The organism is Nonomuraea sp. NPDC049607 (assembly GCF_040675375.1).
Lineage (GTDB): Bacteria > Actinomycetota > Actinomycetes > Streptosporangiales > Streptosporangiaceae > Nonomuraea.
Map to the genome: position 1 here is coordinate 168,183 of NZ_JBFAOV010000009.1, position 57,523 is coordinate 225,705.

Annotated in this window: 46 protein-coding genes (1 of these 46 running past the window's edge); 27 read left to right on the forward strand and 19 right to left on the reverse strand. The window is 71.8% G+C overall.

Going from position 1 to position 57,523, the window contains the following annotated elements; genetic code table 11:
• Nucleotides 1-333: the start of a PhzF family phenazine biosynthesis protein gene (locus AB0J97_RS20095; RefSeq protein WP_364090681.1), read on the reverse strand. The gene continues 483 nt to the left of window position 1, outside the view; only the first 333 of its 816 coding nucleotides appear in the window; the start codon lies at nt 331-333; the stop codon falls past the left edge of the window.
• A 60-nt stretch (nt 334-393) separates the two neighbouring features.
• Here AB0J97_RS20095 and sthA point away from each other — a divergent pair, with 60 nt between their 5' ends.
• Both sthA and AB0J97_RS20105 read left to right on the forward strand, forming a co-directional pair.
• A complete protein-coding gene (sthA, locus tag AB0J97_RS20100; protein WP_364090684.1) occupies nt 394-1,809 on the forward strand; it encodes a Si-specific NAD(P)(+) transhydrogenase in 1,416 nt (471 codons plus the stop codon).
• A 51-nt stretch (nt 1,810-1,860) separates the two neighbouring features.
• The gene (locus AB0J97_RS20105; RefSeq protein ID WP_364090687.1) at nt 1,861-2,799 is read left to right on the forward strand and encodes a DMT family transporter; all 939 of its coding nucleotides are present in this window, start codon (nt 1,861-1,863) and stop codon (nt 2,797-2,799) included.
• Here the strand turns inward: AB0J97_RS20105 and AB0J97_RS20110 are convergent.
• Nucleotides 2,785-3,477, reverse strand: a complete 693-nt coding sequence (locus tag AB0J97_RS20110; RefSeq protein ID WP_364090690.1) for a DoxX family membrane protein — start codon at nt 3,475-3,477, stop codon at nt 2,785-2,787. The genes AB0J97_RS20105 and AB0J97_RS20110 overlap by 15 nt on opposite strands.
• Before the next feature lie 35 nt (nt 3,478-3,512).
• Nucleotides 3,513-5,042, reverse strand: coding sequence for an MFS transporter (locus AB0J97_RS20115; protein ID WP_364090693.1), 1,530 nt, complete (start codon nt 5,040-5,042; stop codon nt 3,513-3,515).
• A 255-nt stretch (nt 5,043-5,297) separates the two neighbouring features.
• Between AB0J97_RS20115 and AB0J97_RS20120 the strand changes: the two genes are divergently transcribed.
• From AB0J97_RS20120 to AB0J97_RS20155, 8 genes are all read left to right on the forward strand, one after another.
• On the forward strand, nt 5,298-7,028 hold the full coding sequence (locus AB0J97_RS20120) for a bacterial transcriptional activator domain-containing protein (RefSeq protein ID WP_364090699.1): 1,731 nt from the start codon (nt 5,298-5,300) through the stop codon (nt 7,026-7,028).
• A gap of 15 nt (nt 7,029-7,043) precedes the next feature.
• Nucleotides 7,044-7,940 carry a haloalkane dehalogenase gene (locus tag AB0J97_RS20125; RefSeq protein WP_364090702.1) on the forward strand — a complete coding sequence of 299 codons (897 nt, stop codon included), beginning with the start codon at nt 7,044-7,046 and terminating at the stop codon, nt 7,938-7,940.
• Nucleotides 7,941-8,004: 64 nt separating this feature from the next.
• Nucleotides 8,005-10,353, forward strand: coding sequence for an AAA family ATPase (locus tag AB0J97_RS20130; protein WP_364090705.1), 2,349 nt, complete (start codon nt 8,005-8,007; stop codon nt 10,351-10,353).
• An 83-nt stretch (nt 10,354-10,436) separates the two neighbouring features.
• Entirely contained in the window at nt 10,437-11,420 is a 984-nt protein-coding gene (locus tag AB0J97_RS20135) for an ABC transporter permease (RefSeq protein ID WP_364090709.1), read from the forward strand.
• On the forward strand, nt 11,420-12,319 hold the full coding sequence (locus AB0J97_RS20140; protein ID WP_364091052.1) for an ABC transporter permease: 900 nt from the start codon (nt 11,420-11,422) through the stop codon (nt 12,317-12,319). Before AB0J97_RS20135 ends, AB0J97_RS20140 begins: the two co-directional genes overlap by 1 nt.
• Nucleotides 12,316-14,346, forward strand: a complete 2,031-nt coding sequence (locus tag AB0J97_RS20145; RefSeq protein WP_357698607.1) for an ABC transporter ATP-binding protein — start codon at nt 12,316-12,318, stop codon at nt 14,344-14,346. Before AB0J97_RS20140 ends, AB0J97_RS20145 begins: the two co-directional genes overlap by 4 nt.
• A gap of 19 nt (nt 14,347-14,365) precedes the next feature.
• On the forward strand, nt 14,366-16,060 hold the full coding sequence (locus AB0J97_RS20150; RefSeq protein ID WP_364090713.1) for an ABC transporter family substrate-binding protein: 1,695 nt from the start codon (nt 14,366-14,368) through the stop codon (nt 16,058-16,060).
• A 187-nt stretch (nt 16,061-16,247) separates the two neighbouring features.
• Nucleotides 16,248-17,351, forward strand: a complete 1,104-nt coding sequence (locus AB0J97_RS20155; protein WP_364090716.1) for a winged helix DNA-binding domain-containing protein — start codon at nt 16,248-16,250, stop codon at nt 17,349-17,351.
• A 10-nt stretch (nt 17,352-17,361) separates the two neighbouring features.
• Here the strand turns inward: AB0J97_RS20155 and AB0J97_RS20160 are convergent, their stop codons facing one another.
• Together AB0J97_RS20160 and AB0J97_RS20165 are read right to left on the reverse strand one after the other, a co-directional pair.
• Nucleotides 17,362-17,613, reverse strand: coding sequence for a hypothetical protein (locus tag AB0J97_RS20160; RefSeq protein WP_357698615.1), 252 nt, complete (start codon nt 17,611-17,613; stop codon nt 17,362-17,364).
• Nucleotides 17,614-17,692: 79 nt separating this feature from the next.
• Nucleotides 17,693-18,799 carry an MFS transporter gene (locus tag AB0J97_RS20165; protein ID WP_364090720.1) on the reverse strand — a complete coding sequence of 369 codons (1,107 nt, stop codon included), beginning with the start codon at nt 18,797-18,799 and terminating at the stop codon, nt 17,693-17,695.
• A 78-nt stretch (nt 18,800-18,877) separates the two neighbouring features.
• Here AB0J97_RS20165 and AB0J97_RS20170 point away from each other — a divergent pair, with 78 nt between their 5' ends.
• The 3 genes from AB0J97_RS20170 to AB0J97_RS20180 all read left to right on the forward strand — a co-directional run bounded on the left by AB0J97_RS20170 (nt 18,878) and on the right by AB0J97_RS20180 (nt 20,231).
• Entirely contained in the window at nt 18,878-19,351 is a 474-nt protein-coding gene (locus AB0J97_RS20170) for a hypothetical protein (RefSeq protein WP_364090723.1), read from the forward strand.
• An 89-nt stretch (nt 19,352-19,440) separates the two neighbouring features.
• Nucleotides 19,441-19,887, forward strand: a complete 447-nt coding sequence (locus tag AB0J97_RS20175; RefSeq protein ID WP_364090726.1) for a carboxymuconolactone decarboxylase family protein — start codon at nt 19,441-19,443, stop codon at nt 19,885-19,887.
• A gap of 170 nt (nt 19,888-20,057) precedes the next feature.
• The gene (locus tag AB0J97_RS20180) at nt 20,058-20,231 is read left to right on the forward strand and encodes a hypothetical protein (RefSeq protein ID WP_364090729.1); all 174 of its coding nucleotides are present in this window, start codon (nt 20,058-20,060) and stop codon (nt 20,229-20,231) included.
• Nucleotides 20,232-20,292: 61 nt separating this feature from the next.
• Here the strand turns inward: AB0J97_RS20180 and AB0J97_RS20185 are convergent, their stop codons facing one another.
• Together AB0J97_RS20185 and AB0J97_RS20190 are read right to left on the reverse strand one after the other, a co-directional pair.
• Complete coding sequence (locus AB0J97_RS20185) at nt 20,293-20,913, reverse strand: pyridoxamine 5'-phosphate oxidase family protein (protein ID WP_364090732.1); 621 nt, start codon at nt 20,911-20,913, stop codon at nt 20,293-20,295.
• Between the two features lie 34 nt (nt 20,914-20,947).
• The gene (locus tag AB0J97_RS20190; RefSeq protein ID WP_357698629.1) at nt 20,948-21,466 is read right to left on the reverse strand and encodes a helix-turn-helix domain-containing protein; all 519 of its coding nucleotides are present in this window, start codon (nt 21,464-21,466) and stop codon (nt 20,948-20,950) included.
• 54 nt (nt 21,467-21,520) lie between these two features.
• On the opposite strand from AB0J97_RS20190, the gene AB0J97_RS20195 reads away from it, so the two are divergent.
• Entirely contained in the window at nt 21,521-22,855 is a 1,335-nt protein-coding gene (locus AB0J97_RS20195; protein WP_364090735.1) for an MFS transporter, read from the forward strand.
• Nucleotides 22,856-22,911: 56 nt separating this feature from the next.
• Here the strand turns inward: AB0J97_RS20195 and AB0J97_RS20200 are convergent, their stop codons facing one another.
• The gene (locus AB0J97_RS20200) at nt 22,912-23,997 is read right to left on the reverse strand and encodes a PrsW family intramembrane metalloprotease (protein WP_364090738.1); all 1,086 of its coding nucleotides are present in this window, start codon (nt 23,995-23,997) and stop codon (nt 22,912-22,914) included.
• 75 nt (nt 23,998-24,072) lie between these two features.
• Entirely contained in the window at nt 24,073-25,278 is a 1,206-nt protein-coding gene (locus AB0J97_RS20205; RefSeq protein WP_364090741.1) for an amidohydrolase, read from the reverse strand.
• 116 nt (nt 25,279-25,394) lie between these two features.
• Here AB0J97_RS20205 and AB0J97_RS20210 point away from each other — a divergent pair, with 116 nt between their 5' ends.
• From AB0J97_RS20210 to AB0J97_RS20220, 3 genes are all read left to right on the forward strand, one after another.
• On the forward strand, nt 25,395-25,856 hold the full coding sequence (locus tag AB0J97_RS20210) for a hypothetical protein (protein WP_364090744.1): 462 nt from the start codon (nt 25,395-25,397) through the stop codon (nt 25,854-25,856).
• A gap of 29 nt (nt 25,857-25,885) precedes the next feature.
• Entirely contained in the window at nt 25,886-26,284 is a 399-nt protein-coding gene (locus AB0J97_RS20215) for an ester cyclase (RefSeq protein ID WP_364090747.1), read from the forward strand.
• A 62-nt stretch (nt 26,285-26,346) separates the two neighbouring features.
• Complete coding sequence (locus AB0J97_RS20220; RefSeq protein ID WP_364090750.1) at nt 26,347-26,799, forward strand: pyridoxamine 5'-phosphate oxidase family protein; 453 nt, start codon at nt 26,347-26,349, stop codon at nt 26,797-26,799.
• On the opposite strand, the gene AB0J97_RS20225 is transcribed toward AB0J97_RS20220, so the two are convergent.
• A complete protein-coding gene (locus AB0J97_RS20225) occupies nt 26,759-28,150 on the reverse strand; it encodes an MFS transporter (protein ID WP_364090753.1) in 1,392 nt (463 codons plus the stop codon). The genes AB0J97_RS20220 and AB0J97_RS20225 overlap by 41 nt on opposite strands.
• 99 nt (nt 28,151-28,249) lie before the next feature.
• Here AB0J97_RS20225 and AB0J97_RS20230 point away from each other — a divergent pair, with 99 nt between their 5' ends.
• Both AB0J97_RS20230 and AB0J97_RS20235 read left to right on the forward strand, forming a co-directional pair.
• Nucleotides 28,250-30,811 carry a glycosyl hydrolase family 18 protein gene (locus tag AB0J97_RS20230; RefSeq protein ID WP_364090757.1) on the forward strand — a complete coding sequence of 854 codons (2,562 nt, stop codon included), beginning with the start codon at nt 28,250-28,252 and terminating at the stop codon, nt 30,809-30,811.
• 188 nt (nt 30,812-30,999) lie between these two features.
• Nucleotides 31,000-31,824: a glycerophosphodiester phosphodiesterase family protein gene (locus tag AB0J97_RS20235; protein ID WP_364090760.1), complete on the forward strand. Its 825-nt coding sequence runs from the start codon at nt 31,000-31,002 to the stop codon at nt 31,822-31,824.
• Nucleotides 31,825-31,889: 65 nt separating this feature from the next.
• Here the strand turns inward: AB0J97_RS20235 and AB0J97_RS20240 are convergent, their stop codons facing one another.
• Together AB0J97_RS20240 and nrdR are read right to left on the reverse strand one after the other, a co-directional pair.
• A complete protein-coding gene (locus tag AB0J97_RS20240; RefSeq protein WP_364090763.1) occupies nt 31,890-34,700 on the reverse strand; it encodes a vitamin B12-dependent ribonucleotide reductase in 2,811 nt (936 codons plus the stop codon).
• Complete coding sequence (nrdR, locus tag AB0J97_RS20245) at nt 34,697-35,152, reverse strand: transcriptional regulator NrdR (RefSeq protein WP_103955744.1); 456 nt, start codon at nt 35,150-35,152, stop codon at nt 34,697-34,699. The genes AB0J97_RS20240 and nrdR overlap by 4 nt, the downstream gene beginning before the upstream one ends.
• 2,485 nt (nt 35,153-37,637) lie before the next feature.
• Here nrdR and lexA point away from each other — a divergent pair.
• Together lexA and AB0J97_RS20255 are read left to right on the forward strand one after the other, a co-directional pair.
• The gene (lexA, locus tag AB0J97_RS20250; protein WP_352325993.1) at nt 37,638-38,345 is read left to right on the forward strand and encodes a transcriptional repressor LexA; all 708 of its coding nucleotides are present in this window, start codon (nt 37,638-37,640) and stop codon (nt 38,343-38,345) included.
• Nucleotides 38,346-38,843: 498 nt separating this feature from the next.
• Nucleotides 38,844-39,989, forward strand: a complete 1,146-nt coding sequence (locus AB0J97_RS20255) for an aminotransferase class I/II-fold pyridoxal phosphate-dependent enzyme (RefSeq protein WP_364090769.1) — start codon at nt 38,844-38,846, stop codon at nt 39,987-39,989.
• A 57-nt stretch (nt 39,990-40,046) separates the two neighbouring features.
• Here the strand turns inward: AB0J97_RS20255 and AB0J97_RS20260 are convergent, their stop codons facing one another.
• Nucleotides 40,047-43,193 carry a PDZ domain-containing protein gene (locus AB0J97_RS20260; RefSeq protein WP_364090772.1) on the reverse strand — a complete coding sequence of 1,049 codons (3,147 nt, stop codon included), beginning with the start codon at nt 43,191-43,193 and terminating at the stop codon, nt 40,047-40,049.
• Between the two features lie 156 nt (nt 43,194-43,349).
• On the opposite strand from AB0J97_RS20260, the gene AB0J97_RS20265 reads away from it, so the two are divergent.
• A complete protein-coding gene (locus AB0J97_RS20265; protein WP_357698657.1) occupies nt 43,350-43,772 on the forward strand; it encodes a hypothetical protein in 423 nt (140 codons plus the stop codon).
• Between the two features lie 49 nt (nt 43,773-43,821).
• Nucleotides 43,822-44,790: a TIGR03557 family F420-dependent LLM class oxidoreductase gene (locus tag AB0J97_RS20270; protein ID WP_364090775.1), complete on the forward strand. Its 969-nt coding sequence runs from the start codon at nt 43,822-43,824 to the stop codon at nt 44,788-44,790.
• 24 nt (nt 44,791-44,814) lie between these two features.
• On the opposite strand, the gene leuS is transcribed toward AB0J97_RS20270, so the two are convergent.
• Nucleotides 44,815-47,295: a leucine--tRNA ligase gene (gene leuS, locus AB0J97_RS20275; protein WP_364090778.1), complete on the reverse strand. Its 2,481-nt coding sequence runs from the start codon at nt 47,293-47,295 to the stop codon at nt 44,815-44,817.
• A gap of 546 nt (nt 47,296-47,841) precedes the next feature.
• On the opposite strand from leuS, the gene AB0J97_RS20280 reads away from it, so the two are divergent.
• Nucleotides 47,842-49,488 carry a hypothetical protein gene (locus tag AB0J97_RS20280; RefSeq protein ID WP_364090781.1) on the forward strand — a complete coding sequence of 549 codons (1,647 nt, stop codon included), beginning with the start codon at nt 47,842-47,844 and terminating at the stop codon, nt 49,486-49,488.
• A gap of 33 nt (nt 49,489-49,521) precedes the next feature.
• Here AB0J97_RS20280 and AB0J97_RS20285 read toward each other — a convergent pair whose 3' ends face one another.
• A complete protein-coding gene (locus AB0J97_RS20285) occupies nt 49,522-50,763 on the reverse strand; it encodes a cytochrome P450 (protein ID WP_364090784.1) in 1,242 nt (413 codons plus the stop codon).
• Nucleotides 50,764-50,994: 231 nt separating this feature from the next.
• Here AB0J97_RS20285 and AB0J97_RS20290 point away from each other — a divergent pair, with 231 nt between their 5' ends.
• Nucleotides 50,995-52,068, forward strand: a complete 1,074-nt coding sequence (locus AB0J97_RS20290; RefSeq protein ID WP_364090787.1) for a methyltransferase domain-containing protein — start codon at nt 50,995-50,997, stop codon at nt 52,066-52,068.
• Nucleotides 52,069-52,154: 86 nt separating this feature from the next.
• Here the strand turns inward: AB0J97_RS20290 and AB0J97_RS20295 are convergent, their stop codons facing one another.
• Nucleotides 52,155-53,012 (reverse strand): alpha/beta hydrolase, encoded by an 858-nt coding sequence (locus AB0J97_RS20295; protein ID WP_364090790.1) that lies wholly within the window; start codon nt 53,010-53,012, stop codon nt 52,155-52,157.
• 30 nt (nt 53,013-53,042) lie between these two features.
• A complete protein-coding gene (locus AB0J97_RS20300; RefSeq protein ID WP_364090793.1) occupies nt 53,043-53,447 on the reverse strand; it encodes an ester cyclase in 405 nt (134 codons plus the stop codon).
• A 49-nt stretch (nt 53,448-53,496) separates the two neighbouring features.
• On the opposite strand from AB0J97_RS20300, the gene AB0J97_RS20305 reads away from it, so the two are divergent.
• Complete coding sequence (locus tag AB0J97_RS20305) at nt 53,497-54,132, forward strand: TetR/AcrR family transcriptional regulator C-terminal domain-containing protein (RefSeq protein WP_364090796.1); 636 nt, start codon at nt 53,497-53,499, stop codon at nt 54,130-54,132.
• On the opposite strand, the gene AB0J97_RS20310 is transcribed toward AB0J97_RS20305, so the two are convergent.
• Nucleotides 54,068-54,754, reverse strand: a complete 687-nt coding sequence (locus AB0J97_RS20310; protein WP_364090799.1) for a TetR/AcrR family transcriptional regulator C-terminal domain-containing protein — start codon at nt 54,752-54,754, stop codon at nt 54,068-54,070. The two genes, AB0J97_RS20305 and AB0J97_RS20310, sit on opposite strands and share 65 nt — an antisense overlap.
• A 50-nt stretch (nt 54,755-54,804) precedes the next feature.
• On the opposite strand from AB0J97_RS20310, the gene AB0J97_RS20315 reads away from it, so the two are divergent.
• The gene (locus AB0J97_RS20315) at nt 54,805-56,286 is read left to right on the forward strand and encodes an FAD-dependent oxidoreductase (RefSeq protein WP_364090802.1); all 1,482 of its coding nucleotides are present in this window, start codon (nt 54,805-54,807) and stop codon (nt 56,284-56,286) included.
• Here the strand turns inward: AB0J97_RS20315 and AB0J97_RS20320 are convergent.
• Nucleotides 56,261-57,514 carry a cytochrome P450 gene (locus AB0J97_RS20320; RefSeq protein ID WP_364090805.1) on the reverse strand — a complete coding sequence of 418 codons (1,254 nt, stop codon included), beginning with the start codon at nt 57,512-57,514 and terminating at the stop codon, nt 56,261-56,263. The two genes, AB0J97_RS20315 and AB0J97_RS20320, sit on opposite strands and share 26 nt — an antisense overlap.
• Nucleotides 57,515-57,523: the final 9 nt, after the last annotated feature.

Here is a 57,523-nt window from a genome sequence, read left to right on the forward strand (position 1 = left end):
CCTGCGCACCCGGATCAGCCCGGCGCCGCACTCCTGGACGACCTGCGCCTCGTCGCGCGGCCGCCCGCCCGCCTCCAGCCAGGCGTGGCAGGTGCCCAGCGTCGGGTGCCCGGCGAACGGCAACTCGCCGCTCCCGGTGAAGATCCGGACCCGGTAGTCGGCCTCGGGCACGGTCGGCGGCAGCACGAACGTCGTCTCGGACAGGTTCGTCCAGGCGGCGAAGCGCTGCATCTCCTCGGTGTCCAGCCCCTGGCCGTCGAGCACGACCGCGAGCGGGTTGCCTCGATAGGGGACGGAGGTGAACACGTCGACCTGACGGAATGCACGTTGCATACGCGCAGTCTCGCCGACGGGGCTTCCGCCGGTAACCCATGCGCGCCCACACTGGACCCTGTGGCGGACCATGTGGCGGATTACGACGTGTTGGTGCTCGGTTCCGGTCCCGGCGGGCAGAAGGCGGCCATCGCGGCGGCGAAGCTGGGCAGGCGGGTGGCCGTCGTCGAGAAGCGGAACATGATCGGCGGCGTCTGCATCAACACCGGCACGATCCCCTCCAAGACGCTGCGCGAGGCGGTCCTCTACCTCACGGGCCTGAACCAGCGCGAGCTGTACGGCGCCAGCTACCGCGTCAAGGACGAGATCACGGTCGCCGACCTCGGGATGCGCACCCAGCACGTGATCGGCCGCGAGGTCCAGGTGATCCGCAGCCAGCTCGCCCGCAACCACGTCACGGTCCTGCCCGGCACCGGACGCTTCCTCGACCCGCACACCGTCGGGATCAGCGGCGAGGAGGAGCGCAAGGTCACCGCGGACCGGATCGTGATCGCCACCGGCACCTCCCCCGCCCGCCCGGACAGCGTGCAGTTCGACGAGCGCACGGTCATCGACTCCGACGCGATCCTGCACCTGGACCGGGTGCCCGAGACCATGGTGGTCGTCGGCGCCGGGGTCATCGGCATCGAGTACGCCTCCATGTTCGCCGCCCTCGGCACCAAGGTGACCATGGTCGAACGGCGTGAGCGCATGCTGGAGTTCTGCGACCTGGAGATCGTGGAGGCGCTCAAGTACCACCTGCGCGACCTGGCGGTGACCTTCCGGTTCGGCGAGCACGTCGCCGCCGTCGAACGCCGCCCGCGCGGCGCGCTGACCCTGCTGGAGAGCGGCAAGCGCATCCCCGCCGACTGCGTCATGTACTCGGCGGGCCGCCAGGGCAGGACGGCCGAGCTGAACCTGGAGGCCGCCGGGCTGGCCGCCGACGACCGCGGCAGGATCCGGGTGGACGAGCACTACGCCACGGCCGTGCCGCACATCTACGCGGTCGGGGACGTGATCGGCTTCCCCGCGCTGGCCGCCACCTCGATGGAGCAGGGCCGGGTGGCCGCCCAGCACGCCTGCGGGGAGCCCGTGGAGGAGCTGCGGGAGCTGCCGCCCATCGGCATCTACACCATCCCGGAGATCAGCTTCGTCGGGAAGTCGGAGGACGAGCTGACCCGCGACCGGATCCCGTTCGAGGTGGGCATCTCGCGCTACCGGGAGCTGGCCAGGGGGCAGATCATCGGCGACTCGTACGGGATGCTCAAGCTGCTGGTCTCCTCCGAGGACCGGCGGCTGCTGGGCGTGCACGTGTTCGGCACGGGCGCGACCGAGCTGGTGCACATCGGCCAGACGGTGATGGGCTGCGGCGGGACCGTCGACTACCTGGTCAACGCGGTGTTCAACTATCCGACGCTGGCGGAGTCGTACAAGGTGGCGGCGCTGGACGCGATGAACAAGATGCGGGTGGTGGCCCGGCTCACGGCCGACACGTGACCTTATCCCCGCACATTTCAGAAATGTCGGTCCTGGTCGCTACGCTCCTCGGTGGTTCATCTACGGGAGGCGTACGTGCGCAGCGAGGCCGCGGGGAGGTGGCTGCCCGCGTTCCTGCTGCTGGCCGCCATCTGGGGCAACAGTTTCTTCTTCATCAAGATCGCCGTGGGGGCGCTGCATCCGCTGCAGGTGTCGTTCGGCCGCATGGCGGTCGGCGCGGCCACCCTGCTGATCGCGCTCGCGGTCACCCGGCGAGCGCTCCCCCGCGACCCGCGGCTGTGGGGGCACTTCCAGATCGCCTCCGTCGTGCTCACCACGCTGCCCTTCACCCTGTTCGCCTACGGCGAGCAGTACGTCTCCTCGGTCGTCGCCGCCATCTGGAACGCCACCACGCCCCTGTGCACGCTGGCCTTCACCCTGGTGCTGCGCGCCGAACGGGCGACCGCCGCGCGGGCGGCCGGGCTCGGCCTCGGGTTCGCGGGCGTCATGGTGGTGCTCGGGGTGTGGCAGCCCATGGCGGGCGGGCAGCTCGGCGGCAGCCTGGCCTGCTTCGGCGCGGCGCTCTGCTACGGGATCGGCGGGGCGTACATGGGGCGGTTCATCACCGGGCGGCGTCCCGAGCCGCCGGTGGTGCTGGCCGCCGGGCAGCTCCTGACGGGCGCGGCCCAGCTCGCGGTGATCACGCTGGTGGCGGGCGTGCCGCTGGTGGACACCGCGGCGCCCGCCGAGGTCTGGTGGAGCATGCTGGGCCTCGGCGGGCTCGGCACGGGCGTGGCCTACCTGCTGCTGTACCGGGTGCAGACCATGGCGGGCGTGACGACGACCTCGACGGTGACGTACCTGCTGCCGGTGTTCGCGGTGATCTCGGGCGTGCTGCTGCTCGACGAGACGATCACCTGGAACCAGCCGGTGGGGGCGCTGGTCATCCTGCTGGCCATCGCGCTCACCCAGGGCGCGCTGCGCGTGCCCGCCCGCTCAGCCCTCCGATGAGGGACGGCGGCCGCGGGGCGCGGGCTTCTTGCGGCCGGCCACCAGCGTGTCGCCCGGGACCGGAGCCGGATCGGGCGCGGGCTCCTCGGCCGCCGGCGGCTTGACGGGCCGCGTACGGGGCCGGGGGTGCGGCGCGGTGTCCGCCATGGGCGGGGGGACGTCCTCGGCCCGCGGCGCGGCGTCCTCGGCCGGCTTCGACTGCCGCGCGGGCGCGTCGGAGTCGCGCAGCGAGGCGAGCACCCGGTCGGCCTCGGCGTCGGCGGCGAACTCGTCGGCCGCCTCCGACTCCCGCCTGCGGATCACGACCATGTGGTCGACCGACAGCCGCCCCGCGCCCACGACGGCGAGCAGGATGGAGGCCGTTCCAAGGAGGATCAGCTCGTTCAGGCTGATGGGGTTGAGCGGCGGGGCGACCAGGAAGACGCCGAGCGCCTCGGCGAACAGGATCAGCCCGGTGACGGCGACGCCCAGCCCGGCGATCAGCAGCGCGCCGCCGATCAGCTCGGTGAGCATGGTGACCGTGGCCCATGCGCCGGGTGCCGGGGCGCCCTGCTGGAGGAACTTCGCGCCGGTGGCGGTGAGCCCGTCCTCCAGCTTGGTCCAGCCGTTGGCGAAGAAGATGCCGCCCACCCCGACGCGGGCGACTAAGGCGGCGACATCACGCAGGGCCTGTTTCACGGTACTTGTCTGCCCTGATCGGGCCATGGCACACCTCAATCACGGCTGAGCAGCATGGCCACCGCGACGGCGGTCAGGCTCAGCAGGACGACGCTCACGACCACGGTCGTGTGCAGGGCGTTGACGAAGGCCCAGCGTGCGGCGTCGAGCAGCGCGTCGCCGGTGCTGCCGCCGATCTCGCGGGCGACGTGGGCGGCTCCGGCCAGCGACTGCCGCGCCTGGTCCATGCCGCCCGCGGACACTCCGGGCACGGCGGGCAGCGCGGGCGCGTAGGCGATCGTGGTGATCGTGCCGAGTACGGCGACGCCGAGGCCCGCGCCCAGCTCGTACGCGGTCTCCTCGATGGCCGCGGCCCCGCCGGCGCGGGACTCGGGGACCGAGGACATGATCGTGTCGGAGGCGGCCAGCAGCGCCACCTGCACGCCGAACCCGATGCCCACGAAGCAGACCGCCAGCATCACGGGATGGCCCTCGACGCCCCAGCTGAGCGTGGGCGTCAGGGCCAGCGCGACGAGCCCGAGGCCGCCGCTCATGGTGGCGCGCATGCCGATCCTGGGCAGGAGGTGGGCCGCCGCGAGCCCGCCGGTGATCGCCGACAGCACCAGCGGCAACATCCTGACCGCCGCGCGCAGCGGGCTGTCGCCCAGCACGAGCTGGAGGTACTGGGCCAGCATGAGCTGGAGGCCGACCAGCGCGAACACGCCCAGCAGCACGCCGGCCACGCCGGTGGTGAACTCGCGCCGCCGGAACAGGGCCAGCTCCAGCAGCGGAGCAGGCAGGCGGGACTGGCGGCGTACGAACGCGACCAGCAGCCCCGCCCCTGCGAGGAACACCAGCACCGAGGCCCAGAACGGCAGCAGGCTCCCCGACCCGGCCTCCTTCAGCCCGAAGGCCAGTGCCAGCAGGCCGAGCACCGACAGCACGGCGCTCGGGGAGTCCCAGGGGCGTTCCCTGCGCAGCGGCGACTCCGGCAGCAGCCGGACGGCCAGGGGCAGCAGCACCAGCAGGATCGGCACGTTGATCAGGAAGACCGCGCCCCACCAGACGCCGACCAGCACGCCGCCGATCAGCGGGCCGACCGCCGCCCCGGCCGCCGCGACCGCGCTCCAGACGCCGAGCGCGACAGCCCGCTCGCGCCGGTCGGTGAACACCTGGCGGATCAGCGAGAGCGTGGCCGGCATGATCATGGCGCCGCCGACGCCGAGCAGCGCCCTGGCCAGGATCAGGGTCAGCGGCGTGGGCGCGAACGCCGCCCCCGCCGAGGCCAGGCCGAACAGCACGAAGCCGCCCAGGACCAGCCGTTTGCGCCCGTAGCGGTCGCCGAGCGTGCCGAACACGATGAGCAGCGGCGCGACGACGAGCGAGTAGATGTCGATGATCCACAGGAGCTGGACGGCGGACGGCTCCAGCGCGGCCGTGAGCGCGGGCACCGCGATGTGCAGGACGGTGGCGTCGACCGTGATCAGCAGCAGGCTCAGGCAGAGCAGGACGAGGACGGCCCAGCGGTTGTCCCGAGGCAGGCGATCGGCACGCCGTACGAGGGGTGCGGCCTGTGTGACGGTCATGGGCCTCCTCGCAGGCCGATCCGGTCACCTGGGCCTGCACCTGCAGAATGGTCGAAAGCGGCGGAACTCGCGGGGGGCGATCTCGTGCCCTCTCCTGCCGCGGCTCTCCACTCCGGCTTGCGTGGCAGCTTAGGCCATGCCAGGCGCCTGGCATAGCGGTATCGGCCGATCCACGACGGCCCCCACCTCTCTAGAGAGATACAGCAATATGTCCGTATCTATCCATCGCGCATCCGTCGCCGGATCATGGGAGCCGTGGGGAACGATGGACGTGCCGGGAAAGACGATATTTCCGATAAGTCCCCACGCGAGTGGTGCACCGAGGCTCTGACCAGGCTGAACGCCGGCCGTCCCGAGTCGGCGTTGGAGGCCGCGCGCCGGGCGGCCGACCTCGACCCCGGCGACGAATGGGCCCACCGCCTCGTCAGCCTGGCCCACGAGCGCCTGGGCCGCGACGCCGACGCCCTTCCCCCGGCCGAGCGCGCGGCGGACCTCGCACCCGGCTCCTGGCCCGCGCGCGTGCGCCTGGCCTCCATCGCCCGCCGGATCCCCGGCCGCTGGTCCGAGGCGGTCTCCGACGCCGTCCTGGCCGCGCGGTTCGCGCCCGAGGAGGCCGATCCCGAGGTCCTGCTCGGTGACCTGGCGCTGCTGCGCGACGACCATCCGGAGGCCGAGCGGGCCTACCGCGCCGCGCTGGCCAGGGCACCGGCCCATCCGCAGGCCCGCGTGAACCTGGCCCTGTGCCTGCTGCGCTGGGACCGGCCGCGCCCGCACCACGACCCGGCCTGGCCGGTCGACCCGCGCCAGACGGGACGGGCCAGGCGGGCGCTGGAGGTCTGGGCCCGCCAGGTCAGGCTGCTGCTCGCCCTGGCCGTGATCGCCGTCGCGGCGGCCGCGCTCGCCCTCGACGCGGCGGCGTGGGCCCGGGCGGGCGGGTTCGCCGCGCTGGCCGCGCTGGTGCCGCTGACGGTCCGGCAGGCGCGGCGGGTGGGGGTGTGGGCGTACGTGCCTGCCATGGCCGGGCGTGATCCATGGCTGGGCGCGGCCGTGGTGTCGGCGGGGCTGTCGGTGCCGGCGTTCGCGGCCTGGCTGCTGCTGGGCGCGGTGCCGGCGGCGCCGTCCTGGCTGGATCCGGTCTGGGCGGGGCTGGCCGGGATCGTGGTGCTGATGTGGCCGGCGCTGGCGGTCGTGCGGGTGCTGGCGGAGGCGTGGCGGGGGCGGCCGCTGCCCGCGCTGGCCGAGCTGGGGTCCGTCCCGGGCGAGCGCACGGCGGCCAGGAACGCCGGCGTGACGTTGTGGATCGTCCTCGTCAGGACCTGGTCGGTGCTGGTGCCGCTGGTGGGCGGGGCGCTGGTGGTCGAGCCCAGGGCCGCGGTGGCCGCGGTGGCGGTGCCGTTCCCGATGGTGCGGGCCTGGCTGCGCGCCCGCGGCAGGGGCGACGGGTGGCTCCTGGCCGCGGGCTGCCTGGTGGCGCTCGCCGCCCTCGGCTGCGCCGTGGGGGGCGCGCTGGGGTCGGCCTGGGGCTGGCGGACGGGACTGGGCGCGCTGGGCGCGGCGATGGCGGTGTACGCGGTGCGCGCCCTGCGCTCGTGGTGGCGCGGCGCGCCGGGGCCCTGGCGGGCCTCCCTCGTCATGTGCGATCTGCCCATGGGCGGCGCGCCCTCGGTGGCGCTGCCCTCGGAGGTACGCCAGGCGTTCTCCTACGCCAGGAGCCTCGTCCTGGCCTACGGCGACCCCATGGGCCCCCGGGTCGTCGGCGCGGCCGGGTCCGTCACCTCCTCCGGCGAGCTGCGGCTGATCGCCGGGCCCGAGGCGTGGGAGGGCGTCGAGGCCGACCCGCGCGTCGCGGTGTTCGCGGCCGACCCGCTGCAACGGCGGTTCTGGGTCGAGGTACGGGGCATCGCCCGGCCCGGCCCCGACGTCCTGCGCGTCACCCCCAAGCAGGTGCTCGTCGGCGAGTTCCCCGGCCGGCACCAGCGACGGTGACTAGAGTTTTGTTCTATGCGGACTCTGCGAACCCCCGAAGAGCGCTTCGCCGGCCTGCCCGACTTCCCCTACGAGCCCCGCCACGCCGACCTGCCGGACGGCCCGCGCATGGCCTACGTCGAGGCGGGCCCCGCGGACGGCGAGCCGGTCGTCCTGCTGCACGGCGAGCCGAGCTGGTCCTTCCTCTACCGCCACGTCATGCGCGAGCTGGCCGCGGCCGGGCTGCGCGCGATCGCCCCCGACCTGATCGGCTTCGGCCGCTCGGACAAACCGGTGGACCCGGCCGAGCACACCTACGCCAGGCACGTGGAGTGGACCCGCGCGCTGCTGTTCGACGCGCTCGGCCTGGACGGCGTCACCGTCGTCGGCCAGGACTGGGGCGGGCTGATCGGGCTGCGCATCGCCGCCGAGCACCCGGAACGCGTGGCCAGGATCGTGGCCGCCAACACGGGGTTGCCCTCGGGTGACATTCCCATGCCCGACGTCTGGCACCGCTTCAAGGACACCGTCGCCGCGGCCCCCACGCTGGACATCGCCCGCCTGGTCCAGGCCGGCTGCCGGACGCGGCTCAGTGACGAGGTGCGGGCGGCCTACGACGCGCCGTTCCCGGACGAGTCGTACAAAGCGGGCCCGCGTGTCATGCCCGGTCTCGTGCCGGTCACGCCCGACGACCCCGCCGCGCCCGCCAACCGCACTGCCTGGCAGATCCTCACGACGCTCGACCGCCCGTTCCTGGTGGCCTTCTCCGACGGCGACCCCATCACCGCCGGCATGGCGCCCATCATGCTCAAGGCCGTCGCGGGCACGGCCGGGCTGTCCCATCCGGTGATCGCCGGCGCCGGACACTTCCTCCAGGAGGACGCCGGCCCCGAATTCGGACGTTTGATCGCCCGTTTCGTGACCTCCACCTAGCGTGTCAGGCCCGCCCAATCGTCGGTCGGGTGCGGTATAACCGGGGGCGGACCGGGGAGGCGTGATGCGTGAGTCCGACAGGGCCCAGGCCGCGGGGCGGGACGCGGCGCGGGATCTGTTCGAGCAGGTGAGGCTGCGATATTTCCAGATTCCCCCGGCCGTGCGCCGGGTGCTCTACGCCGTGCTGCTCATCGCCGCCATGGGCGTGGGCGCGGCGCTCGGCTGGGATCTGCTGACGACGTTCCCCCTCGTCCTGCTGGCGCTCGCCTTCGTGGCGCTGACCATGCGCTTCCCGCGGGCCGCCGCGACGGCGCTGGTCGTGGCCGGCTGGGTCGTGCTGGTGCTGCCGCTGTTCTCCTGGCGTTTCCCGCCCGGATCCGTGGCGCTGCACGCGATGGTCGCGCTGGCCCTGCCCGTGGCCGCCGCCTCCCACCTCATCCGCTGGGTCACGCCGTGGGTGAGCACGCTGGCGGCGCTCGTGCCCGCCGGGGTGCTGGCCTTCGGGCTCTCCTTCCTGTCGGCCGCCGCCGCGCTCTGGGGCGCCTGCGCGGCGGCCGTCGTCATGCTGGTCTACCGGTTCCTCCAGGCGCGCCGGGCCAAGGCCGAGCTGTCCGCCGAGGAGCAGCAGGTGCGCGTGCGCGCCCGTGAGAGCCGTCCCGAGCAGCAGGCCGACAAGGCGGGGGCGCCGCCGCAGATCTCCGTCGAGGACGCGCTGGCCGAGCTGGAGGGCATGATCGGGCTGGCGCCGGTCAAGGAGCAGGTCCGCTCGATCGCCGCCTCCATCGAGGCCACCCGGCTGCGGGCCGAGGCCGGCTACACCGCCGAACGCCCGACCAGGCATTTCGTCTTCGTCGGCCCGCCGGGCACCGGCAAGACCAGCGTGGCCCGCGCGCTGGCCAAGATCTTCTACGCGTTCGGCCTGCTGGAGACCCCCTACGTGGTCGAGGCGCAGCGGGCCGACCTGGTGGGCGAGTTCCTGGGCGCGACCGCGATCAAGACCAACGAGCTGGTCGACCGGGCGCTCGGCGGCGTGCTGTTCATCGACGAGGCCTACGGCCTGGTCAACTCCTCCGACGGCCAGCCCGACAGGTTCGGCGCCGAGGCCGTGCAGACCCTGCTCAAGCGGGCCGAGGACGACCGCGAGCGCCTGATCATCATCCTGGCCGGCTACGAGCAGGAGATGGCCGGGTTCCTGTCCAGCAACCCCGGCCTGGCCAGCCGGTTCGCCACCCGCGTGCGCTTCCCCAGCTACTCGGCCCCCGAGCTGGCCGAGATCACCGAGGTGCTCCAGCGGCGCAGGGGCGACACGATGGGCCCCGACACCGGGCGCGCCCTGCTCGGCCTCTTCGAAGACGTCCAGCGGCGCGGCCTGGTCGACGAGCTGGGCAACGCCCGGTTCGTGCGCAGCCTGGTCGAGGCCGCCGCGCAGGCCAGGGACGTCCGGGTGGTGGGCGCCGGCGGCACCCCGACCACACAGGACCTGGTGACCACCACCACGCCCGACGTGACGAAGGCGTTCGAGGAGCTGACCGCCCGCTTCCGCGGCTACGTGGCCACGCCCACGCTGGAGGAGGCGCTGGCCGACCTCGACACGATGGCCGGTCTGGAGCCGGTCAAGCGGCAGGTGCACGCCATCGCCGCCCAGCTCCAGGTGGCCCGCATGCGGCAGGAGCGCGGGCTGCCCACGCCGCCGCAGATGCGCCACTTCGTGTTCGCCGGGCCGCCCGGCACGGGCAAGACCACCGTCGCACGGGTGCTCGGCCGCGTCTTCGCCGCGCTCGGCCTGCTGGCCAGGCCCGACGTCGTCGAGGCCCATCGCGCCGACCTGGTCGGCCAGCACCTCGGCGCCACCGCGATCAAGACCAACGAGCTGGTCGACCGGGCGCTCGGCGGCGTGCTGTTCATCGACGAGGCCTACAGCCTGGTCAACCCCGGCTACGCGGGCGGCGACGCCTTCGGCTCGGAGGCCGTCCAGACCTTGCTCAAACGGGCCGAGGACGACCGCGACCGGCTGGTCATCGTGCTGGCCGGCTACCCGCGCGAGATGGACTCCTTCCTGGCCACCAACCCCGGCCTGGCCAGCCGGTTCAACCAGCGCGTGGCCTTCCCCAGCTACTCCCCGCGCGAGCTGTCGCAGATCGCGGTGCTGCTGGCGGCCAAGGCCGGCGACAACTTCGACGAGCAGGCCCTGCGCGACCTCGACGAGGTGTTCGCCTGGGTGTGCGAGGAGCGGCTGATCGACGGCCTGGGCAACGGCCGCTTCGCCCGGTCGCTGTTCGAGCGGGCCGCGATGCGCCGCGACGTGCGCCTGGCCGCCCAGGCGTCGGGCGGCGGGTCGGCCAGCTCCGCCGACCTCACGACGATCACCAGCGACGACGTGCGCACCGCCGTGGACGAACTTTCCGGACGTTAACCCCTCTTTGGCATTTCCGCGCGCCACGATGCTGCCGCCTGTAGCAGTATGACTACCTATCGTGTGCGTCCGGGAGGGGGACGATGGCGGGGTTCCTGGCCCGCAGGCTGCTCAACTACGTGGTGCTGGTCGGCGTGGCCGCGAGCCTGGCGTACCTGCTGGCCGCCGGGGCGCTCGACCCGCGTTCCAACTACGCCGACCGCACCCCCAAGCCGCCGCCCGCCGTCGTCGACGCCCAGCTCACCGCGCTCAACCTCAACGACAAGACCCCGCTGCTGCAGCGCTACGCCACGTGGGCGTCGGGGGTGCTGCACGGCGACTTCGGCAAGACGGTCACCGGCTCGCCCGTCAACGAGGACCTCAGGCGGCGGATGGGGGTCACGTTCCGGCTGGTGATCCTGGGGCTGCTCTTCGGGAGCCTGCTGGGGGTGCTGGTGGGCGCGTACGCGGCGGTCAGGCAGTACGGCTGGTTCGACCGGCTCTCGACGGGCCTGTCGTTCGTCGTGCTCGCGGTGCCGGTCGTGGTGCTGGCCAACATGCTGATCCTGGCCGGCGCCTGGGCCAACGACAACGTCTTCGGCCGCCAGGTGCTGCTGGTCAGCGGCGAGTACAGCGCCGGCCTGGAGACCGGCTTCTGGGGGTACGCGCTCGACCGGCTGCAACACCTGATCCTGCCGACGATCTCGCTGTCCGTGGGCCTGGTCGCGATCTTCAGCCGCTACCAGCGCAACATGATGCTCGACGTGCTCGGCGCCGACTTCGTCCGTACGGCCAGGGCCAAGGGGCTGAGCAGGCGCAAGGCGCTGACCCGGCACGCGCTGCGCACCGCGCTGATCCCGGTGGCCACCTACTTCGCCTTCACGTTCGGCAGCCTGCTGACCGGGGCCACCTTCACCGAGAAGATCTTCGGCTGGCACGGGCTGGGCGAGCAGCTGATCAACTCGATCTTCACCAACGACGTCAACACCGTGGCGGCGATCTCCTTCCTGGCCGCCGTGGCCGTGCTGTGCGCCGCGCTCGCCTCCGACCTGCTGCACGCCGCGCTCGATCCGAGGGTGCGGGCGTGATGACGCTCTCGGAGGAGGAGCTGGCGGAGGAGCTGACCGGCGACCTGGGCCGGGCGCCGTCGCGGCTGCGGGTGGTGGCCGGCCGCTTCTTCCGCTCGCCGCAGGGGCTGGTCGGGTTCGCGGTGCTGGCGCTGATGTTCCTGCTGGCGTTCGTCGGGCCGCTGTTCAGCCGGTGGTCCTACACCGACAAGGACTTCACGGCGTTCCTGCAGCCGCCCTCGGCCCAGCACTGGTTCGGAACGCTCCAGACGGGCGCCGACGTCTACGCGGTGACCCTGCGCGGCATGCAGAAGTCGCTGATCGTGGGCCTGCTGGCGGCGCTGGTCTCCACCGCGGTCGCGGCCGTGGTGGGCGCCTTCTCCGGCTACTTCCTGGGCTGGACCGACCGGGCGCTGAGCTGGATCACCGACCTGCTGCTCGTGCTGCCCGCCTTCCTCATCCTGGCGATCATGTCGCCGCTGTTCGGGGCCGGGCAGTGGGTGCTGTTCGTGATCATGCTGGCGCTGTTCCTGTGGATGGTGACCTCGAAGATCGTCCGGGGGATGACGATCTCGCTGAAGGAGCGCGAGTACATCCAGGCCGCCCGCTTCATGGGCGTGCCGCCGGTGCGGATCATCTTCCGGCACGTCATCCCCAACCTGTCCTCGCTGCTCATCGTCGACGCCACGCTCAATGTCAGCGCGGCCATTCTGACCGAGACCTCGCTGTCGTACTTCGGGTTCGGCATCCAGCCGCCCGACGTCTCCTTCGGCACGCTGATCGCCGACGGCTCGCGCACGGCGGTCTACGCGCCGTGGACGTTCTGGTTCGTGGCCGGGCTGCTGGTGGTGACCGTGCTGGCGGTCAACCTCATCGGCGACGCGCTGCGCGACGCCTTCGACCCGGCGGCGCGGCGATGAGGCCCGCGGCGAACCCGGTCCTGGAGGTCAGCGACCTCCACGTGTCCTTCGGTGACGTACGCGCGGTGCGCGGGGTCAGTTACTCGGTGAGCCCGGGTGAGGTGCTGGGCATCGTGGGCGAGTCCGGGTCGGGCAAGTCGGTCACCTCGGCCGCCGTCATGGGCCTGCTGCCGCCGAGCGCCCGGGTGACCGGGTCGGTGCGCCTGCACGGCAAGGAGCTGGTCGGCGCCCCCGAGCGGGAGCTGACCCGCTTCCGCGGCAAGACCGTGTCGATGGTGTTCCAGGACCCCCTGTCGGCGCTCACGCCGGTCTACCGGGTGGGCGACCAGATCGCCGAGGCCGTCCGCGTCCATCAGCGGGTGAGCAAGGAGAACGCCGCGGTCAAGGCCGTCGAGCTGCTGGAGCTGGTCGGCATCCCGTCGCCGAGCGAGCGGGCGCTGGCCTTCCCGCACGAGTTCTCCGGCGGCATGCGGCAGCGCGTGATGATCGCGATGGCCATCGCCAACGACCCCGACGTGATCATCTGCGACGAGCCCACCACCGCGCTCGACGTGACCATCCAGGCGCAGGTGCTGGAGGTGCTGAAGAAGGCCCAGCGGGAGACCGGCGCGGCGATCATCATGATCACGCACGATCTCGGCGTGGTGGCCGGGTTCGCCGACCGGGTCCTGGTCATGTACGCCGGCCGCCCGGTCGAGGTGGGCGACGTCGACGACATCTACTACCGGATGCGCATGCCGTACACGGCGGGGCTGCTGGCCTCGATCCCGCGGGTCGACCGCGGCGGGCGGCAGCCGCTGGTCCCGATCGCCGGGAACCCGCCCTCCCCCGCCGCGCTGCCGCCCGGCTGCCCGTTCGCGCCGCGCTGCCCGCTGAAGATCGACGCGTGCGACGAGGCCGAGCCTCCGCTGTTCGACGTGGGGGTGGGCCACCGGGCGGCGTGCATCCGCTGGGAGGTCGTCCGCCCCGAGGCCCCCGGCCGTCACGCGGCCCTGGAGCCCGTCGCGCCCGCGGTCCGCGGCGAGCAGACGGTGCTGGAGGTCGACGGACTGGTCAAGGACTTCCCGCTGCTCAAGGGGGCACTGTTCAAACGCCGGGTCGGCACGGTGCACGCCGTGGCCGGCGTCAGCTTCGACATCCGCCGGGGCGAGACCCTGGGACTGGTCGGCGAGTCGGGCAGCGGCAAGACCACCACGCTCACCCAGATCCTGGAGCTCGTCCCGCCGCAGGAGGGGCGCGTGGTCGTGCTCGGCCGCGACACCGCCCGCCTCGACGGCGCCGAGCGCACCGCGGTCCGGCGGGACATGCAGGTGGTCTTCCAGGACCCGATGGCCTCCCTCGACCCGCGCATGACGGTCTACGACATCCTGGCCGAGCCGCTGCGCACCCACGGGCAGCGGCGGCCGGCCCGGCGGGTGGGCGAGCTGCTCGCGCTGGTCGGCCTCGACCCGGCGCACGCCGCCCGCTACCCGCAGGACTTCTCCGGCGGGCAGCGGCAGCGCATCGGCATCGCCAGGGCGCTGGCGCTGGAGCCCAGGCTGCTGGTGCTGGACGAGCCGGTCTCGGCGCTCGACGTGTCGATCCAGGCAGGGGTCATCAACCTGCTGGGCTCGCTGCGTGACAGGCTCGGGCTGTCGTACCTGTTCGTGGCGCACGACCTGGCCGTGGTGCGGTACATCGCCGACCGGGTGGCGGTCATGTACCTGGGCAGGATCGCCGAGATCGGGCAGGTCGACGCGGTCTACGGGGCTCCGGCGCATCCGTACACGCAGGCCCTGCTGTCGGCGATCCCGCTGCCCGACCCGGCCCGTGAGCGCGTACGCGAGCGCATCCTGCTCGAAGGCGACCTGCCCAGCCCGGCCCACCCTCCGACGGGCTGCCGCTTCCGCACCCGGTGCCCGAAGTTCCGCTCGGTGCTCACCGACGACGAGCGCGCGCTGTGCGTGGGCGTCGAGCCGGAGGTGCTGCCGGTGGCCGACGACCAGGGGGCGGCCTGCCATTACGCCGAGAGGCTCGACGTCGTCTAGATCAGGAGGAATGCGCTCGATGAAAGCTTCACGTCTAGTCGTGGCCGTCGCCGTGACGGGCTCGCTGTCGCTGGTGAGCTGTGGCGGCGGCGGCTCGGGGGGCGGCTCGACGAGCGGCACGCAAGGTGAGCACAAGACCATCAGGGCCTTCGACATCAACCCGCAGCCGCGCGACAAGGTCAAGGACGGCGGCACGCTGCGCTGGGGCATCAACGAGTTCCCCAGCCAGTGGAACAGGAACCACGTCGACGGCAACCTGGCGGTGGCGGCCGTGATCAGCAACGCGCTGCTGCCCTCGCCGTTCGTCTCCGACGAGAAGGCGGAGATCACCGTCGACCGCGACTACGTGCTCGACGCCAAGGTCACCGACCAGAGCCCGAAGCAGGTCGTCACGTACACCCTCAACCCCAAGGCCAAGTGGTCGGACGGGCAGCCGATCACGTGGGCCGACTACCAGGCCCAGTGGCAGGCGCTCAACGGCCGCAACCCCGACTTCCACATCGTCTCGGCCACCGGCTACCAGGACATCGAGAAGGTCGAGCGGGGCAAGGACGACCACGAGGTGAAGGTCACCTTCGTCAAGCCGTTCGGCGACTGGCAGTCGCTGTTCGGGCCGCTGCTGCCGGCCGCGACGAACCGGACCCCGCAGGCCTTCAACACCTCCTGGCTGAACAAGATCCCGGTGACCGCCGGGCCGTTCAAGTTCAAGGGCTTCGACCAGACGGCCAAGACCATCACGATCGTCCGGGACGACACCTGGTGGGGCGACCGGGCCAAGCTCGACCAGATCATCTACCGGGCCTCGGAGCAGGACTCGCTGATCGGCGCGTTCAGCAACGGGGAGCTCGACCTCATCGACGTCGGGCCCTCCGCGCCCGACTACGCGCGGGCCAGGTCCACGCAGGGCGCGCAGGTGCGCCAGGCCGCCGGGCCCGACTTCCGGCACTTCACCTTCAACGGGTCGAGCGAGCTGCTCAAGGACGTCAACGTGCGGCAGGCCATCCAGCTCGGCATCAACCGGCAGGCCATCGCGCAGTCCGACCTCCAGGGGCTCGACTGGCCGATCGAGCCGCTGAACAACCACTTCTTCATGAACACCCAGGAGGGATACCTGGACAACGCCGGAAGTCTCGGCGTCTACAACCCCGACCGCGCCAAGCAGATGCTCGACGCGGCCGGCTGGAAGCTGAACGGAGCCGTCAGGCAGAAGAACGGGCAGCCGCTCGACCTGCGGTTCGTGGTGCCGTCGGGGGTGCAGCTGAGCAAGTCGGAGGGTGAGCTGGCCCAGAACATGCTGGCCCAGATCGGGGTGAAGCTCACCATCAAGGCGGTGCCGAGCGACGACTTCTTCACCAAGTACGTCATCCCCGGCAACTTCGACATCACGCCCTTCGCCTACATCGGCACGCCTTATCCGATTTCGAGCAGCTACGGGATCTACGCGAACTCAGCGAACGGCAAGACCTGGAACGCCAACTTCGGCCGGACTGGCTCGCCGGAGATCGACCAGGCCATGGACAAGGCGGCCCAGAACCTCGACCCGGCGGCGGCCCGCACCCAGACGAACGAGGCCGACGGGCTGATCTGGAAGCTGGTCAACGTTTTGCCGCTCTACCAGCGTCCGCAGAACGTGGCGGCCAGGCAGACCCTGGCCAACGTCGGCGCGCGCGGCTTCTACGACCTGCGCTACGAGGACATCGGCTTCACCGGCTGACCCGCGCCCAGCGCTCCACGGCCGGCTTCACGCCGAGCCCGATGAAGATCCCGCCCGTCGCCACGTCCACCCGGCGGCGGGCGGCGGGTCGACGGACTGCGGGAGGAAGGCGACGGCGAAGGCGACCGGACCGGCCGCGAGGAGCGCGGATGTGCGGACTGTCGGTGGGAGACGGTAGAAGTGACGCATGACGATGGACCTCACCTGGCCGCAGATCCTCGCCTGGCGGCTGCGCAGGCAGTTCGTGGCGGCGGCCGACGGGCCCGACCCGGTCTCGGTGGTGCGCCGGCTGTGCGGGGTGCAGGCGCAGGTCGCCTCCTCGGCCCAGCTCGCGGTGGCGGTCCGGAGCGCCCGGCCCGTCCCGGGCGAGATCGACCAGGCCCTGTGGGCCGACCGTGCCCTGGTCAAGACCTGGCTCATGCGCGGCACCCTCCACCTGGTGCCCGCCGACGAGCTGGCCGGCCTGTGCGCGGCGCTGAGCACGCTGCGCTTCTGGGAGAAGGGCTCCTGGCAGCGCGGCCACGGCGTGACCGCCGCCGAGATCGAGGCCGTCATCGAGGCCGTCCCTGAGGCGTTGAAGGGCGCGCCGCTGACCCGCGAGGAGCTGGTCGAGGAGGTCGTGGCGCTGACCGGGCAGGCCCATCTGCGCGAGGCGCTGACGTCCGGGTGGGGGGCGCTGCTCAAGCCGCTGAGCCGCCTGGGCGAGCTGTGCTACGGGCCGCCCCGCGAGGGCAAGGTCACCTTCACCGCGCCGCGATCGTGGGTCCCGGGCTGGCCGGGGGTGCTCCCCGACCAGGAAGAGGCCGGGGTGCGGGTGCTGCGGGCGTTCCTGGGCGCCCATGGGCCGGCCGCGCCGGAGATGTTCGACACCTGGCTGTTCGGCGGCGTGGCCAGGAAGGCGGTGCTCAGGGGGTGGGTCAAGGGGCTGGCCCCCGAGCTGGTGGAAATCAGGGCCGACGACGGCACGGTTCTCCACGCGCTGGCCGAGCACGCCGACGACCTGGCCGCCACCCGGCCCTCGGCGGGCGTCCACCTGCTGCCGGGCTTCGACCAGTTCATCCTGGGCGCGCCGCGTACCCTCGCCCCGCTCGTCCCGCCGCCGCTCAAGCCGAAGGTCAGCCGTCAGGCGGGCTGGATCTCGCCCGTGGTGGTGCACGAGGGGCGGGTGGCCGGCGTCTGGGAGGCCAAGGGCGGCGCCATCACGCTCGACCTCGCCGCCCCGGTGCCTCAGGACGCGCTCGACCGCTCCCTGAGCCGCATGCGGTCGCTGCTGGATCTCAAGGAGGCGTAGCGCCCGCGGGTCAGGCGGACGTGCTCGCCATCACCCGGTCGACGATGCCCTTGTTGCCCTCCTCGCGGGCGCAGTGGGCGCAGCAGTACCAGTGCTCGCCCGACTGCACGCCGTGGCCGATGACCTTGGTGCCGCAGTGCTCGCAGATCGGCGCCATGGCCTCGATCGCGCACTGGAAGCAGTCGAAGGTGTGCACCGCGCCCTGCGCGTGCACCTCGAAGGCCATGTCGTAGTCGTTGCCGCAGTTGTCGCAGACGGCCATGGTGATCCCCTCTTCACGGTCCGATCACCTCGGGCAATACCCGGATCCGTGGTGCGCTTTCCCCAACGAAGCACCATATTCAGGCTGATTCACCCTCGATGACGGCGAAGCGTGCGATCAGCGGCAGCCCCAGCAGGCCGAGCGCGGCGAGCGCGACGGGCAGCCCGAACGGCCCGGTCAGGCCCGCCACCAGCAGCGGGCTGACGACGAACCCGGTGTAGGAGACGGTGGACACGCCCCACACCAGCGTCCCGGTGGGGTCGTCGGCGGCCGCACGGCTGAGCAGGGCGGGCACCAGCGGCCCTAGCGTCAGCCCGGTCAGGGCGAAGCCCGCCATGGACAGCGGCACGCCGCCGCCGAGCCCGGCCAGGGCGATCCCGGCCGCGCCGCCCGCCCCGGCGACCAGGTACAACGCGCGCAGCGGCACCGGGGGCAGCGTATGTGCGGCGATCCGGCCGGCCGTGAGCGCGGCCATGTAGACCGAGGGCGCGAGGCTGGCCGTCAGGGGCGTGGCGTCCCGGTGCTCCTCCAGCAGGAGCACCGACCACTGCTCCACCGCGTTCTCGATCACCAGCACGCAGCCGGCCAGCGTCCCGAGCAGCAGCGCGAGCCCCCACAGCCGGTGTCCCGCGCGGGGGTCGCCGGAGGGCGCGGGCCGGCCGCGTCCGACGGGCAGGGCCGGCAGCGACAGGGACGTCGCCGCCACCATCAGCCCGATCACCACGAGCACGGTCCCGGTGTGCACCCCGAGCGACCGGGCCAGGCCGGCGAGCGGGGCGGCCACGATGACCGCGACCGGGAAGGCCGCGTGCACCACCTGGAAGAGCCGCCGGCCGCTCTCGCGCTCGACGCGTCCCGTGGTCAGGTTGAGCGTGACGTCGAGCGCGCCGCTGGCCGCGCCGAGCAGCAGCAGCGCGGCCGCGAGCTGCCTGGGCCCGGTGACGGCGGCGAGCCCCGCCACGGTGAGCCCGAACAGCGCGGTCGCCGCCATGAGGGCCCGGCGCTCGCGTCCGCGGGCCAGCCGGCCGGTCAGCGCCATCGCGGGCAGGGCTCCGATCGGCACGGCGCTCAGCGCCGCGCCGAGCTGCGCCGCCGAGAGGCCCAGCTCCAGCTTGACCGCCGGCAGCAGGGCCGACCAGGCTCCCCAGAACACGGCCCAGACGGCGGACACCGCGATGAGCGGCATTCACCAACCCCCTTGAATTACGGTCAAGTCTCGGTAAAGATCGACGACGTCCTTTTATCCCCCGCCGAAGGGAATATCGTGCTGACGCGCACGGTCATCGCGGCCGGTCTGGTCGCCGCCGGTATCGCCGCCGTCCCCTCCTCCGCCTACGCCGCCTCGGCCACCTCCGCCTCCGCCGCTTCCTTCGCCGAGACGCCCGAGCGCGTCTGCGGCGCGGGCTACCAGCGGGTGCGGGACGGCCACCGCGCGATGAAGACGCGCGACGGAGCGGTTCTCGGACACGTCTACCTGATGTACAACAAGCGCGCCGGCAAGAACTGCGTCGCGGCGATCAAGATCGCCTACCGCGGCACCCCTACGGTCACCGGCGCCTCCATCGAGGTCCGCGGCGGCGGCCGGAGCGAGGACGTGCAGCGTTACCGCTTCTACGCCGAGACCGGCCACATCGACGGTAGCTGGAAGTGCGTGAAGTACGCGGGTTGGACGCGCACCCCGGACAACCGCGTCGAGGCGTGGGGCGGCCGCAACTCCTGGGGCAACTGCGCGGGCTGAGACCAGAGAATTCCCATCCCGGAGCTGTCACATCGCGCGGGGCCGCCTCGTCCTGTGTCATGGAAGCGAACGACACAGGGAGGATCACCATGACCCAGCGCATCGACATCGCCAAGCTCGCCCCGGAGGCGTACCGGGGGTTCCTGGCGGTGGAGGCGTACATGCACGGCAGCGACCTGCCCGCGGCCACGATCGAGCTGGTCAAGCTGCGGGCCAGCCAGATCAACGGCTGCGGCTACTGCGTGCACATGCACAGCAGGGACATGAAGAAGGCCGGGGAGAGCGACGAGCGGCTGTGGTCGGTCGCGGCCTGGCGGGAGGCCACGGTCTTCACCCCCGCCGAGCGGGCGGCCCTGGCGCTGACCGAGGAGGCGACCCGCCTGGCCGACCGCGGCGAGACCGTGCCGGACGAGGTGTGGGAGCAGGCGGCCGAGCACTATGACGAGAAGCAGCTCGCCGCGCTTGTCGTCTCCATCGCGATGATCAACGCCTGGAACCGCGTCGGCGTGACCGCCCGCCTGGTTCCGGGGACCTGACGCGCGTCAGAGTCCTGGGATCCACGAGCAGGAGACGTCCGCAGCCGCCGGCCGAGCCGGATCTGTGCACCCCCTCGGGGCGAAAGTTGCCCTATTAGCTACCCTTTACAGCGAACTTACGGCTGTATCGGTAGATAACAGAGGTAACAGGAACATCACGGGGGGCTCACATGAAGAGGCTTGCGGTCGTGCCACCGCACGTCGCCAGGCACAAGATCCGCGACATCCGGGCGGCGGCCCGCCGCAGAAGCACCGTGGCCGCCGACCCCAAGGTGATCGACCTGCGGGCCTACAGCGGCCAGAACGTGCTCCACTTCCCCGGCGGGCCGACGCCCGCCGCCTGACCCGCACGATCCCGCACTCCCGAGGTCCGACGGCACCGGCTCCCCCCGCCGGCCGTACGGATCAGCCGTAGAGCCTCTTGGCGTAGGACTCGCTGTAGTACGACTCCAACTGCTCCAGCGTCTCCTCCACGACCTGGACCTCCTTGATCAGCTTGGCGTGCGAGGGCAGGGCGGAGGGGTTCCAGGAGTCGGGCGTCCAGAGCTGCGAGCGCATGAACGCCTTGGCGCAGTGGAAGAAGATCTGCTCGATCTCCACCACCAGGGCGAGCCGCGGCCGGTGGCCCTTGACGATCATCTCGTCGAAGAACGGCGCCTCGCGCACGAGCCGGGCACGGCCGTTGACGCGCAGGGTCTCGTTGCGGCCGGGGACCACGAAGATCAGCCCGACGTGCGGGTTCCTCAGGACGTTGTGGAACCCGTCGGCCCGGCGGTTCCCCGGACGGTCCGGAATGGCGATCGTGGTGTCGTCGACGACGTGGACGAACCCGGCCGGGTCACCCTTGGGCGAGACGTCGCAGTTGCCCTTGTCGTCGGACGTGGCGATCAGGCAGAGCGGTGACGCCGCCAGCCAGTCGCGGTCGCGAGCGTGCAGCCGGACCCGCTCCTTGGTCGCGGCCCGCGGCATCACCTCGCCCAGCAGTTCCCGCAACTCCTCCTCGGACCCGATCTCCGCCCAGCTCATCTGATCTCCTTTCGGGGGTTACCGCCCGATTCTGTCAGGAGACCGGAGCGAGCATCCTGTGGGGCTCACGCAACACCATGCTGACCGGGTCGTCCCTGTTGTGCTCCAGGCCGGGGCCGGGGCGCACCTCGATCTCCTCCACCCCGACGACCGTGCCGCACGACGGGCACCGGGACACGGGGTCGAGCCGGGCGCCGCAGGTCACGTGGTGGAACAGGCGGCGCGGCCCGGCCCCGCCGAGGTTGCGCTCGCCCCACTGGGACAGGGCCAGCAGGGGGACCCACAGCTCGCGGCCCACGGCGGTCAGGACGTACTCGTCGCGGGGCGGGTTGTCCTGGTAGCGGCTCTTGACCAGGACGCCGACCTCGACCAGCGCGCCGAGCCGCTGGGACAGGACCGCCCTGGGGATGTCGAGGTGGGCGAGGAAGTCGCCGTAGCGGCGTACGCCGTACATGGCGTCGCGGACCACCAGGAGCGTCCACCGTTCGCCGATCACTTCCAGGGCCCTGGCCAGCGAGCAGTCCTGGCCTTCGTAGTTCTTGCCGAGCGCCATGGAACCCATGTTAGTTCATTCATCGAACCGTGGTACGTTGCGCGAATGAGTTCAATGACCGAACTGACTCGGGTCCGGCCGGGCACGCTCGCCGTGGCGTCCTCGGCGCCCCTGCTGGTGCTGACGAACTACACGGTCCCGATGGTGACGTTGCCGCAGACGGCCGCGTCCCTGGGCGCGGGGGCGACGGGGCCGGTGTGGATGCTGGGCGGGATCTCGCTCGGGCTGTCGGCGCTGCTGCTGGTCTCCGGCGGGCTGGCCGACGACCACGGGCGCAGGCGGGTGCTGGTGTGGGGGTCGGCGGTGCTGGCGGTCGCCGGGGTGGCGGCCGCGCTGAGCACGTCGGTGCCGGTGTTCGTGCTGGCCAGGCTGGTGCAGGGCGGGGCGAGCGCGGCGATGCTGGCCGCCAGCCTGGGCATCGTCGGCCATGCCTACCCCTCCGGCGCCGCGCGGGTGCGGGCCACGGGACTCTACGGCGCCATGATCGGGCTGGGCACGGCGGTGGGCCCGCTGGTCTCCGGCGCGCTGGCCATGGCGGTGAGCTGGCGGGCGGTCTACTGGGTGTTGTCGGCCGGCGCGGTCGTCCTGGCGGCGGCGTCGGCGCGCTTGCTGGACGAGTCGCGCTCCCCCGCGCCGCGCCGGTTCGACGTGCCGGGCGTGCTGCTGCTCAGTCTGGGCGTCGGGGCGCTGGTCGCGGGCGTGACCGAAGGGCGTGCCGGGTGGGGGCGTCCGGTGGTGATCGGGGCGTTCGTGCTGGCGGCGGTGCTGGTGGCGGCGTTCGTGGCGGTGGAGCGCCGGCGGCCGGAGCCGCTGCTCGACCTGGAGCTGTTCGGACGGCCGGTGTTCCTGGTCGCCACCGGCGGCGCGCTGGTCGTCGGGGCGGCGGTCGTGGGCCTGCTCAGCTACCTGCCGACCGTGCTGCAGACCGCGCACGCGCTGACGCCGTTGCAGACCGGTCTGCTGTTCTGTCTCTGGTCGGGCACGTCGTTCGCGGTGTCGCTGCTGTCCCGGCTGGTACGCCTGCGCACCGCCGCCCGGCTGGCCCTCGGCCTCGGCCTGACCGCGCTCGGGTTCGCGGGCCTGCTGGGCGTGGGCGGCTCGCTGGACCTGCCGCTGGTCGTGGCCGGGCTGGTGGTGAGCGGCGCCGGGTCAGGGCTGATCAACTCCTCGATCACCCATCTGGCGATCGAGAGCGTGCCGGCCCACCGGGTCAGCATGGGGTCGGGCGCCAACAACACCGCCCGGTACGTCGGCTCCTCCCTGGGCGCGGCCGGCGTGGCGGCGGTCGTCGGCGCGTTCGGCGTGGAGCAGGGGGCGACGGTGGCGGTGGCGGCCTGCATCGTGCTGAGCGCGGCCACGGCCCTGGCCGCGCTGCTCACCCGCCCGTGAACCTGACCCGTCACGGCCCCCGCCGCGCTGCTCACCCACCCGTGAGCCCGCCCCCGCTACCAGCGGCGGGCGTGGGCCATGGAGGTGAGCAGGGCGGCGCGTTCCGTCTCGAACCGGCCCGGGTCCATGCCCTGGCGTTCGGCCCGCAGGTGCAGCACGGTCAGTTCGGTCGCGGCCTGCTGGTAGTCGCTCATCGCGCGGCCGAGCCCGGCCCCCCTGGCCCACTTGCGGGCCGCCTTGCGCGCCTTGAGCGTGCTGAGCATCGTGAGGTCGTCCGCCGTGACCAGGCCGGTGCTGCCGTAGCCGGGCAGGTAGACGCCCATCTTCGAGACGAGCTGACGGCGTTCGACGACGGTGACCACGATGAGCAGGACCAGCGCCACCATGATCACCAGGTACGCCGCGCCCAGCCAGGCCAGCGACTGGGTGGAGGCGGCGCCGTTCCAGAGCCCGTGCAGCACGACCGCGCCCAGGTAGCCGAGCGGGATCGCGGCGAACCTGGCGGGCGTGCGGCGGGTGAGCGCGTAGGCGACGCCGAGGCCGATCATCGAGGTGTAGATGGGATGGCCGAGCGGGTCGATCAGCCCCCTGAGCACGAACAGCCGCACCGCGGCGCCGGTGCCGTCCTGGCCGAACGCGATCAGGTAGTAGCCGATGTTCTCCACGGCGGCGAAGCCGAGACCCGCCATGGAGGCGTAGACGATGCCGTCGGTCAGGCCGTCGATCTCCTGTTTCCGGCGCAGGAGCAGCAGCAGCGCCGAGCCCTTCAGCGCCTCCTCGATCACCGGGGCCAGGAACACGGTGCCGACGTCGTTGACGAGCTGGGCGCCGTACCCGGCCCGCAGGAACAGCGCCTGCCCGGCCAGCGTCAGCCCGACGCCGAGCACGATCGCCAGGCCCGCGCCCCACGCGAAGGCGAAGGCGAGGTGCAGCTTCGGCTCGGGCTCCAGCCGGTCGAGCGAGAGCACGGCGGCCAGCAGCACCGGCAGCGGCGCCAGCCCCAGCACGGCCGACAGCCCGAACCCGACCGGCCCTCCCTTGCGCAGCATGAGACCGAGGACGATCAGCGCGAGGACGCCTGAGACCACCAGGCCGATCAGGAGCGCCTTGCTGGGTCTCCTGGCGAACTGCGGAGCTGTCATGGGGGGCGCCTTTCTCCGACTCAGTGCACCTACTATGAGCGTTCCCGGCCGTCGCGCACTTGACAGTCGCTTACATCACCGTGACTCGCGGTAATAGGGATCGGCGACGACGGATTCCCCGTCCACGTAGGAGTACACCTCGCGCCCGGCGATGAACACCCGCAGCGCCCGGCTCATCACGTCGAGGGGGTCGCCGGACCAGATGACCACGTCGCCGTCGAGGCCGGGCCGCAGCGAGCCCACCCGGTCGTCGAGGCCCATGATGCGGGCCGGGTTGACGGTGATCGAGCGCAGCGCGGTGTCCCGGTCGAGCCCCTCCTTGACCGCGAGGGTGGCCTGGTGGACGAGGAAGTGGATGGGGACCACCGGATGGTCGGTGGTGATCGCCAGTTCGACCCCGGCCCGCGCGAGGATGCCCGGGTTGCGCAGGGCGCGCTGCCGCAGCTCGACCTTCGACCGGCTGGTGAACAGCGGGCCGATGATGACCGGCACGTTCCGCTCGGCCAGCGTGTCGGCCAGCAGGTGGCCCTCGGTGCCGTGGTTGAGGATCAGCCGGTAGCCGAACTCGTCGGCCAGGCGCAGCGCGGTGGCGATGTCGTCGGCGCGGTGGGCGTGCTGGCACCACGGCAGCTCGCCGTCGAGCACCCGGGCCAGGATCTCCAGCGTGCCGTCGCGGTCGAACGGCTTGTCCTCGCGCTCGGCCGCGGCCTTCTTCGCCCTGTAGTCCTGCGCCTTCATGAGCGCGTCGCGGATCACCGCGGCCACGCCCTGCCGGGTGGAGGGCAGCTTCTTCTGGTCGCCGTAGACGCGTTTGGGGTTCTCCCCCAGCGCGCTCTTCACGCTCACCGGCTGTCTGACCAGCATCTCGTCGACGGACCTGCCCCAGCACTTGACCGCGACCGTCTGCCCGCCGATCGGGTTGCCGGACCCCGGCTTGATCACGGCCGTGGTGACGCCGCCGGACAGCGCGTCGGCGAAGCCCTGGTCGGCCGGGTTGATGGCGTCGAGGGCGCGCAGCCGGGCGCCGTTGGGGTCGGTCATCTCGTTGGTGTCGTTGCCGGCCCAGCCCTCGGCCTCCTCGTACACGCCGAGGTGGCCGTGCGCCTCGACGAAACCGGGCAGGACCCAGCCGCCGCCCGCGTCCACGACGGTGGCCGAGCCGGGGATCGGCACGTCCCGCCCCACCGTGACGATCTTCCCGTCGTCGACCAGGACGGTGCCGCCCTCGATGGGATCCCCGTCAACCGGTACGACATATCCGTTGATGATGGCGAGAGTCATAGCGGAAACCTACAGTCGCCATGCTTTCCTCCATAAAACTGGACCGATAACCGAGTTTCGGGCATGCTTGTCGAGATCTTGAGTCAAGGCCAACCGAAAGGGACGTACTAGTGCGTATGCCGTCAAAGGCAATCCTTCTCACGGCTGCGATCGCCTTCAGCGGCGTGCTCGCGGCCCCGGCGGAGGCCACAACCGCGAGCAGCCCGCAGAGCATCTGCGGCTCCGGCTTCGGGCTCGTCTCCGACGGCACGAGGCCCGTCAAGACCCAGAGAGGCGAGCGTTACGGCACGGTCTACCTGCTCTACAACCGCGGCACCGGCGAGAACTGCGTCGTCACGGTCAAGTCGCGCTTCATCGGCTCGAAGACGCAGATGAGCGCCAGGCTCACCGTCATGCACAGGGCGCGCAACCAGAAGCAGGACTCGATCGTGCGCATAGACGCCGGCAAGTTCGGGCAGTACGCCGGGCCGGTCAAGTACTGGGCCAAGAACGCCTGCGTGCAGTACTGGGGCACGATCCAGGCGACCAGCGGGTCCATCGCCGGCGGTGGCCGTACCAGCTGGGGCAACTGCGGCTGAGCCCGTCGCGCGGGGGTAGGCGTACCGCCATGCTGACCGAACTGTACGAGCGCTGGCTGCTCGAACTGTGGAACGGCGACCTCTCCCTCGCGCCCGACCTGGTCACCCGGGAATTCGTCGGCCACTGGCCCGGCCAGGACGTGCGCGGCCCCGAAGGGCTGGCCGAGGCGATCCGGCAGGGCCGCGAGCCGTTCGACGACGTCCGGGTCACGCTCGACGTGGGCCCGGCCGTCGACGGTGACCTGGTCGCCGCCCGGTGGACGTTCAGCGGCGCCTACCGGGGCGGCCTGCCCGGCGCGAGCGCCCCGCCGGGCACCCGGATCTCGTTCTCCGGGCACGACCTCCTGCGTGCGACGGACGGACGATTCTCCGAATATTGGGTGATCTCCGACGCACAGTCACTCTCCCGACAACTCGGGATAGGCTGACAGCTCCGCATCACGACGGGGGTCGAGGGATGTCACAGGAGGCAATGGGCGGTATGGGGGCGATGGGGGCACAGCCGCTGGAGCTGCCCGAGGAGGCTCTGTCGGCGCTGCTCGCCGGCCAGCGCTTCGGCGCGCTCGCCACCAGCGGCTCAGGCGGCCCCCCGCAACTGTCCACCGTGGTCTACACCTGGGACCCCAGGCCCCGGGTGGTGCGGATCTCGACCGTCGCCGACCGGCTCACGGTACGCCGCCTGCACAAGGACGCCCGCTGCGCGCTCTACGTCGCCAGCGACGACTTCGGCTCCTACGCCGTCGCCGAGGGCGAGGCCGAGCTGTCCCCCGTGAGCGACCGGCCGGGTGACGAGGTGGGGCTGGAGCTGCTGGCCATGCAGCCGTCGTTCGGCGACGCCGGGGGCGAGCTGGCGTTCCTGCACCGCATGGTCGCCGACCGCCGGCTGGTGGTCAGGATCAGGGTCAGGCGGCTCTACGGGACCCTGCTGCCGACGCCCTCCTGACGGCGCGCCGCCGGTTGTAGGCCACCATCGCGACCACGAGCAGGATCAGCGCCAGGTCGATGGCGGCCGACCAGCGCATGGCCCGCGCGTGGTGGCCGCCCTCGGCGACCGCGAAGTAGACCGCCCCGATCACGGCGACGCCGCCCGCGCCGGCGAACTGCTGCGCCGTGCTGAGCACCCCCGACCCGATGCCGGCCTGGTGCGGCGCGACCTCCACCAGCGCGGCGCCGATGAGCCGGGGCAGGACCAGGCCGTTGCCCGAGCCCACGAGCACGAGCGCGACCATGATGTACGGCAGCCCGCGCCCGGCCCCCACCACCAGCAGCGCCAGCCCCAGGGCGGTGACCAGGCCGCCCACCATGACGACGACGAGCCCGTACCGGCTGACCAGGCGGGTGCCCAGCAGCGAGGTCACGGTGAACAGCACGCCCATCGGTGCGAACGCCAGCCCCGCCTGGAAGGCGGTGAGCCCGAGCCCGTTCTGCAGCAGCAGCGTCAGCGTGAACATGAACGAGGCGAAGTACGCCATGAACGCGACGATCGCCGCCACGCCCGCCAGGTAGGAGTGGACCTTGAGCAGGCCGAGGTCGAGCACCGGCTGCCCGCCGCGGGCGGCCAGGGCCCGCTGCCACCACCAGGTCAGCGCGAACACCGGCGCGCTCGCCGCCATGGCGGCCCACGTCCAGGCGGGCCAGCCCAGGCTGTTGCCCAGGCCGAGCGGCACCAGCAGCAGCGCCAGCCCGGCGGCGAGCCCGGCCGCGCCCGGCAGGTCGAACGCGACGGGCTCGCGACGGTCGGCCTCGGGCAGCAGCCGGCGGGCCAGCGGCACGACGACCAGGCCGACCGGCAGGTTGATCAGGAAGATGACCCGCCAGCCGAGGCCGAGCACGTCGGCGGTGAGCAGCAGGCCGCCGAGCACCTGGCCGGCGATGGAGCCGAGGCCGCCGGCGGCGCCGTACCAGCCGATGGCGCGGCCGCGCCGCTCCGGCGGGTAGACGGCCGAGATCATGGCCAGCACCTGGGGCACCATGACGGCGCCCGCCAGGCCCTGGAGCAGGCGGGCGGCCACCAGCCAGGCCGCTCCGGGGGCCAGGCCGCACAACACCGAGGCGACGGTGAAACCGGCCACGCCGTGGACGAACAGGCGACGGTAGCCGTAGCGGTCGCCGAGCCGGCCGCCGGTGATCATGCCGGCCGCGTACGTGAAGGCGTACCCGGCGACGATCAGCTCCAGGGCCGCCGGTCCGGCGTTCAGGTCGTGCTCGACGGCGGGCGCGGCCACGTTGACCACGAAGAAGTCGAACTGGGCCATGAACCACGCCGACAGCAGGACCGGCAGCACCCCTCTCATCTTGTCAGGCTAGATCAGACAGGCTCTTGCAAGTTCAGTGGGACGGGCTTACGATCCGCGTAATTGTTAGGAAACTTTCTTTAATGAAAGGTCCTTGACGTGCGCCGATTAGTCACCCCCCTGATCGCTGTTCTCGTGATCATCGGCATGTGCACCCTTCCCGCACAGGCCGTGAGCCGCCTCATCGCCACGTTCTCCCTCTCCGGGAACACGGGCACCTTCCTGGTGAGCAACCCGGGCACGACCGCCGTCAGCGGCTGGTCGATCGTCTTCGAGCTGCCGTCCGGGGTCACCGCGAGCAACCCTCAGAACGCCACCATCCGCCAGAACGGCACCAAGGTGACGCTCACCCCCGCTTTCTACATCAACACCGTGCAGGCGGGGAAGAACACCGAGCCCTACAGCCCCAAGGTCACGCTGAGCTCGGCCGTCCAGCCGACGAGCTGCCTGATCAACGGCGCCAACTGCGACGGCACCGGCGGTGACCCGCCCGCCAAGCCCCCGGTCAGCGCCACGTACGACGTCAGCGGCACCTCCGCCAAGTTCATCGTCGCCAACAACAGCACGACGGCGCTGACCGGCTGGTCGATCGTCTTCGACCTGCCCGCCGGCGTCACCGCGAGCAACGCCCAGAACGGCTCGCTCACCCAGAGCGGGCGGACGGTCACGCTGACCCCCGTCCACTACAACACCACCGTGAACGCGGGCGCGACCACCGAGCCCTACAGCCCGAGCTTCACCGTGAGCTCCGCCAACGCCGAGCCGACGAGCTGCCGGATCAACGACGTCAACTGCGACGGCACCCCCGACGTGCCGCCCGGCGCCCCCGGGAACCTGCGCTCGCCGGTCAAGACCACCAAGACCGTCTCGCTCGCCTGGGACGCCGCCACCCAGGGCAGCCTCCCCATCGTCGGGTACGAGATCTACAACGGCACGGCCCTGGCCGCCTCGGTCACCGAGACCTCCGGCACCGTCTCCGGCCTGACGCCGAACACCGAGTACACCTTCACCGTCAAGGCCAAGGACCGCAAGGGCACGCTGTCGGCCGCCTCCGCGCCGCTGAAGGTGACCACCCGCAACCCGGCCGACGACTCGCAGGCGCCCTCGGTGCCGTCGGGCCTGCGCAGCACGGCCAAGTCGTCCAGCAGCGTCTCGCTGGCCTGGACCGCCTCCACCGACAACACCGGCGTCGCCAACTACGACGTCTTCGTCGGCTCGACCCTGGCCACGACCGTCACGGGCACCACGGCGGTCGTCTCCGGCCTGTCCCCCTCGACCGAGTACACCTTCACGGTCAAGGCCCGCGACCTGTACGACAACCTCTCCGCCGCCTCCACCCCGGTGAAGGTGACGACGTCGGACATCGTCGAGACCGGGTACGCCCGCGTCGGCTACTTCGTGCAGTGGGGCATCTACGGCCGCCAGTACTTCGTCCGCAACCTCGACACCACCGGGAACGCGGCGAAGCTGACCCACATCAACTACGCCTTCGCCAACATCGACTCCAAGAACCTGACCTGCCTGCAGGGCGTCACCAAGGGCACCACGTCCGACCCGCAGGACCCGAACCAGGGCGACGGCGCCGGTGACGCCGAGGCCGACTACGGCAGGCCGTTCAGCTCCGCCCAGTCGGTCGACGGCGTCGCCGACACCGGCTGGGAGAAGCTCCAGGGCAACTTCAACCAGCTCAAGAAGCTCAAGGCGAAGTACCCGAACCTCAAGGTGCTGATCTCGCTCGGCGGCTGGACGTACTCCAAGTACTTCTCCGACGTGGCGGCGACCGACGCCTCGCGCAAGAAGTTCGTGTCCTCCTGCATCGACACCTACATCAAGGGCAACCTGCCCGACTACAACGGCAAGGGCGGGCCGGGCACGGCCGCCGGCATCTTCGACGGCATCGACCTCGACTGGGAGTGGCCGGGCGCCGAAGGACACGCGGGCAACCACGTGGGCGCCAACGACAAGGCCAACAACACGCTGCTCATCGCCGAGTTCCGCCGCCAGCTCGACGCGCTGACGACGACGACCGGCAAGCGGTACCAGCTCACGGCGTTCACCCCGGCCGACCCGGCCAAGATCGCCGCCGGCTGGGACCTGCCCGAGGTGGCCAAGTCGCTGGACATCTTCAACATCCAGGGCTACGACTTCCACGGCGCGGGCAGCGACAACTCCTGGGAGCCGAACCGCACCGGCCACCAGGGCAACCTGTACCTCGACGCGGACAGCCCGTACAACCCGGACTTCAGCGTGGAGAAGGCCGTCGACGTCTACCTCCAGGCCGGCGTCAACCCGCGCAAGCTCACCATCGGCCTGGCCTACTACGGCCGCGGCTGGCAGCAGGTGACCGACGGCGGCAAGGCCGGCGAGTGGCAGGACGCGCACGGCGCGGCTCCCGGCCAGTTCCAGGAGGAGGCGGGCACCCGCGGCTACAGCAACCTGCTCGCCATGGTGCCCGGCTGCACGGTCCGCCACGACGAGGTGGCCGTCGCCACCTACTGCTACACCGGCAACAACGGTCAGTGGTGGTCGTTCGACGACGCCTGGTCGATCGGTAAGAAGACCGCCTGGCTCAAGAGCAAGGGGCTGCTGGGCGCGATGATCTGGGAGATGTCGGGTGACACCGGCGTCCTCACCACCGCGCTGGACGGTGGCCTCAGGTAACACCTGCACACCGGAGGGGCGGGCCGCCACGGGCGACCCGCCCCTCACGCGTGTCCCAGAAGCCTTGCCGCCCGCGGTGTCAAAGTCTCATCCGGCGGGCACCACTCCGTTACCGAGCCCTCAACTCGCGGTCATCCGGCCTTGTCATGGTCGGGTTTGTCGGTCCCCTCCCCCAACCGAGGAGATCCATGTTCCGGCGACTCGCCCTGTCCCTGCCCCTCGTCCTCCTGGCCCTGGCCTCCCCGCCTGCCGCCGCGGTCGGCACTGTGGTCGACGTCGCCCATCGGGGCGCGTCGGCGTACGCGCCGGAGAACACCGTCGCCGCCTTCCAGCTCGCCGCCCGCCAGGGGGCCGCCATGTTCGAGCTGGACGTCCAGGAGACCAAGGACCACGAGCTGGTCCTGATGCACGACACCACCCTCGCCCGGACCACCGACGTCGAGCACGTCCTGCCCGAGCTGGCCCCCTGGCGGGTGCGCGACCTCACGCTCGCGCAGATCCGCAGGCTGGACGCGGGTTCCTGGTTCGACCGGGAGTACACCGGCGAACGGGTCCCGACCCTCCAGGAGGCGCTGCGCGCGATGGCCGGTTCCCGCGTCGGCCTGCTGATGGAGGTCAAGGAGCCCCGGCTCTACCCGGGCATCGAGGAACGCATCGTCCGCGCGCTGCGCGCCGATCCCGTCTGGCTCATGCCGGGGCGGCTGGTGGCGCAGTCGTTCGACTGGGACTCGATGCGCGCCTTCCACCGGCTGCTGCCCGAGGTGCCGATCGGGCTGCTCGGCACGCCGGACGCCGACACGCTGTCCGGCCTGTCCGGGTTCGCGACATACGTCAACCCGCCGTACGCCGGGATCACCCCTTCGTACGTGCGGCTCGTCCACGACCACGGCATGAAGGTCTTCGCCTGGACGGTCGACAGCCCCGACGTCATGCGCCGCCTGCTGACGTACCAGGTGGACGGCATCATCACCGACCGGCCCGACGTCCTGCGCGACGTGCTGACCGAGACCTGACCCCGCGAACGCCGCTGAGGGGGACCCGTTCCCGGATCCCCCTCAGCTCAGCTCAGCAACTCGGATCAGCTGCAACCGCTGGTCGAGCCGCAGCCCTCGCAGACGTAGCAGCTTCCGGCGGGCCGCATCTTGGTGCCGCAGGTCATGCAGAGCGGCGCGTCGGCGGTGAACCGCTGGTGGCTCTCCAGCGTCAGCTCCTTGACCGGCTCCGGCTTCGGCTTCTCCTCGATCGGCGCCGACTGGGCCAGCGCCTCGCGGTCGACCGCCTCCTGCAGCGCCGCCGGGTCCTCGCCGCGCTGCTGCGCGGCGCGCTCGGCCGCCGAGAAGATGCCGAGGGCCGCCCGCTCGTCGTAGGGCAGGTGGTCGAGGGCCAGACGACGGAAGATGTAGTCCATCACCGACGTGGCCATCCGGATGTCCGGGTCGTCCGTCATGCCCGCCGGCTCGAACCGCATGTTGACGAACTTGCTCATGTACGTCTCCAGCGGCACCCCGTACTGGAGGCCGATGGAGATCGCCACCGAGAAGGCGTCCATGACGCCCGCCAGCGTCGAGCCCTGCTTGGACATCTTGAGGAAGACCTCGCCGAGCCCGTCGTCAGGGTAGGACGAAGCGGTCATGTAGCCCTTGGCCCCGCCCACGGTGAAACGGGTGGTCATGCTGGGACGCTGGTTGGGCATGCGCCGCCGGGTCGGCCGGTTGACCTCGATGACCTTGACCTCGGGCTCGGCCTCGACGGCCTTCGGCTCGTCCTTCTTGGCGCCGTTGCCGGCCGACAGCGGCTGGCCGACCTTGCAGTTGTCGCGGTAGACGGCCAGCGCCTTCAGGCCGAGCTTCCAGCCCTCCAGGTAGACCTGCTCGATGTCGTCGATCGAGGCCGACTCCGGCAGGTTGACCGTCTTGGAGATCGCGCCGGACAGGAACGGCTGGGTCGCCGCCATCATCCGCACGTGGCCCATCGGCGCGATGGCCCGCTCGCCCATCGCGCAGTCGAACACCTCGTAGTGCTCCTTGCGCAGGCCGGGGGCGTCGACGACGTGGCTGTGCTCGCCGATGTACTCGACGATGGCCTCGATCTGCTCCTGCTGGTAGCCGAGCTGCTTGAGCGCCCGCGGGATCGTCTGGTTGACGATCTGCATCGAGCCGCCGCCGACCAGCTTCTTGAACTTGACCAGCGCGAGGTCGGGCTCGATGCCGGTGGTGTCGCAGTCCATCATCAGGCCGATGGTGCCGGTGGGGGCGAGCAGGCTGGCCTGGGCGTTGCGGTAGCCGTTCTTCTCGCCGACCTTCAGGCACTCCGACCACTGGCGCGACGCCTCGGCGTGGATCTTCGCGTCCATGGTGCCGACCGTGCGCAGGTTGTCGTTGGCCGCGGCGTGCTTGCGCATGACCCGCTTGTGCGGCTCGGCGTTGCGGGCATAACCGTCGTACGCCCCCACCACGCCGGCCAGCTCGGCGCTGCGCCGGTAGGACACACCGGTCATCAGCGACGTGATCGCCCCGGCCACCGCGCGGCCGCCGTCGGAGTCGTAGGCGTGGCCCGTGGCCATGAGCAGCGCGCCCAGGTTGGCGTAGCCGATGCCGAGCTGGCGGTAGGCCCGCGTGGTCTCGCCGATCCGCTCGGTCGGGAAGTCGGCGAAGGTGATCGAGATGTCCATCGCGGTGATGATCAGCTCGGTCAGCTTGACGAAGTCGGCGACGTTGAAGGTGTTGTCGTCCTTCAGGAACTTCAGCAGGTTGATGCTGGCCAGGTTGCACGAGGAGTTGTCCAGGTGCACGTACTCGGAGCACGGGTTGCTGGCGGTGATCCGGCCGGTCTCCGGCGTGGTGTGCCAGTCGTTGATCGTGTCGTCGTACTGCACACCCGGGTCGGCGCACTCCCAGGCGGCCTTGGCCATCTTGCGGAACAGGTCCTTGGCGTCGACCTTCTCGATGATCTCGCCGGTCAGGCGGGCGCGCAGGCCGAACTCGTCGCCCTTCTCCACCGCCTTCATGAACTCGTCGGAGACGCGCACCGAGTTGTTGGCGTTCTGGTACTGGACGGAGACGATGTCCTTGCCGCCCAGGTCCATGTCGAAACCGGCGTCACGCAGGGCGCGAACCTTGTCCTCTTCGCGCGCCTTGGTCTCGATGAACTCCTCGATGTCGGGGTGGTCGACGTCGAGCACGACCATCTTGGCCGCCCGGCGCGTCGCGCCGCCCGACTTGATCGTGCCCGCGGAGGCGTCCGCGCCGCGCATGAAGCTGACCGGGCCGCTGGCCGTGCCGCCGCTGGAGAGCAGCTCCTTGGACGAACGGATGCGGGACAGGTTGACCCCCGACCCCGAACCGCCCTTGAAGATCACGCCCTCTTCCTTGTACCACTCCAGGATCGACTCCATCTGGTCGTCCACGGAGAGGATGAAACACGCGCTGACCTGCTGCGGCGACGCGGTGCCCACGTTGAACCAGACCGGCGAGTTGAACGCGAAGACCTGGTGGACCAGCGCGTGCTTGAGCTCGTGGTCGAAGATCTCGGCGTCCTCGTCGCTGGCGAAGTAGCCGTGCTCGATGCCCGTCCTGGTGTAGACGCCGACGACCCGGTCGACGAGCTGCTTCAGGCTCCACTCGCGCTGCGGCGTGCCCACGGCGCCGCGGAAGTACTTGGTGGTCACGATGTTGGCCGCGTTCACCGACCAGGACTCGGGGAACTCGACGCCCCGCTGCTCGAAGTTGATCGAGCCGTCGCGCCAGTTCGTCATCACGACGTCACGGCGCTCCCACTGGACCTCGTCATACGGGTGCACGCCGGGCTTGGTGAAGATCCGCTTCATCCGCAACCCCTTACGCGGCCTCTTTCCCCCGCGCGCCACTGAACCGCTGGCCGTGTCCGTCATGACTCCCCCTTCTCCGCCTTCAACTGTGAGATCTCGGCTTCGAAGTCCGCCAGGCTCTCGAAACCGCGATAAACCGATGCGAATCGCAGGTAGGCCACCTCGTCCAGCTCCCGGAGCGGACCGAGGATCGCCAGGCCCACCTCGTTCGACGGCAGCTCGGCCGCGCCCTTGGCCCGGATGGCCTCCTCGACGCGCTGCCCGAGCTGCGCCAGCGAGTCCTCACTGACCGGCCTGCCCTGACAGGCCCGCCGCACGCCCGCGACGACCTTGTCCCGCGAGAACGGCTCCGTCACCCCGCTGCGTTTGCTCACCATCAGCAGGACGGTCTCCTGCGTGGTGAACCTGCGCCCGCACTCGGGACAGGTACGGCGGCGCCGGATGGCCGCGCCGTCGTCCGTGGACCGGCTGTCGATGACCCTGGTGTCAGGGTGGCGACAGAACGGACAGTGCACGGCTTCGCCTCCTTGACCTGCACGGCACACCACACGCGTAAAACCCTCGCCGCGGTACGCTCGCGCACGCCCCACGGCTCGCCATGGTGCGGTCACGGAAACACAAGGTGTGGTGAACCGACATCGGTGTAACTACTAGATGTTGTGGTCCAACCGTAGAAGCGCGCGACCATGAACGCAAGTTGAGCGGCACCGTGGAGCCGAAGTCGCTGATCAGCCCCTCAGTCACACAGGCCCCGGGCGTGTCGCCCCGGCCAGGCCCCCGCGCGCCCGCGCCGGCCGCCCTCCGTCACCCGACGGCGACCAGCCCAAACAGGCCCCACAAAGGTACCGGAGCCCACACCCTCCCCCCACCTCCCACGGCTCCCGAAAGACCCTCCCCCCTACCCCCGAAATCCCCACAAGAACCTCCGCACCCGCCACCACCACAGATCAGCCCTGCTCCCACGCACACCCACCGGAACCGGCCCCTTGACGCGACAGGACCGCCCCGCCCAGAGGCGGCGGGCGAGACCGGCGTGCTCCTCCCAGAGGCCACCGGCGAAGGCGAAGGAGACCGGCCCACCCCTCCCAGAGGTCACCACCGGAGGCGAACGCGCCCGACCTGCCCCGTCCAGAAGCGAACAGGCGATGCGGCGCGGTCAGTTCACCCCTCCCAGACGCCCCCGTCGGAGGTGGCGGGACCGGCGGCTCAGCACTCCGGACGAGACCGGCCCGACCGGCCCCGACCCCCAGCGGTCAGCCGTCAACGGTCGGCTGGTCGCCGGTCGGCGGTCGGCGGCGCGGAGGGACGTGCAGCCTGGCGCCGGGACGGAGCGCCGGGCAACCCGTCAAGGCGCCCCCGGCCCACCGCCGGTCACCGCGCGTCCGCGATCCCCCACACTCCGGCCCCCAGAACGGCTTCCACCGACGACACCCCCGCACGGCCAGGCACCACGGCACCCGCGGCCGCATGCCCAGCCGCCCGCGTCCCCAGCCAGAACCCGCCCAAGGACAGCAACACCATGCCCACCACGAGCACGATCCGCCCCCGCCGGGTCAGCCGCACCGGAGGAGCGGGAGCCTTGCCCCCTCCACTCCGCACGATCACTCCGACGCCACGCCCCGGCCGCCGCAACGCCCGACGACTCCACACACGCCCTCCGCCGTTACCGGCCCGAGCACTTCCGACCCCCACGACACGCCCCAGCACCTCACGCCCCCCGTGAACCTCTCCCCCACCGGAACTCCCGTCCCCTCGCGCCCCCCGACGCCCCGAACCCCCCGGCCCGGCCAGCACCTGCCCCCGCTGCACAACCTCGCCCGAACGCCCTCTCCGCCGCCCGAACCGCTCCGCCACCTGCCCCCGATCCCCGTCAGAAGGCTCGCCCGAACGCCTTCTCCGCCGCCCGAACCGCTCCGCCATCTGTCCCGGGCCTCGCCTCTGCGTGTCGAGCCGACCGCCCGTCTCCCCCCGACGCCGCCCCTGCGTCTCCGTCTGCTCGGCCGCCCTGTCACCGGAGCGGCGCCTTCGAGCGTCGAGTCGGCTCACGGGCTCGCCCGGGCGGCGCCGTCCCCATGGGCGGTCGCCTCGCGGGTCCGGGCGTCGTTCCCGACGGCCGTCCGGCAGGTCCGCCGAGGCCCGTCCTGCCTGTCGTGCCGCCCGGCCTCGTGTCTCCGTCGCCTCCGCCTCGCCCTCCGGACGTCGTCGGCGTGCTTCGGGTGACCGTCGGCGCTGTTTGCCGCGCGGAGCCTCCCCGGCCCCTCGCTTCTCGGCCACGTCCGCCCCTGGACGACGCCCCTCGCGCCCCCGCGCCAGACGCCCTGCCCGTCGGCCCGAACCCCGTTCGCGTTCGCGTTCGGCGGAGGCGGTCTCGGGCGGGCGGTCGCGGAGCTGGGTGACGTCCGTCCCGGCAGCGACGCCCCGGCCCGCGTGGCGGCGGCCGGTGAGCGTGGCGTCGGTGAGACGGGGTTCCGCGCCGTCCCGCGCCCCCGCCCGGTCGGTGTCCGCGTCCGCGTCGGGACGCGGCGAGGGGACCAGCCACAGACGGGGGCGGTCCGAGCCGCGCGCGGCGCCACCGGAGCCGCCGGTACGGCGCCGCCGGGTGTTCGAATCGGGCGCGGGCCGTTCTGCCCGGTTCTCGTGCCGGCCGGAGCCCGTACGCGGGTCGTCCCCCCGTCGGCCCCGACCCCGGGTGGCGTCGGCGATGAGAGTGAGCCGGTTGACGTCTTCGCTGGTCGTGTCGGTGCTCGGGATCGTTCGCACGATTGACCTCCCGCCGTCTGGCCCGAGGAAGCGGCCAAAATATGATCAGCAAATCGAACACGGTGTCGATCGAACTCCCGTACGATGTTGTACACCACGCTGGCAACAATTTCGAGGAAGACTCGAACAATTGTTTGAAGATGATCTTCAACAGCGATACGGTCGCTGTGTGCGACATCAAGACCACGGACCGGGAGGTTCGCCGGTGAGGCGGGCCGCCGCCAGGCGAGGAGGAAGAGCATGAGCGAGCGGGAAGACGCGAACGGGGTCACAGACCTCGCGGTGCGCCGACGCGACTCCCTGGGCCTGACGCCCAGGCAGCGCAAGATCCTCGAAGTGATCCGCGATTCGGTGCAGCAGCGCGGCTACCCGCCCTCGATGCGCGAGATCGGCGAGGCCGTGCAGCTGACGAGCACGTCCAGCGTGTCGCACCAGTTGACCGCCCTGCAGCGCAAGGGCTACCTGCGGCGCGACCCGCATCGGCCGCGCGCTCTGGAGGTGCGCCTGCCCGGCGAGCCCGTGCTGTGGGTCGACCCCGACGCGACCGACGACGAGGCGCCCGTGAGCCGGCCGACCGCCGCCTACGTGCCGCTCGTGGGCCGCATCGCCGCCGGTGGCCCGATCCTGGCCGAGGAGAGCGTGGAGGACGTCTTCGCCCTTCCCAAGCAGCTCGTCGGCGAGGGCACGCTCTTCCTGCTCCAGGTCGCCGGTGACTCGATGATCGAGGCCGCCATCGCCGACGGCGACTGGGTGGTCGTCCGCCAGCAGCCGGTCGCCGAGAGCGGCGACATCGTGGCCGCCATGATCGAGGGCGAGGCCACGGTCAAGACGTTCAAGCGCAAGGACGGGCACGTGTGGCTGGTGCCTCACAACCCGAACTACGAGCCCATTCCCGGCGACGAGGCCAGCGTTCTGGGCAAGGTGGTGGCCGTCCTCCGTCGCCTCTAGCACTCCGTCGCCGACCGGCAGCCGCCCTCCTCCACGGGGGGTCGCGGCCGCCGTCCGACTTCCATACGATCCGGCCTCCCTCGTACGGGGGCTGCGGTCGCTCGCGCCATCTGGCGATTCCTCGCAGGTCGCACGCACCTGACGCCGCCCTCCCCGGCGGGGCCCTTCACCCGGCCTCACCGGGGAGGGCGGCGCCGCGTGGCCCGCTCGCGCCCCTCCAGGCCCGGACAGCAGCAACACGGCCGGGCCCATCACGCATGCCGCGACAGGGCGCCCCAAAGGCGAAAGACGACCGGTAGCGCCACCGCTCCAACGAGCCCCGCTTCCACCGGCGCAGCCACAAACGCCTCCACGACAGCACCGACGACCACCGACCACAGCCACCATCGCGCACCCACCGCGCCCACCAACCACCGGTACCAACCACGGGTAACAACCGCGCGGGCACGGCGTCACGCCCCACAGCCCTGCCACGCCGCAAACTCCTAGAATGTGCCCGTGACCGACACGAACCCCCCAAAAGAGACGCATGCCCCCAAAGAGACCAACGTCTCCAAGGAGATGCAGGACCTCAAAGAGACACATGACGGTCTCAAGTGGGCACTCCCCGCCCCCGGGGTCATCCCGGCCTGGATCGCCGACATGGACCTCTCCACCGCCCCCGAGGTGATCGAGGCCCTGACCCGCCGCGCCGCCGGCGACCTCGGCTACCCGACCTGGCTCGACCAGCCGCAGAGCGGCCCCCTGGCCGAGGCGTTCGCCGAGCGCATGGCCGCCCGCCACGGCTGGGCCGCCGACCCCTCGTACGTCCACACGTTCAGCGACATCAACCAGGCCCTCCAGGTGCTGCTGCACCTCTGGACCAGGCCCGGTGACGGCGTCGCGCTGCACACCCCCGCCTACCACCCGTTCCTGACCACCCTCGACACCATGGAACGCCCGCTCGTCCCCATCCAGCTCGAACCGGACGGCGACGCGTGGCGGTTCGAGGTGCCCGACCTGTCCGGCTGCCGGGTGCTCCTGCTGGTCAACCCGCAGAACCCGACGGGCCGCGTGTTCACCCGCGCCGAGCTGGAAGGGCTGGCCGAGCACGTGGAACGCCACGACCTGCTGGTCCTGGCCGACGAGATCCACGCCGACCTCACGTACGAACCGCACCGGCACATCCCCTTCGCCACGATCCTCCCCGAGCGCACGGTCACCCTCACCTCGGCGACGAAGGCGTTCAACCTGGGCGGAATCCGCTGCTCGGTCGCCCACATCGGCCCCGCCGAGGTGCGCGCGGCCGTGGCGGCGCAGCCGCCGTTCCTGTTCGGGTCGGCGAACCTGCTCGGGGTGGAGGCCACGGTCGCGGCCTGGCGGCACGGTGACGCCTGGCTGGACAGGACCAGGGCGCTGCTCGACATCAACCGCCGCCTGATCGCCGAGCGGCTGCCGGACCGGTTCGGGTACCGGGTCCCACAGGCCACCTACCTGGCGTGGCTGCACACCGGACGGCCGGGCACGGCCGAGGTCATCGAGCGGGAGGCGAAGGTGCGGCTCAATGACGGCGCGGCGTTCGGGCCGGGCGGCGCGGACTACGTACGGCTGAACTTCGCGACGACGGAGGCGATGTTGTCGGAGATCCTCACCAGGCTGAGCTGAGGAACGACCCGGCCAGGCCGAGGGGCGGCCCGGACGGGCCACCCCTCGGCGGGAGGATCAGCCCAGCGGCGGCAGATCGGGCGCGGTGGCGGCCGGGCGCTCCTCAAGGGCGGCGAGCGCCAGCTCGACCGCCTTCTCCAGCTGCGGGTCACGGCCCGCCACCCGGTCCTGCGGCGTGATCACGACCTCGACGTCAGGATCGACGCCGTGGTTCTCCACGCCCCAGCCCGGCCCCTCCAGCCAGAACGCGTACCGCGGCTGGGTCACCACGGTCCCGTCCACGAGGGAGTAGCGCGAGTCGATGCCGATGACGCCGCCCCAGGTCCGGGTGCCGACCAGCGGGCCGAGGGCGCGGTTCTTGATCCCGGCGCTGACGATGTCGCCGTCGGACCCGGCGAACTCGTCGGCGACGGCCACGATGGGCCCGCGGGGCGAGTCCTCGGGGTAGCGCATCGGCTCGTAGCCGCGGGCCCGCGCCCAGCCGGTGACCCTGCGCGACAGCTTCTCCAGCACGAGCTCCGACAGGTGCCCGCCGCTGTTCTCGCGCACGTCCACGACCAGCCCGTCGTAGGCCATCTCGGTACGCAGGTCGCGGTGGAACTGCGCCCACCCGGTGGCCACCATGTCCGGTACGTGCAGGTAACCGAGCCTGCCGCCGGACGCCTCGCGGACGAAGGCCCGCCGGTTCTCCACCCAGTCGTGGTAGCGGAGCTGGCTGTCGTCGGCGAGCGGGGTGACGACGACCCGGCGCGGCGAGCCGCCGGCGGCGGGCCGCACGGTCAGCTCCACGGGCTGGTCGGCGGTGCCGGACAGCAGCGCGAGCGGGCCGCGTACCGGATCGACCGGACGTCCGCCCACCGCCACGATCGCGTCACCGGGACGGATCGCGACGCCGGGCGCGAGCAGCGGCGAGCGGGCCGCGTGGTCGGACGTCTCACCGGGCAGAATGCGCTCGACCCGCCACGTCCCGTCCTCGTCCTTGGCCAGGTCGGCGCCGAGCAGCCCCTGACGGCGGCGCGGATCGGTGACGCCGTCGTGGCCCCTGGCGTAGGCGTGCGAGGTGCCCAGCTCGCCCTGCACCTCCCACAGCAGGTCGATCAGCTCGGAGTGGCTGCCGAGGCGGGAGACCAGCGGCTCGTACCGGTCGAGCGTGGCCTGCCAGTCGTGGCCGCCCATGTCCTCGCGCCAGAAGTGGTCGCGCATGAGCCGTCCGGCCTCGCGGTAGCCCTGGAGCCACTCGGCGACCGGGTCGATCTGGACGGTGATGCGGTCGAGGTCGATCGTGACGACCTCGTCGCCCTCGCCGGCCGCCCGCGTCTGCAGCCCGTTCTTGCCGTTGGTGACGAGCCTGGTGCCGTCGCCGCTGACCTCGAAGGCGCGCACCTCCTTGCCCAGCTCGGCCTTGGCGCGCTTCTTGAGGTCGTAGCGTTCGAGCACGGTCTCGCTCGTCGGCTCGGTGCCGTCGCCGAGCTGGCCCGTGACGGGGTGGCGGAGCCACAGCAGCGCGTCCTTGGCGGTCCTGAGGTTGCCGTAGCGGCCCGCCGGCACGGGGACGGGCACCACCCGCGAGGCCAGCCCCTCGGGATCCACCTCGGTACGCGGCGGCGCGTCGTCCTTCTTGTCGTCCTTGGCCGGCTTGTCGTCCTCCCCGTTGAACCCGCGTCCCTGCAACGACGGGTCGAACGGCGACGGCGTGGTGGCCTGCAGCGGCACGATGTACGGCCGGCAGCCCGCCGGGAACGACAGGTCGAAGACGTGCGCGTCGTAGACCGGGTCGAACGTGCGCACCGACAGGAACGCCAGGTGCTTGCCGTCCTTGGTGAACATCGGGTCGTAGTCGGAGAAGCGCAGCGGCGTCACGTCGATCACGGACGTGCCGTCCACGCGGCCCATCTTGATCTGCGACAGCGGCTCGTGGTCGGGGTGCACCCAGGCCAGCCAGCCGGAGTCCGGCGAGAAGGTGAGCCCGCTGATGTCGCCCTGCGTGGTGCGGTCCAGCTCCCGCAGGTCGCCCGACTCCAGGTCCACGACCAGCAGCCGCCCGTCGTGGGTGGCCACGGCCGCGTGCTTGCCGTCGGGCGCGGCGGTCAGTTCGAGCACCCTGCCGAGCTGCCCGCCGGCCAGGGTCCTGATCTCGCCGCCCGGGGTGCCGACCTCCAGGCCGTCCTCGCCGCCGGCGTCCGAGACCCACACGGCCCGGCCGTCGGCGCCGAGGGCGCGCGGCAGGCGCACCCGCACGCCGGGTTCCACCCGGAGCGCGCCCGCGGGCCCGTCGCGGTGGGTCACCCAGTGCGCGGTGCCGCGGAGCTCGACCGCGCTGGCCCGACCGGTCGCGTCCGGCGAGAAGCCCCCGACGCGCGTGGGCGCGGGCCGCCGCGCCCGTCCCGGCCGCGGGCCGCCGAGCTTCACGTCCAGTTTGTACGGCTCCGCGTCCAGGCTCTCCAGCAGCCACAGGTCCCCGGCGTGGCTGTAGATCACCCGCCGGCCGTCGCTCGTGGCGTGGCGGGCGTAGAACTCGTCGTGGGTGGTGTGCCGGCGCACGTCGGAGCCGTCGGGGAGGGCCGAGTAGAGGTTCCCGGCGCCGTCCACGTCGGACAGGTAGACGATCCGGTCGCCGACCCAGTTGATCGCCCAGTACTGGGCCGGGCTGTCGGCGAACAGCCTGGTGAACTCCCCGTCGCCCTCGGCGTCGACCCAGATCTTGGCCGCCGTGCCGCCCTTGTAGCGCTTCCACTGGGACGGCTCGCGCCAGATCGGCGACACCGTGGCCACCTTCGAGCCGCTGACGGCCGCCTCGCCGACCCATCCGTACGGCAGCCGCGCCGCCGGCCCCCCGTCGAGCGGGACGGCGTACGCCCAGAGCCGGGTGCGCGACGCCTCCCCGGTGGAGCTGATCGCGAGCACGGCGTCGTCGCCGGCCCATCCGCGGACGCCGGTCATCGCGTTGCCCCAGTGCGTCAGCCGCGTGCCCTCGGGGCCGTCGAGCTCGGCCGCGAAAACCTCGGGGGCGCCCTCTTTGCCGCTGGTCCACGCGATGCGCGAGCCGTCGGGCGAGAACCGCGGGGAGGAGACCGGCACGCGGTCGGCGGTGAAGCGCCAGGCCCGGCCACCGGCGACGGGGGCGAGCCAGACATCGTCGTCGGCGACGAAGGTGACCAGGTCACCGGACAGGTGCGGGTATCTCAGGTATGCGCCATATGTCACAGCTAGACACTAATGCGAGACACCAAACCAGCTAAAGATTTTCTCTCACAGCAGCGCTCCACCGTACGCGAACAGCCAAGACCGTCCGATGCCCCGGATGTGCGAGGAGCGGCAGGGAAGGAGCTGAACGCCACAAATCACACACTGTGAGGAATCATGAGATTCATCGCCCGCCCGCACCAGCTCCCGCCCCGCCTGGCCGCCGCCGCCATCATCCTGAACTCCGGCTTCGGCAAGGCCGAGGCCGACGAGCAGACGGCGGCCGGCCTGCACGGCATGGCCTCGGGCACGTACCCGTTCCTGCGCGGCCTGGACCCGGTGGCCTTCACCAGGCTGCTGTCGAAGGGCGAGCTCGCCCTCGGGGCCGCGCTCGTCCTGCCGTTCGTGCCGTCGCTGCTGGCCGGCGCGGGGCTGACCGCGTTCGCGGCGGGCCTGCTCGGGCTCTACCTCAGGACGCCGGGCATGCGCGAGGAGGGCAGCCTGCGCCCGACCCAGCAGGGCATCGGCCTGTCCAAGGACCTCTGGCTGCTGGCCATCGGCCTGGGGCTGGTGATCGAGGAGCTCCGCAGTGACGATTGATCTCCGGACGCCCGACCCTAATGCGGACGAAGATGGGTAGCCCGACCATATGGTGCAAATCGGCTACACCTTGATGTCCGAGCAGACCCCGGCCCGCGAACTGGTGGACTATGCCGCCACCGCCGAACGCGTCGGCTTCGACTACGCGGTCATCTCCGACCACTACTTCCCGTGGATCGAGGAGATGGGCCACTCGCCGTACTGCTGGTCGGTGCTGGGCGCGGCGGCGCAGGTCACCGAGCGCCTGCCGCTCATGACGTACGTGACCTGCCCCATCATGCGCTACCATCCGGCGGTGGTGGCGCAGAAGGCGGCCACGATGGGCGTGCTGAGCGAGGGCCGGTTCACCCTGGGCCTGGGCGCCGGCGAGAACCTCAACGAGCACGTCGTGGGCGAGGGCTGGCCGCCGGTGGACACCAGGCACCGGATGTTCGCCGAGGCCGTGCAGATCATCAAGGAGCTGTTCAGCGGCGACTACGTCACCTACCAGGGCGAGTTCTTCGACGTCGACTCCGCCAAGCTCTACGACCTGCCCGAGGAGCAGGTGCCGATCGGCATCGCCGCCTCCGGCGGCAGGTCGGCCGAGATCGCCGCCGACCTGGGCGACGTGCTCGTCGTCAACGACCCGATGCCCGAGGTGGTGCAGCAGTTCCAGGCGGCCGGCGGCCACGGCAAGCCGGTCTACGGTCAGCTGCCGATCGCCTACGACACCGACCCCGAGGCCGCCAAGGAGCGGGCGCACCGGCTGTGGCGCTGGTCGGGCGTCGGCGGCTGGAAGGTCATGGCCGAGCTGCCCGGCCCGGTGAACTTCGCCGCCGCGGCCGGCTCGGTACGCCCCGAGGACGTCGCGAAGAGCGTGCCGTGCGGCGACGACCTGGACGCGGTCGTGCAGGGCGTCAAGAAGTTCGCCGACGCCGGGTACACCCACGTGGCGCTCGTGCAGATCGGGCACGAGCAGCAGGAGCCGTTCTTCGACTGGGCGGAGAAGGAACTCCTGCCGGCCCTGCGCCGGATCTGACCGGACGAGACCCGGGGGCCTCGCCTACGGGACGATGTTGACCAGCTTGGGCGCGCGCACGATCACCTTGCGCGGCGCGCCCTGGAGGTAGGCGGCCACCTTGTCGGAGGCCAGGGCCAGGGCCCGCAGCTCGTCCTCGGAGATGTCGGGGGCGACCTCCAGCCGGTCGCGCACCTTGCCCGCCACCTGCACCACGCACGTGACCGACTCCTGCACCAGCAGCGCGGGGTCGGCGACCGGCCAGCCGGCGAAGGCGACCGGAGCCGTGCGGCCCAGGCGCTCCCAGCCCTCCTCGGCGACGTAGGGCGCCACCAGCGACAGCATGACGGCCAGCGACTCGGCGGCCTCGCGCACCGCCGGGTCAGCCGCGCCGGGACCGGAGTCGATGGCCTTGCGCGCGGCCGAGGTCAGCTCCATCATGCGGGCCACCGCGACGTTGAAGCGCTGCGACTCGACCAGCTTGGTGACCTCGTCGATGGTGCGGTGGGTGACCTTGCGCAGCTCGGCGTCGCCGCCCTCGAACGACACGCCGGGCTCGGCGGTCGCCTCCGACATCACGCGCAGCGCGCGGGCCAGGAACTTCTGCGAGGCGGCCGGCGAGACGTCGGCCCAGTCGATGTCGTCCTCCGGCGGACCGGCGAAGATCATCGTCAGGCGGACGGCGTCGACGCCGAACTCGTCGATCTGCAGGCCCAGGTCGATGCCGTTGCCCAGGGACTTCGACATGGCCTTGCCGCCGTTGATCACCTGCCCCTGGTTCAGCATGCGCAGGAACGGCTCGGTGAAGCTCACCATGCCCATGTCGTGCAGGACCTTGGTGAAGAAGCGCGAGTACAGCAGGTGGAGGACAGCGTGCTCGATGCCGCCGACGTACTGGTCGATCGGGCCCCACTTGCGCACCTGCTCGGGGTCGAACGGCCCGTCGGTGTAGCCGGGCGAGGTGTAGCGCAGGTAGTACCAGGACGAGTCGACGAACGTGTCCATCGTGTCGGTGTCGCGCTTGGCCGGCCCGCCGCACTTGGGGCACTCGACGTTGACCCACTCGGTGGCGCTGGCCAGCGGGGAGACGCCCTTGGGCGCCAGCGCCTCGCCGCGCAGGTCGGGCAGCGTGACGGGCAGCTGCTCGTCGGGGACGGGCACCTCGCCGCAGTCGGCGCAGTGGATGATCGGGATCGGCGTGCCCCAGAAGCGCTGGCGGGACAGCAGCCAGTCGCGCAGCCGGAAGTTGACCGCGCCGGTGCCCCGGCCCTCGACCTCCAGGATCTCGATGATCTTGGCGATGGCCTCGACCTTGGTCAGGCCGTCCAGCGGGCCGGAGTTGACCAGCGTGCCCTCGCCGGGCGTGGCCTCGCCGGTCTCGCCGGGGTCGGCCAGGCCGGTGTGGACGACGACCTTGACCGGCAGCTCGAACCGCCGGGCGAAGTCGAGGTCGCGCTGGTCGTGGGCGGGCACGGCCATGATCGCGCCGTGGCCGTAGTCGGACAGCACGTAGTCGGCCGCCCAGACCGGGATGCGCTCGCCGTTGACCGGGTTGACCGCGTGGCGGCCCAGGAAGACGCCGGTCTTCTCCTTGTCGGTGGCCAGGCGCTCGATGTCGCTCAGCTTGGCGACCTCGGCGCGGTACGCCTCGAAGGCCGGACGCTGCTCGTCGGTGACGATCTCGTCGGCCAGCGCGGCGTCGACCGCGACGACGAAGAAGGTGGCGCCGTAGAGGGTGTCGGGGCGCGTGGTGTAGACGTGGACCGGCTCGTCGCGGCCCTCGATCTCGAACAGCACGTCGGCGCCCTCGGAGCGGCCGATCCAGTTGCGCTGCATGGTCAGCAGGCGCTCGGGCCAGCCGGTCAGCTGCTCCATGTCGTCCAGCAGGCGCTGGGCGTAGTCAGTGATCTTGAAGTACCACTGGGTCAGCTCGCGGCGGATGACGTCGGCGCCGCAGCGCTCGCACTTGCCCGCCACGACCTGCTCGTTGGCCAGCACCGTCTGGTCGTTGGGGCACCAGTTGACCAGGCCGCCCTTGCGGTAGGCCAGGCCGCGCTCGAAGAAGCGGTTGAACAGCCACTGGTTCCAGCGGTAGTACTCGGGGTCGCTGGTGTGCAGGCGGCGCGACCAGTCGAAGGAGATGCCGTAGCGCCGGAAGGAGTTGGCCTGCGTCTCGATGTTGGCGTAGGTCCACTCGGCGGGGTGGGCGTTGCGCTTGATCGCGGCGTTCTCGGCGGGCAGGCCGAAGGAGTCCCAGCCGATCGGGTGCAGGACGTTGTAGCCCTGCTGCATCCAGTAGCGCGCGACGACGTCGCCGATGGCGAACACCTCGCCGTGGCCCATGTGCAGGTCGCCCGACGGGTAGGGGAACATGTCGAGCATGTAGCGCCGCTCCCGGGGGTCGGCCGCGTCCTCGCTCGCCCGGTAGGGCTCCTGTTCCTCCCATCGCTGCTGCCACTTGGCCTGCAGCGCCTGCGGGTCGTACTCACTCACGGCTACTGTCCTTCTGGCTTGACTCGGACCCATAAGAAAACCCCTCGTGCACGACGAGGGGTAGCCGCGACGGCGAGACCTCTCAGGGCCGTCGCGGCCCGCTAAGAAGCAGGGTCGCGGAACGCATGTGTCAAGCCTAGCGCACGTCTTCCGCGGAATGCAGATACTCGGACGACCGGCGCAGGCACAATAGACCCTTCAGGTCCAGCGAGACCTGATGGTGATGTATCCGTTGTGACCTCATATGTCCCTTTAGAATACTGTCGTCGCGTGGTGTACCCAGCTGAGCCAAGTCGACCGGAGGGCGACCTGCCGCTGCAGGATCCGCCAACCGATCCGCACGGCTTCGCTCGTTTCGCTGCGAAACCAGCCGTATCTCCTGGAAAATCCCATGAGATCATGCCTGGTACGTCAAATCCGGATATAGCGGCACATCCGGACACAACCTCGGGAGGGCCGGCAGCAATGGCAACGGAGAATTCCTCGAGCTCCGGGGCGTCGCACCTGCCACCGTCCTGGCCGGAGGTCCGCAACGACGTACCTTCCTCCTGGCCGTCCGGCGGGCAGGAGCCCCCCGGCGTGCCGACGTCGTGGCCGGAGACCGCCCAGGCCCAGCCGTCCTGGCCCGACGCGCCGCAGGCGCCCTCCTGGCCCGAACCGCCGCGCGCCGACGCCTCCTGGCCCGACGCCCCGCGCAACGGCTCCCCCCGCAACGACCCGCGCGGCGACATGCACAACGACATGCGCAGTGACATGCGCAGCGACCCGCGCTCGCACCAGCAGGGCGGCGACGCGTCGTGGCCGGAGCCGGCGCGGCCGTCCTGGCCGGAGCCGCCGCGGCAGGAGCAGGGCTGGCCCGAGACGCCCCGCCAGGAGGCCCCCGTCTCCTGGCCGGAGCAGTCGTCGCCGGTCCGGCCGCAGGACCCGGTGCCCGCCTGGTCGCAGCCGCCGACGCCGTCCCCCGGCGCGTGGTCCAACCTCTCCTCGCCCGCGCCCTGGCCCAACAGCCCCTCGGCCGCCCCCTCCGTGCCCGCCGGCGACCCGCTGGACCACACCGTCACGCTGGGCCGCGCGCCCGGCCCGCTCGACGCCCCCGTCCGGCCCGGGCCGTCGCCGCTCGACGGCCCCGGCGCGCCGCCCGCCCACCCGGCCGACGAGCACACCGTCATGTACGGCGGCCGCCAGGCCGACACCATGATCGGGATCGGCGACAACGGGATGCAGCCCGGCCCGCTCGCGGCGGCCCACGTCGGCGCGCCTCCGACGGGCCCCGGCATGCCCGGCGCCCCCGGCGCCCCCGGCATGCCCGGCGGGCCCGCCGACGGCCACCCCGACGACCAGAACCGCCCCGGCTCCAACCTGAACCGCGACCCCTCCGACCCCGACCGCCGGTTCGTCACGGCCGGTCAGATCAGCGGCTCGCGCACCCCGCCTCCCGACCGCCAGCAGGAGCTCTGGAACAACGTCTTCGGCGACGAGTACGAGGGCGACTCCCTGGACGACGAGCCGGGCAAGCCCATCTGGATCTACGCGCTCGGCGGCTCGGTCGTGATCGCCCTGATCGCGGCGCTGCTGTGGGCGTTCCTCGCGGGCCCGCTGGCCGGCGAGGACACGCCGGAGAGCAAGACGGCCTCCTCCCCCGCGGCCTCGGCCGGCCCCACGAAGGGGGGCACGGGCAAGCCGTCCACCACGATCCCCGCCCTGCCCAAGTACCCGGGCAAGGCGTCCCCGGTGACCGGGCGGGTGGAGGACGCGGCGGCCGGCGTCTCCCTGCCCCGCCTGGGCGGCACCTGGCAGCTCGACCAGCGCGCCACGGTCAAGTCCACCTTCGGCTACGACACCCGCCAGTACGTGCAGGTCGCGCCCGAGAAGTTCGCCCAGGTCATGTCGGGGCCGCTCCCGGCGAACCTGTCCTCCCTCTACCAGGAGGACGACCTGGAGCCGGTCATCAAGCGCATGGTGCTCCAGGCCCGCAAGGACTTCTACCCCGCCGGCAACAAGGTCAGGAAGATCGCGCAGCAGCCGATCAAGGTCGGGACCGCGACCGGCCGCCTCATCGCGTACGCCATGACCTCCGGCAAGGCCAAGGCCACGATCGTCACGATGGCGGTCAACACCGGCGGCGACGTGCCCGCGATCGTGTTCGTGTCGATCCCGGACGAGGGCAAGCAGCTCCTCCCGGACATCCGTACGGTGATGAACCAGCTCAAGCTGAGCGCACAGTAACGCTGGGCCCCGGGCGTCGCCGCGGCGCCCGGGTCAGAACGTGCACTCCATGTGCTTGATCCCGTTGATGAACGAGGAGTGCAGGCGGTCGGGCCGGCCGCCCTCGATCTGCGGCACCCGCCGCAGCAGCTCGCGGAACATCACCGTGATCTCCCGCCGGGCCAGGTGGGCGCCGAGGCAGAAGTGCGGCCCGGGCCCGCCGAAGCCGACGTGCGGGTTGGGGTGGCGGGTGATGTCGAAGCGGTACGGGTCGGCGAACACCCGCTCGTCCCGGTTCGCCGCCCAGTAGAACAGCACCACCTTCTCGCCCCGGCGATAGAGGTGGCCGTTCATCTCGTGGTCGCGGGTGACCTTGCGGCGCATGAAGTTCACCGGCGAGGCCAGCCGGACGATCTCCTCCACGGCCCCGGGGGCGCGGCCCTCGACGTCCTCCAGCCACAGGGCGCGCTGGTCGGGGTTCTTGGTGAGCAGGCGCAGGCCGTAGGAGATGGCGTTCCTGGTGGTCTCGTTGCCGGCCACCACCAGCAGGATGAAGAAGGACCCCAGCTCCTGCATCGTCAGCCGCTCGCCGTCGATGTTGGCGTTGACCAGCGAGGACGTCAGGTCGTTCGTGGGGTTGGCGGTGCGGTGCGCGGCGAGGTCCTGGACGAGCTGCTGCAGCTCCATGCCGGCGGTGAGCAGGCGGGTGGCGAGCTGGTCGAGGTCGTCGCCGGTGTACTCGGGGTCGAAGCCGCCCAGGATGATGTTCGAGCGGTCGAAGACGAACCGGTAGTCGCGCTCGGGGATGCCCATCATGTCGCAGATGATCTTCAAGGGCAGGCGCGCGGCCACGTCGGTGACGAAGTCGCCGCCGGGACCGGCGGCCACCAGGTCGTCGACGATCCGTACGGCGGCGGCCTCGACGTCCGACTCGAACTGTTTGATCATCTTGGGGGTGAACGCGCGGGAGACGATCCTGCGCAGCCGGGCGTGCCGGGGGTCGTCCATGTTGATCATCGAGCCGAAGTACTCGGTGAACTCGGCGGGCATGTCGGGGATGTTCGTCGCGCCGCCGTCGCCGGAGCAGAAGACCTCGGGGTTGCGGCTCGCCTCCAGGATGTCGGCGTGCCTGGCCAGCGCGTAGTAGCCGGGCCCCTTGGGCGCGACGGCCATCTCCATCTCCTCGAAGAAGGCCGGCGTCTGTCGGGCGCGCAACCGGTCGAACGCCGCCTCGCGCTCGCTCATGGGCCTGGCCCAGAAGTTCCGGTCCGAAAGGTCGAAGTCCAGGACGGTCATAGGGCCATCATTCGGAAAGCGACCACTTACGTCAATGGTTGTCACGTACACCGTACGTGGCAACACCGGAAAAACCTGTGGTTCCTGGGGCCGGGGACTTTGTAGGGTTCCGCGCATGACGTTCTTCTTCCTCCTCGGCTAGCGATCCGCCGGCGGGCCGTGGGCTGACCCACCGCCGGTGATGCGGGGCGGCCTGTCGCCGTCCCGGGTCGCGACGTGGGAGAAGAACAGTTGCTCACCTTGGCGGTGGCCAGGGCGGTGCGTGGCACCGAGCCCTTGGTCGCGGCGGAGATCAGGCGTGCCCGTTTCGGGGCGGTCGTCGGCGTCCGTCGTCGGGAGGTGTGGTTCGAGACCAGGCCAGGAGCCGGGCTCCTGGGGTTGCGCACGGCGGACGACGTGCTGCTGGCCGCGGCCGTGGTGGACGGGGTCGGCCACGGCCGCTCCGCGCTCGCCCGGCTGGCGCGGGCGGCCCGCGGGATCGCCCCCGACGGGTCCGGACCCTCCGATTCTTCCGGCGTCTCCGGCATGGAGGTGTCGGCCTCGTTCGCAGGACGCCGCAACTACACCAGGTACGACATCGAGGACGCCGTCGGCCACGAGCTGGCCCGGTCGTGGCGGCTGCGCTACCACTCCCGGCGGGGCGGCGGCCGGCCGCCGTCGGGCGCGATGGCCTGGCGGGTGACGATCGAGGGCGACCTGGCGGTGATCGCCCGGCGGACCGGGGACCGGCCGCTGCACCGCAGGCCGTACAAGACGTCCTCGATCCCGGGCACGCTGCACCCGCCGCTGGCCGCCGCGATGGCCCGGCTGGCCGGGCTGGACGCGGCGGACTTCCGGGGCGTCGTGCTCGATCCCTGCTGCGGTGCGGGCACGACGCTCATCGAGGCGCACGTGCTCGCGCCGCACGCCGGGCTCGCCGGGTTCGACCGCGACCCGGCCGCCGTCGCGGCGGCGGCCGCGAACGCGCGGGCGGTCCTGCCCGCCGCCGCTCCCGGCCCGTTCCGCTGGGGGCTCGCCGACGCCGGACGGCTCCCGGTCGCGGACGGGAGCGTGCGGCGGGTGCTGGTGAACCCGCCGTGGGGACGGCAGGTGCCGCCGCGCGGCCTGCTCGGGCACGGCCTGGACCCGCTGTGGCGGGAGCTGCGCCGGGTGCTGGAACCCGGCGGCCTGGCCGTGGCGCTGCTCCACGACGATCCCGGCGCCGGCGGTGGGACGCCGGCCGGATTCGGGGTCGAGGAGGCGGTCCAGGTGAGCCTGTCGGGGCTGCACCCGGTGATCACCGTACTCAGAAGGCGGTCCAGGTGAGCCTGTCGGGGCTGCACCCGGTGATCGCCGTGCTCAGGAGACGGGCCGGATGAGCCTGTCGGGGCGGCACGCGGTGACCGCCGCGCTCAGGAGGCGGGGCCGAGCCAGTCGAGGATGAGGCGGTTGACCTCCGCGGGCCGCTCCAGGTGCAGGAAGTGGCCCGCGTCCGCCACCTGCTCGGCCCGCGATCCCGGCGGCAGGCTCCCGGCCGCGTCCTTGGCCATCTCCACGCCCATGCACCCGTCCCGTTCGCCGTGCAGGTAGAGGACCGGGCCCGCGGTGGCCGGGTCGACGTCCGGGTAGCGGCCCGAGGGGGGTGTGGTGCCGAGCGCCGCGCGGTAGTAGCCGATGGCCGCCGCCAGGTTGGCGGGCTCCCCGAGGCTGCGCCGGACGAACTCCAGGTCCTCGGCCGGGTCGTAGCCGGGCGACCAGTCCCGCCACAGCCGTTCGAGGAAGGCCGGGTCGGCGGCGGCGCTCTCGGCCAGCACGGTCTGGAACAGGAAGATGTAGAACGACCGCTTGAGCTGCTCGTAGGCCAGCAGCCCGGGAAGCTGCGCGCCCGGCGGCGGCACCGCGAGCGTGACGGCCCTGCGGAAGCGCCCGGCCAGGGCGTAGGCGGGGAAGGCCCCCCAGTCGTGCCCGACGATGACGGCGTCGTCGCCGCCGCCCAGCTCCTCGTGCAGCGCGCGCACGTCGGCGACCAGGGCCGCCTCCTCGTACGCGCCGTCGGCCGGGACCTCGGTGGGCGCGTAGCCGCGGCTGAACGGCGCGACCGCGCGGTAGCCGCGTTCGGCCAGCTCGGGCATCAGGTGCCGCCAGGTGTGGGCGGTGTCGGGGAACCCGTGCAGGCACAGGGCCAGCGGCCCCTCCCCCACGGTCAGATACGCGAACTCCACACCGTTGGCGTGGATCGTCCTGATCTCCATGAATGCGAAACCTAGCATTCGCCCTCTTCCGGCGGGGAGAAGTGGGCGTCAGTCGACCTCCGGCCAGTCCCAGCCGAGCTGGAGGAACAGGCCCAGCCGGTCACTGACCGCGCGGATCTCGCTGATGCGCCCTTCGCGCAGGGTCACCAGGAAGATCGCCTCGACCTCGAAGCTGCGCCCGGTGGGGACGGGCATGCGCGGGTGGGTGCCGGAGTGCGTGCCCGACATGCGGATCCTGGCTACCAGCTTCTCCCCTTCGGCGACGACCTCCTCGACCTCGATGTGGAACGGGTCGAACGCGTCGAGCTGCATCCGGATGCCCTCGAAGGCGGCGCCGGGCTCGTCCGGCTCACCGAAGATGATCTTGTTGTGGTCGACGACGCCGGGGGCCAGATAGGCGCCCAGGTCGTCGAGGCGGCGTTCGTTGACGGCGGCGAAGAACTCGGCGATCACGACCGGAACCCTCTCTCTTACGGTGTAAGACGGGAGTATCTTACGGTGTATGAGAGAGCGGATGTCAAGGGAGCGGGTGCTGGAGGCGGCGCTCGACCTCATCGACCGCGAGGGCGCGGCCGGGCTGTCGATGCGCAAGCTGGGCAAGGAGCTCGGCGTGGAGGCGATGACGCTCTACTACTACGTGCCGAACAAGGACGCGGTCCTCGACGGGCTGGTCGAGCTGGTGCTCTCCCGCGTCACCGTCGAGCCGTCGGGCGACTGGCGGGTATGGGCGAAGGCGTTCGCCGAGTCGATCAGGGCCGAGCTGCTGCGGCATCCCGCGCTCATGCCGGTGGTGGCGATCAGGCCGGTGGCCACGCCGGGCGCCCTGGGCATGGTCGAACGCGCCGCCGCCGCGCTGACCCGGGCGGGATTCACCGCCAAGGAGGCGCTGCACGTGATCAACGCGGTGTCCACGTTCGTGATCGGGCACACGCTGGCCGAGGCGGGCCCGGACAGCCCGGAGCAGCCCGACCTGGACCTGGCGGACTATCCGGTGCTGGCGCGGGCGGTCGCCGACGGCCTCGGCACGCCCGAGGACCACCGGGAGCGCTTCGACCTGGCCGTCGAGGCCCTGCTCAGCGGACTTGCTCCGCGAACCCCCGCAGCAGGCACGCCAGCCCGAACTCGAACTGCTCGCTGAAGCTCAGGTCGTCGGCCTCGGCCACCCGCCGGTTGAACTCCGGATAGGCGCCACCGGCCATCACCTCGCGGACGTAGGGGCCGATCGCGGCCCGCCACTCCTCCTCCGACAACCCCGTACGGCGCCGCGCCTCCTGCTCGGCCAGTTCCTTGGCCACCGCGCCCAGCACGTAGTCGCCGATCACCCCGATCACGGCGGCGGCCCGCGTGATGTCGGAGGTCAGCGGCCGGACGGCGGACAGGGCGTGCTCCACCCGGCGCAGCGAGTTGGGCCCGAGCGCCGGCCTGCTGGTCATCAGCGCGGCCAGCCACGGATGGCGCAGCACGCCCGCGCGCTGGTCACGGGCCACCCCGGCCAGGTCGGCCCGCCAGTCGCCGGTCAGCTCGCCAGGAGCGCCCTCGCCCCACACCGCGTCGACCATCAGGTCGAGCAGTTCGTCGCGGTTCTCCAGGTAGCGGTAGAGCGAGGTGGTGCCCGACTTGACCTCGGTCGCCACCCGGCGCATGGACACCGCGTCGAGGCCCTCGGCGTCGGCCACCGCGATCGCGGCCCGCACGATCGCCTCGACGCTCAGGGCCCGACGCTTCGGCGCGTACGGCTCGCGACTCCAGACCAGTGACATCCGGCTCCCCCCTCTGGCCTTCATCGTACGCCTGTGGTTACAGTGTTCCCATGACGGAAACAGTGTTCCCACAAACGCATGACGTCCTGATCGTCGGTGGTGGCAGCGTCGGACTGAGCGCGGCCGTGTTCCTCGCCCGTCACGGCGTGCGCGCCCTGGTCGTCGAGCGCGAGCCAGGCCCGCGGGCGCACCCCCGCGCCACCGGCCTCGGCCCGCGGACGGTCGAGCTGCTCCGCGAGGCGGGCCTGGAGCAGGCCGTGAACGAGGTGGCCGTCGACATGTCCGTCGCGACCCTCGGCAAGATCACCGTGGACACCCTGGCCGGCGCCGACCTCGCCGCGATCGCGGCCGGTCTGCCCACCCGTACGCAGGCGTTCGACACGATGACCTACACCCCGGCCCGGCTGCGCGGGGTCTGCCCGCAGAACCGGCTGGACCGGGTGCTGCTCGACGCCGCCCGCGAGCGCGGCGCGCGGGTCGCGTACGACACCGAGCTGCTCTCCCTGGAGCAGGACGCCGACGGCGTGACGGCGGTCGTGTCCGGCCCGGACGGCACCCGCACCCTGCGCGCCCGCTACGTGATCGCCGCGGACGGCGTGCGCAGCGGAGTGCGCGCCACGCTCGGCATCGGCGTGACCGGCCCCGGCGCGCTCGGCCCCGAGCTGCACAACGTCATGTTCCACGCCGACCTGAGCCACCTGACCGGCGAGTACGGCTTCGCGCTCGCCGAGATCACCAACCCTGAGGCGCCCGGGATGCTCATGGCGATCGACGGCGCGACCGAATGGGTCTTCCACACCGCCCAGGAACCGAGCCCCGACCTGCTCAGGACCGCGATCGGCGACCCGGGGCTGAAGGTCGAGATCGTCAGCGTGCTCGGCTGGCGGGCCCGCGGCCAGATCGCCGACCGGTTCCGGGAGGGGCGGGTCTTCCTGGCCGGCGACGCGGCGCACGCCGTGCCGCCGACGGGCGCGTTCGGGCTCAACACCGGGGTCGCCGACGCGCACAACCTGGCCTGGAAGCTGGCCCGGGTGTTGTCCGGCCGGTCGGCGCCCGCGCTGCTGGAGAGCTACCACGACGAGCGGCGGCCGGTCGCGCTGCTGGCGATGGAGCAGTCGCTGCTGCGGATGCGGGACCTGCGGATGCACTTCGGCCACGGCCCGGAGGCCGCCCGGCTCAGGGCGGCGGCGGGCGCGGTCAACGCCCCGATCGTGCATCTCGGCTACCGCTACGGCGGCCCGTCGGCGGCCGAGGGGCTGCCCTCGACCGAGGACGTGACGCTCTGCCTCGACGGCTCGCCCGGCTCACGGCTGCCGCACGTGTGGATCGGCGAGCGTTCCACCCTCGACCTGGTCGGCCCCGATTTCAGCGTGTTCACCGGGACGCCGGTGCCCGATCCCGGCGTCCCGGTGCACGTGGTCGAGGGCTGGCCGTACGGGACCGTGCTGGTGCGGCCGGACGGGTTCGTGGCCTGGCGCGGCGAGGACGACGCCCTGGCCGAGGCGGTCAGAACGTGTACGGCAGGTGCTTGATCCCGTTGATGAAGTTCGACAGCAGGAAGTCGGGCTCACCGGCCGTCCGGATGCCGGGCAGGCGGGTGAACAGCTCGCGGAACATCACGCTCATCTCCCTGCGTGCCAGGTGGGCGCCCAGGCAGTAGTGGGGCCCCGGGCCGCCGAAGCCGACGTGCGGGTTGGGGTCGCGGGTGATGTCGAAGACGTCCGGGTCGGTGAAGACGGACTCGTCGCGGTTGGCCGAGTTGTAGAAGAGCAGCACCTTGTCGCCCTTCTTGTACGGCACGCCGTTCAGCTCGTGGTCCCGGGTCAGCGTGCGGCGGAACTGGATCACCGGGGTCGCGTAGCGCACGATCTCGTCGCACGCCTTGCCGATGCGCGCGTCGAAGTCGGCCAGCAGCAGGTCGCGCTGGCCGGGATGGTCGGTGAACAGCTTCAGGCCGTAGGCGATCGCGTTGCGGGTGGTCTCGCTGCCGGCGACCACCAGCAGGATGAAGAACGAGCCCAGCTCCTGCGGGCTGAGCCGCTCCTCGCCGCCCACGAGCAGGCTGACCAGGTCGCCGGTCGGCCGTCTGCGGCGCTCGTCGCCGAGGCGGGCGGCCATCCGGTTCAGCGAGTAGCCGGCGTGCAGCAGCCTGGCCAGGCCGCGGGCGACGTTGACGCGGCTGAAGTTCGGGGCGATGCCGGTGTACTCGGGGTCGGCGTTGCCGAGGATGACGTTGGTCCGCCGCAACACGAGGTCATGAAATTTCGGCGGGATGCCCATCATGTCGCAGATGACCCGTACGGGGAGCCGGGCGGCGACCTGCGCCACGAAGTCGTCCGGCCCCCGCTCGATCGCCTCGTCCACGATCTCGGCGGCGGCCCTGGCCAGGTCCTCCTCCATCTTGGACAGGATGCGCGGGGTGAAGGCCCTGGAGACGATCCTGCGCAGGCGGGCGTGGCGGGGGTCGTCCATGTTGATCATGGAACCGAAGTAGACGCTGAGCCAGCGCGGCATGTCGGGGATGCTGTTGGAGCACGGCTCGCTGCTGAAGACGGCCGCGTTCCTGCTGGCCTCGGTCACGTCGGCGTGCCGCACGAGGGCGTGGTAGCCGGGGCCGCCGCCGATGAACGGCATGGTCTGCTCCGGCACGAAGAGGGGCCGTTCGAGCCCCCGCAGCCGCCGGAAGGTCTCCAGGCGGTCGGCCTGCGGCAGCCCCCAGAACGGTATCTGCGAGATGTCCAGGTCCGTGGAGAGCGTCATACCGTACAA

Excerpts from the sequence above, each read along its gene's own strand:
- AB0J97_RS20180 (WP_364090729.1), top strand. The coding sequence starts at position 20,058 with ATGAAGAGGCTTGCGGTCGTGCCACCGCACGTCGCCAGGCACAAGATC.
- AB0J97_RS20160 (WP_357698615.1), bottom strand. The coding sequence starts at position 17,613 with ATGGCCGTCTGCGACAACTGCGGCAACGACTACGACATGGCCTTCGAG.
- AB0J97_RS20205 (WP_364090741.1), bottom strand. The coding sequence starts at position 25,278 with ATGACTCTCGCCATCATCAACGGATATGTCGTACCGGTTGACGGGGAT.
- AB0J97_RS20310 (WP_364090799.1), bottom strand. The coding sequence starts at position 54,754 with ATGTCACTGGTCTGGAGTCGCGAGCCGTACGCGCCGAAGCGTCGGGCC.
- AB0J97_RS20305 (WP_364090796.1), top strand. The coding sequence starts at position 53,497 with ATGAGAGAGCGGATGTCAAGGGAGCGGGTGCTGGAGGCGGCGCTCGAC.
- AB0J97_RS20185 (WP_364090732.1), bottom strand. The coding sequence starts at position 20,913 with ATGAGCTGGGCGGAGATCGGGTCCGAGGAGGAGTTGCGGGAACTGCTG.
- AB0J97_RS20165 (WP_364090720.1), bottom strand. The coding sequence starts at position 18,799 with ATGCCGCTCATCGCGGTGTCCGCCGTCTGGGCCGTGTTCTGGGGAGCC.
- AB0J97_RS20220 (WP_364090750.1), top strand. The coding sequence starts at position 26,347 with ATGGGGGCACAGCCGCTGGAGCTGCCCGAGGAGGCTCTGTCGGCGCTG.
- AB0J97_RS20200 (WP_364090738.1), bottom strand. The coding sequence starts at position 23,997 with ATGACAGCTCCGCAGTTCGCCAGGAGACCCAGCAAGGCGCTCCTGATC.
- AB0J97_RS20295 (WP_364090790.1), bottom strand. The coding sequence starts at position 53,012 with ATGCTAGGTTTCGCATTCATGGAGATCAGGACGATCCACGCCAACGGT.
- AB0J97_RS20190 (WP_357698629.1), bottom strand. The coding sequence starts at position 21,466 with ATGGCGCTCGGCAAGAACTACGAAGGCCAGGACTGCTCGCTGGCCAGG.
- AB0J97_RS20175 (WP_364090726.1), top strand. The coding sequence starts at position 19,441 with ATGACCCAGCGCATCGACATCGCCAAGCTCGCCCCGGAGGCGTACCGG.
- AB0J97_RS20270 (WP_364090775.1), top strand. The coding sequence starts at position 43,822 with ATGGTGCAAATCGGCTACACCTTGATGTCCGAGCAGACCCCGGCCCGC.
- AB0J97_RS20235 (WP_364090760.1), top strand. The coding sequence starts at position 31,000 with ATGTTCCGGCGACTCGCCCTGTCCCTGCCCCTCGTCCTCCTGGCCCTG.
- AB0J97_RS20150 (WP_364090713.1), top strand. The coding sequence starts at position 14,366 with ATGAAAGCTTCACGTCTAGTCGTGGCCGTCGCCGTGACGGGCTCGCTG.
- AB0J97_RS20195 (WP_364090735.1), top strand. The coding sequence starts at position 21,521 with ATGACCGAACTGACTCGGGTCCGGCCGGGCACGCTCGCCGTGGCGTCC.
- AB0J97_RS20210 (WP_364090744.1), top strand. The coding sequence starts at position 25,395 with ATGCCGTCAAAGGCAATCCTTCTCACGGCTGCGATCGCCTTCAGCGGC.
- AB0J97_RS20140 (WP_364091052.1), top strand. The coding sequence starts at position 11,420 with ATGACGCTCTCGGAGGAGGAGCTGGCGGAGGAGCTGACCGGCGACCTG.
- AB0J97_RS20225 (WP_364090753.1), bottom strand. The coding sequence starts at position 28,150 with ATGAGAGGGGTGCTGCCGGTCCTGCTGTCGGCGTGGTTCATGGCCCAG.
- leuS (WP_364090778.1), bottom strand. The coding sequence starts at position 47,295 with ATGGGTCCGAGTCAAGCCAGAAGGACAGTAGCCGTGAGTGAGTACGAC.
- lexA (WP_352325993.1), top strand. The coding sequence starts at position 37,638 with ATGAGCGAGCGGGAAGACGCGAACGGGGTCACAGACCTCGCGGTGCGC.
- AB0J97_RS20265 (WP_357698657.1), top strand. The coding sequence starts at position 43,350 with ATGAGATTCATCGCCCGCCCGCACCAGCTCCCGCCCCGCCTGGCCGCC.
- AB0J97_RS20320 (WP_364090805.1), bottom strand. The coding sequence starts at position 57,514 with ATGACGCTCTCCACGGACCTGGACATCTCGCAGATACCGTTCTGGGGG.
- AB0J97_RS20145 (WP_357698607.1), top strand. The coding sequence starts at position 12,316 with ATGAGGCCCGCGGCGAACCCGGTCCTGGAGGTCAGCGACCTCCACGTG.
- AB0J97_RS20115 (WP_364090693.1), bottom strand. The coding sequence starts at position 5,042 with ATGACCGTCACACAGGCCGCACCCCTCGTACGGCGTGCCGATCGCCTG.
- AB0J97_RS20135 (WP_364090709.1), top strand. The coding sequence starts at position 10,437 with ATGGCGGGGTTCCTGGCCCGCAGGCTGCTCAACTACGTGGTGCTGGTC.
- AB0J97_RS20125 (WP_364090702.1), top strand. The coding sequence starts at position 7,044 with ATGCGGACTCTGCGAACCCCCGAAGAGCGCTTCGCCGGCCTGCCCGAC.
- AB0J97_RS20130 (WP_364090705.1), top strand. The coding sequence starts at position 8,005 with ATGCGTGAGTCCGACAGGGCCCAGGCCGCGGGGCGGGACGCGGCGCGG.
- AB0J97_RS20315 (WP_364090802.1), top strand. The coding sequence starts at position 54,805 with ATGACGGAAACAGTGTTCCCACAAACGCATGACGTCCTGATCGTCGGT.
- AB0J97_RS20155 (WP_364090716.1), top strand. The coding sequence starts at position 16,248 with ATGACGATGGACCTCACCTGGCCGCAGATCCTCGCCTGGCGGCTGCGC.
- AB0J97_RS20215 (WP_364090747.1), top strand. The coding sequence starts at position 25,886 with ATGCTGACCGAACTGTACGAGCGCTGGCTGCTCGAACTGTGGAACGGC.
- AB0J97_RS20240 (WP_364090763.1), bottom strand. The coding sequence starts at position 34,700 with ATGACGGACACGGCCAGCGGTTCAGTGGCGCGCGGGGGAAAGAGGCCG.
- AB0J97_RS20285 (WP_364090784.1), bottom strand. The coding sequence starts at position 50,763 with ATGACCGTCCTGGACTTCGACCTTTCGGACCGGAACTTCTGGGCCAGG.